Here is a 56,412-nt window from a genome sequence, read left to right as displayed (position 1 = left end):
TGATCAACGGCACTTTCTCTTCGACCGAGACCATCATGTCGGCCATCAGGCGCGGATTGGTCGGATGAACGATGTGGTTGACGCCAAACGCAGCGGCGTCAGGCTTCAGCCGCGACTTGATCTCTTGCACCCAGTCCCGATAGCCCTCGGTCGTGCGCTGGTTCAGCGAGGGGAAGGTGCCGATCACGCCCGCATTGCAGGCCTCGACCACCAGATCCGGGCCGGACACCAGGAACATGGGCGAGGCGATGACCGGCAGCTTCAGGCCGGACTGCAGGGAAGCGGGAATGGCCACGGGTCGTTTCCTGGGATGGTTTCTGCGGGTTGTTTTAAGGGACGCTAACCGGGTGTCGCGGGGGAAGGCAATGCACTCAGCGTCCTTCTCCCCTTGTGGGAGAAGGTGGCAGGCGGAGCCTGACGGATGAGGGGTGTGAGCGCTCCGACGAAAGGTCAGGCATTCGGTTTGGTCTATGGGTTTCGAGCCGCGCGCCGACACCCCTCATCCGAGCGCCTCCGGCGCCCACCTTCTCCCACAAGGGGAGAAGGGCAGGGTTCGGCGCGCCAAAAAACTGAGTCCAATTCGTCTGAATCGTCTGAAATCCCCCTCAAGGCCGATCCGTCCGCGACCCGCATCCTACCACGGCGGGCAGGGGCGCCAGGCCGATTGTCGAAACGCCGTCGCGGCGGCAGGATTTTCTTTGGCGGGCCAAACGCCTAAATGGCGGGCATGACGCACTATACCGACAGGCTGTCCCAGCTCGGCGCCCAGACCGCCGCCCCGACCCATCCCGAAGAGGCGGTGCTGGAACGCGTGCCCAATCCGCACGCCGACACCAACTATGTGGCGCGCTTCACCGCGCCCGAGTTCACCAGCCTGTGCCCTGTGACGGGCCAGCCCGACTTTGCCCATATCGTCATCGACTATGTGCCCGGCGACTGGCTGGTCGAGTCCAAGAGCCTGAAGCTGTACCTGACCAGCTTCCGCAACCACGGCGCCTTCCACGAGGACTGCACCGTGGCCATCGGCAAGCGCCTGGCCGATCTGCTGCAACCGAAATGGCTGCGCATCGGCGGCTACTGGTACCCGCGCGGCGGCATCCCCATCGACGTCTTCTGGCAAACCGGCGCCCCCATCGAAGGCGTCTGGCTGCCGGATCAGGGCGTGGCGACCTATCGCGGGCGGGGGTGAGGGGCGGTCTCTTCCTCCCTCCTGCCGTCATCCCCGGCCTTGTGCCGGGGATCCAGAGACTCAACGGGCAATAGGCGAAGGGCCGCGTCTTGACCTTCAGCCGTCGTGTCTATGGATTCTCGGGACAAGCCCGAGAATGACGGGTGAAATCAATGCGATAGCTTCTGTCTGAAGAAGCGGACCACCTCACGGTTCAGGGTTTCGTGGAAGGCCGCGCGGTCGAAGCCGGGCGTGGGTTTGCAGATCATCGGGGCCGCGGCGGCCAGTTGGGGCGAGCAGGGCGGCAGGAAGTCGAAGTGGGCGGCGCCCTCGATGCGTCGGTATTCGGGCGCGACGGGCAGGGCGTCGCGGACCGGCTCGACATAGAAGGGGGCAGGCAGGATCTGGTCGGCGCCCGCCTGCCACAGCTGGACCGGCTGGGTGACCTTGCTCAGGCTCTCTTTCGTGAAGGTGAAGCCCAGGGCGGGGGCGGCGACGGCCAGGGCCTTGATGCGGGCGTCGTGGGGCAGACGCGGGGCGGCGCCGCCGTCCTTTATCGTGCCGGCGTGCTGGCCGATCAGGCGGCAGTCGTAGAAACCGGGGTTGGCGCGGCAGTGGTCGGCCAGCCGGCCGAGGTCGGGGTCGCCGCCTGCCGCCGCCAGAACCGTAAATCCTCCGGCGGAAAAGCCGAAGGCGCCAATGCGGGTCGCGTCGATCCCGGCGCGGGCGCTCCAGTCCCGGGTCATGTAGTCGATCACCACCGACACCTGACGCGTGCGGCCGACGAGGTCGGTGGCGCGGCTCTGGTCGCGCCAATTGTCGCCGGTATGGGTCAGGGCGACGACGACGAAGCCGGCCTTGGCCAGGGCCATCGCTGTGTCGTGGTGGCTTCGGAAGTCGCCCCCGTTGCCGTGAGAGATGACGATCATGGGACGCGGTTTTGCTGCTTCATCGGTCGGAACCCAGAAGCCCGCCTCGATGGCAGGCTGATCGCCGTCGGGGATGCTCAGGCGCGCGGCGATCACGCCGTCGCGGATCATGGGGTCGGCGGCTTGCGGCGGGGCGACCGGGGCTGGCGCGGCGGTCGCGGCGCAGGCGCCCAGCAGGACGGAGGCGGCGGCGATCAGGGCGGCGGTGTTCATTTCGTGTGGGCCTCATGGCGAAAGGTGATGAGGCTGTGTGAGGCGTCGGAACGCCGCTGCACCAGCGGATATGGGCGAACGGGCGAACGGGTTCGTGGCCCGGCGAATGGCTGTCATCGGCGGCGACGCTTGCTAGTCTGAGCGAATGGATTCGTGGGGACTGAAGGACAGGCGATGGCGGGCGGCGGCCGTGGGCTTCGCCGTCTCGACCGCCGTGGGGCTGGCGCTGGGGATCATCGGGCCGTTCGGCAGCTATCTGAGCGGGACCTTGCCGGTAAGGACGGCCTATTGGGTGGTCTGTCTGTGGGCGGGTTGGCTGGCCTTCGGCGTCAGCCTGCCGATCCTGGCGCGCTGGGCCGAGGCGCGGAGGATTTCGGCGTGGATTTGGACGCCGCCGGCGGTGGCTGTGCTGACCCTGCTGCCGGTCTCGCTAAGTCGGACCCTGGCGGTGCGGTTGTGGCCGGTGGTGGGGCAGGTCGGCTGGCTGGAATGGTACGGGCAGGGGCTGGTGATCAGCGCCCTGGCCACCGTGGGCATGATGTGGGCGACGCGGTCGCGCGAGGCGACGGCGACCAAGTCGGACGCCGAATCCGCTGATCCGCGCGACCGCCTGCCGGCCAAGCTGGGGCGGACGGTGCTGTGCCTGCAGATGGAGGATCACTATGTGCGGGTGCATACGCCGCAGGGGTCGGCCCTGGTGCTGATGTCCCTGTCGCAGGCCATGGCGGGCTTGAAGGACGTGGACGGGACGCAGACCCATCGCTCGTGGTGGGTGGCGCGCGCGGGCGTGGTGGGCGTGGTCGAGGATGGACGCAACACGCGGCTGCGTCTGACCGGAGGGCTGGAGGCGCCGGTGTCGCGCGCCCGGGTCGGCGCCCTGCGCGAGGAAGGCTGGCTGACGTGATGACCCCATCCTCCCGTCTCCCGCTCGAAGCCTGGGGCCGTCGTCTGATGACCCGCGCGGAGGCGTGGGCGGATCGGGGGCGGTGGCGGGGGTATGGCTATGAGTTCCTGTGGTTCGGGCTGAAGCAGGGGTGGGCCTGTCTGTTCGGCGGGGCCATGCTGGCGCTGCTGGTCGGGACGCATCTGCTGTGGCCGATCATCTGGCCAGAGGGTGGGGCGCCGATGTCGCGCTACGACTTTCTGGTGGTCGGGGCGCTGGGTATTCAGGGGCTGATGCTGGCCTTCCGGCTGGAGAGCTGGGAGGAGGCGCGGGTCATCTTCCTGTTCCACATCGCCGGGACGATCATGGAGCTGTTCAAGACCTATCACGGGTCGTGGATCTACCCCGAGGACTCGCTGTTGCGGATCGGGGCGGTGCCGCTGTTCTCGGGCTTCATGTATGCGGCGGTGGGCAGCTATATCGCGCGGGTGCAGCGCATCTTCCATATCCGGGTGCGGGGCTATCCGCCGCTGTGGACGACCTGGGTTCTGGCGGCGGCCATCTATGTGAACTTCTTCGCCCATCACTGGCTGCCGGACGTGCGGATCGCGCTGTTTGTCGCGACGGCGCTGCTGTTCGGGCGGGGTTGGTTCTGGTTCACGACGGACCGGCGACGGCGGGGGATGCCGCTGCTGCTGGGCTATGGGCTGGTGGCGCTGTTCATCTGGTTCGCCGAGAATCTGGGGACGTTCGCGCGGGCCTGGGTCTATCCGGGGCAGGCGGACGGCTGGGAGATGGTCAGCCTGAACAAGCTGGGGGCGTGGTTCCTGCTGATGATCATCTCGGTGGTGCTGGTGTCGCTGGTGCACCGACCGGAGGAGGAACCCCGCGCGTCGGCCTAGGGCCGCCGCTCGACCTTGTGCGCCATGTTGGGGCGGGGGCGTTCCAGCGGGGGCTCGGCGACGGTTCCGAGGTGGATGAAGCCGGCGATGGTTTCGCCGTCCTTGACGCCGAACAGGGCGACGGCGGCGGGGTCGTAAGCGTACCAGTCGGTGATCCAACTGGCCGAATAGCCAAGCGCGTCGGCGGCGTGTTCGATATTCATGCAGACGGCGCCGGCGGACAGCTGCTGCTCCCAGACCGGGACCTTGTGGCCTTGGATCGGGGTCGAGACGACCATGATGGTCAGGGGCGGATTGGCCAGCTTGGCCAGGACGGCCAGGTCCTTGTCGACGCGGCCCTGGGTTTCGGCCAGGGCGGCGAGGGCCTCGGACAGGTCGGCGCGGCTCTGGGGGCCGAGAACCACGAAGCGCCAGGGGAAGAGCTTGCCGTGGTCGGGGGTGCGGGCGCCCAGATGCAGGATCTGCTCGATCTCGGCATCGGACGGGCCGGGGGCGATCAGCAACTGGGCCGAGGCCGAGCGGCGCACGGCCAGACGGGCCAGAACTTCGTCGGAGCGGACGGGCAGGGGCAGGGCGGCGTTGAGATCGGTCATGCCGTCTAGCTAGGATTTCGCAGCGCCCGGCGCCATAGCGGAGGGATGCACAATATCGCCGACATCAAGCCTCGCTGGGCCGAAGACCTGCCCGAGACGCCTAAATGGCAAAGCCACGGCGACAGCGTCCTGATCGACACGCCGTGGATGACGGTGACGCGCCATCCGGCGACGGCCCCGACCGGGGCGCCCGCCGACTATGTGGCTATGCGGCCCAAGAATGTCGGGACCGGGGTCCTGCCGCTGCATGAGGACGGGACGGTGACCCTGGTAGGGCAGCACCGCTTCACCCTGATGCGCTATTCCTGGGAAATGCCCGAGGGCGGGGCGCCGATGGACGAGGACCCGTTCGACGCCGTGCGCCGCGAACTGGCGGAAGAGGCGGGGCTGGCGGCGGAACACTGGCGCGCGGCGCTGGACATGGACCTGTCGAACTCGATCACCGACGAGCGGGCCATGACCTGGGTGGCCTGGGGGCTGAGCGCGGTTCCGGTCGACCCGGACCCGACCGAGGTGATCGTATCGGTGCGCGCGCCCTTCCGCGACCTGCTGGCGGAGATCGAGCGCGGTGCAGTGCGCGACAGCCTGACGGTGGCGACGGCCTACAAGGCCTACCATATGGCGCGCGAAGGCGAACTGCCCGCCGCGCTGGCGCAGGCCATGCTGGGGGCGTAGGATCGCCGCCTGAGAACGGAGGGCCGATGGCCAAGCTGGAAATCGTGCCGCAACAGCCGGACCTGTGGACGCAACTGCGCGCCGCGGCCGAGGACGCCGCGCGCGAGGAGCCGCGTCTGGCGTCGCAGCTGAATGCGGTGGTGCTGGCGCATGATGATTTCGCAGGCGCGTTGAGTTTCCAGATCGCGCGCAAGCTGGGCGACGCCGAACTGGGGGCCATGTCGCTGCGCGAGGTGGCCCTGTCGGCCTTCGCCGCCGATCCCGGCATCCTGGCGGCGGCGGAAGCCGACCTGAAGGCGGTGCAGGACCGTGACCCGGCGATCCGGTCGCTGTTGCAGCCCTTCATGTATTTCAAAGGCTTCCAGGCGCTGCAGGCCTGGCGCGTGGCGCACTGGCTGTGGGGGCAGGGGCGCGACACCCTGGCCTTCCACTTCCAGAGCCGGATTTCAGAACTGTTCCAACTGGACATCCACCCAGCGGCGCGGATCGGCTCGGGGGTCTTCCTCGACCACGGCACCGGCATCGTCATCGGCGAGACGGCGGTGGTCGGCGACGAGGTGTCCATGCTGCACGCCGTGACCCTGGGCGGGACCGGGGCCGAGCGCGGCGACCGTCACCCCAAGATCGGGCGCGGCGTCCTGCTGGGCGCGGGGGCCAAGGTGCTGGGCAATATCGTGGTCGGAGACTACGCCAAGGTGGCCTCGGGTTCGGTGGTGCTGAAGCCGGTGCCGGCAGGCTGCACGGTGGCCGGGGTGCCGGCGCGCGTGGTCAACTGCCCGACCGACGCCACGCCCGCCCGGACCATGGACCACACCCTGGCCGACATCGCCTATGATTTCGTGATCTGATCGCGCCGCCTGTGGACGCCCGATACGCGGGCTTCCCATGAGGAGGCGGCTTCTCTAGGGTCCGCCGTCAACGACACCAACGAGGCTACCCCCGTGAAAGAATCTGATCTGAAGCGCGTCGAGACGCACCTGAAGCGCACCTTCAACCACGGCGGCATCAAGGTGAAGGCCCGCAAGGTCGCCGACTCCGCCGAAGTCTATGTCGATGACGAGTTCATCGGCGTGGTGTTCGAGGACGAGGACGAGGCCGGCTCGTTCATGTTCGAGATGGCGATCCTGGCCGAAGACCTGCCGCAGGACTAAGGCTGCGCTTCCAGGGATATCTCTGGAAAGCACGCACGAAAAAGGCCGGAGGGGCGAACCCTCCGGCCTTTTGTCGTTTCAGGCGATCACCAGCCGAAGAGGCGGGCGAAGAAGCCCTTCTTCTTTTCGGGCTGAGGCGCAGCGGCGGCAGCCGGTTGCGGGGCCGGAGTCGCCGGCGTGGGGGCGGGCTTGGGCGCTTCGGCCGGCTTGGGGGCCGGGGCGGGCGCGGCGGCGGCCGGAGCGGGCGTCGGAGCCGGAGCCGCGGCGACGGCGGGCTTGGGCGCCTCGACCGGCTGGGGAGCGGCGGCGGCCTTCGGCGCAGCAGCCTTGGGGGCCGCAGTCTTCTTCGGCGCGGCGGGCTTGGCGGCGGCCTTCGGAGCAGCGGGCTTCGCTGCCGCCTTGGGCGCGGCGGCCTTGGCGGCCGGAGCCTTCGTCGCCGGGGCCTTGGCGGCGGCGGGTTTCGCAGCGGCCTTCGGCGCAGCCTTGGCGGCGGGCTTGGCGGCCGCCTTGGGCGCAGCGGCCTTCACGGCGGGCTTGGCGGCAGCGGCCTTGGGCGCGGCGGTTTTCGGCGCGGCCTTCGGTTTTGCAGCGGCCTTGGGCGCCGCAGCGCTCGACTTTGCCGCCGGTTTCGGCTTGGAAGCGGCAGGCGCCGCTTTCGGCGTAGAAGATTTCGACTCAGACGGTGCTTTAGCCATGGATACCCCGACCCCTAGATGGACACGGGCATTCCGTACGCCCGCACACGTTGCGATTCGTCATAATAACGGTGTTTGAGAAATGTCCGAGTCCGCAGTTCAGGTGATCGCACGCGGCGATCGCGCCCCGGCCGAAGCCGCCGCCGCCGCCATCGACGCCAACCCCCTGCTGGAAAACGCGACCTACTCGATCCTGGAAGAGGACGAGGACAAGGGCGTCTGGCGCATCGACGCCTTTCCCACGACGGATGAGGAAGCCGAGGGCATCGCCGAGATCCTGCGCGCGACCCCGGGTCTGGAGGTCATCGTCGAGAAGCTGGCCGACGCCGACTGGCTGGCGATGAGCCTGTCGGGCCTGCCGCCGGTCGAGGCGGGGCGCTTCTTCGTCTATGGCGCCCACGACCAGGGCAAGATCCCCGAGGGTCGGGTCAATCTGAAGATCGACGCGGGCGCGGCCTTCGGCACCGGCCACCACGGCACGACCGTCGGCTGCCTGGAAGCCTTCGACAACCTGCTGGCGACCGAGACCTTCGAGAAAGTGCTGGACGTCGGTTGCGGCACGGGCGTGCTGGCCATCGCGGCGGCCAAGACGGGTTCGCCCATCGCCGTCGGCACCGACATCGACGAGCCCTCGGCCCGCATCGCCAACGAGAATGCCCAGATCAACGACGCGACGTGCGAGTTCTATTTCGCCGACGGCCTGAGCGATGCGCGCATCGCCCAGCACGCGCCCTATGATCTGGTCTTCGCCAACATCCTGGCCGCGCCCCTGGTGTTCCTGGCGCCCGAGATCGCCGCCGCGTTGAAGTCGGGCGGGGTCGCCATCCTGTCGGGCCTGCTGCGCACGCAGGAAGAGCGGATTCTGGAAGCCTATCTGCCGCTGGGCTTCGTGGTCGAGCAGACGATCCATCATGACGCGTGGAGCGCGCTGCAGCTGCGCAAGAAGTAGGTGTGAATTCCCTTCTCCCCTTGTGGGAGAAGGTGGCTCGCGGAGCGAGACGGATGAGGGGAGGCCGGCTTCGCGCACAGCCTTTCCGTCTTGCTCGCTGATAGAACCCGCTCATCCGAGCGCCTCCGGCGCCCACCTTCTCCCACAAGGGGAGAAGGGATAAGGAACAATATGCGCCAGACATTCGACGAAACCACCGATCCGTCCTTCGGGGCCAAGCACCTGCCTCTGCTGCGCGCCGAGATGGCCAAGCAGGGCCTCGACGGCCTGCTGGTCCCGCACGAGGACGAGCATCAGAACGAGTACCTGCCCGACGCCAGCGAGCGTCTGGCGTGGGTCAGCGGCTTCACCGGCTCGGCCGGGGCGGGCGTGGTGTTGATGGACAAGGCGGCGGTCTTCGTCGACGGTCGCTATACGGTTCAGGCCAAGGCCCAGACGGATGCGGCCCTGTTCGAGCGGGTCGAACTGAACAGGCTGGCCGCCTGGCTGGAGGGCCTGAGCGCCGGTTCGGTCATCGGCTATGACCCACGCCTGCACAGCCCCGACGCCCTGGCGACCCTACGCGCGGCGGTCGAAAAGGCGGGCGCGACCCTGAAAGCCGTGGAGCCCAATCCCATCGATCTGGCCTGGGGCGACGCCCGTCCGGCCCAGCCGCAGGCGCCGGTGGTCCCGCACGAGAATCGCTATACCGGCGAGAACGCCGCGTCCAAGCGCGCCCGCATCGGTCAGGCCATCAAGGCCAAGGGCGCGGACGTCGCCGTGCTGACCTCGCCGTCTTCGCTGGCCTGGCTGTTCAACATTCGCGGCGGCGACGTGATCCGCACGCCCCTGCCGCTGGGGCAGGCGGTGGTGAAGGCCGACGGCACGGCCAAGGTCTTCCTCGATCCCGCCAAGATCACCAATGAACTGCCCGGCTGGCTGGGCGACGCCGTGACGCTGGAGGCGCCCGAGGCGCTTCCCGCCGCGCTGGACGCCCTGTCGGGGCAGAAGGTGCTGATCGATCCGGCGGTGTCCTCGGCCTGGTATTTCGACCGGCTGGAAACGGCGGGCGCCGCCATCGTGCGCGGCATGGACCCCTGCGCCCTGCCGCGCGCCCAGAAGAACGCCGTCGAGATCGAGGGCAGCCGTCAGGCGCACATTCGCGACGGCGCGGCCCTGACCCGCTTCCTGCACTGGGTCGATACGGTCGCGCAGAGGGAGCTGCCGGACGAGCGGGCGGTGGTCGAGGCGCTGGAGGGCTTCCGCGAGGCGACCGGCATGCTGAAGGACCTGTCCTTCGACACCATCGCCGGGGTCGGTCCGAACGGCGCCCTGCCGCACTACAAGCCGGTCGGGGCCAAGATCCGGCCGATGGAGACGGGTTCGCTGCTGCTGGTGGACGGCGGCGGTCAGTATCTGGACGGGACCACGGACGTGACCCGCACCATGGCCATCGGCGAGGGCACGGCCGATCAGCGCCGGATGTTCACCCTGGTCCTTAAGGGCCATATCGCCATGGCGGTGATCCGCTTCCCCGCCGGGACCAGCGGGCGCCAGCTGGACGCCATCGCGCGCCAACCGCTGTGGAACGCGGGCTTCGATTTCGACCATGGCACGGGCCACGGCGTGGGGTCGTATCTGGGCGTCCACGAGGGGCCGCAGCGCATCGCCGGATGGGGCACGGACCAGCCGCTGTTGACGGGCATGATCCTGTCGAACGAGCCGGGCTATTACCGTGAAGGCGAGTGGGGCATCCGCATTGAGACGCTTCAGGTCGTGACCGCCCCGGCCCAGGTTCCGGGCGGCGAGCGGCCCATGCACGGTTTCGAGCAACTGACTCTGGCGCCGCTGGATCGTCGTCTGATCGACGTGGAACTGCTGACGGCGGACGAGCGGGCCTATGTGGGCGCCTATCACGCCGAGGTTCTGGCCAAGGTCGGGCCTCTGCTGGCCGAAGGTGTGCAGAAGGATGAGGCGGCGCTGCAATGGCTGAAGGCGCAGACGGCGCCCCTCTGATCCGATGATCGGCGCCATCGCCCTGCTGCTCGTCTGCCAACTGGCGGGCGAGGCAGTCCACCGGCTGACGGGCCTGCCTCTGCCGGGGTCGGTGATCGGCATGGTGCTGCTGCTGGCCTGGCTGGCGCTGGTTCCGCGCGAGCGGCTGACGCTGACCCAGGTGACGGGCTGGCTGACGGCGCATCTGTCGATCATGTTCGTGCCCGCCGCCGTCGGCCTGATGGAGGAAGGGGCGATCCTGTCGCGCTACGGCCTCGGCATCCTTGTGGCGGTGGTGGTCTCGACCCTGCTGACGCTGGCGGTGACGGCCCTGGTGTTTCGCGCCGTGGCGGGACGAGAGCCGGAGAACGAAGAGGGCGCGTCGTGAGCGATCTGATCGCGACGCCCCTGTTGTGGCTGGCGGTGACCCTGGTGGTGTTCGAGGCGGCGGACGTGCTGTCGCGGCGCAGCGGGAGGCATCCGCTGTGCCATCCGGTCTTGCTGGCGACGCCTGTGCTGATCGGCGTCCTGCTGGCGACCAGGACGCCCTATCCGACCTATGCCGAGGCGACCCAGGTTTTGGGCTTCCTGCTGGGACCGGCGGTGGTGGGGCTGGCCGTGCCGATCTGGGCGCAGCGGGCGACGATCCGGCGGCTGGCCAAGCCGCTGACCTGCGCCCTGCTGGCAGGGGCTGTGACGGCCATTGTCAGCGCCGTGGGCATCGTCTGGCTGTTCGGCGCGCCGGCCGAGATCATGGCCTCCATCGCCCCGCGCGCCACGACGACGCCGGTCGGCATGGCGGTGGCTTCGCAATTGGGCGGCATCCCGGCCCTCGCGGCGGTGATCGTGCTGATGTCGGGCGTGATCGGAGCGATGACGGCGACGCCGCTGCTGAACCTGCTGAAGATCAGAGACTGGCGGGCGCGGGGTTTTGCGGTCGGTGTGTCGGCGCACGGTTTCGGCGCGGCGCGAGCCTTTCAGGTGGATCAGACGGCGGGCGCCTTCGCCAGCCTGGGGATGGCGCTGAACGCGGTGGCGACGGCGACCCTCCTGTCGATCGTCGCCAGCCTGGTCTGAGGCGTCTTCCTTGAAATAGGGCCATACGGCGCCCATCTGGCGACGGCTGGCGGATGCGTCGCCAGCCCCCTCTCATCAGAAGGAGTGCGCTCATGAAGACGCGCAAGCTGGGTCTTGGCGGCCCTGAAATCTCGGCCATCGGTCTGGGCTGCATGGGCATGAGCGCCTTTTACGGCGGCTCGAACGAGGGGCAGTCGATCGACGTGATCCACCGTGCGCTCGATCTGGGCGTGACCCTGTTCGATACGGCGGAAATCTATGGCCCTCACACCAATGAGCTGCTGCTGGGCAAGGCGCTGAAAGGACGGCGCGACGGGGCCTTCGTCGCCACCAAGTTCGGCATCAACTACAACGCCGACCGCACCGTGCTGAGCGTCGACGGATCGCCCGCCAATGTGCGCCGCGCCATCGAGGGCAGTCTGACCCGGCTCGGCGTCGATCACGTCGACCTCTATTATCTGCACCGCGTCGATCCCAATACGCCGATCGAGCAAACGGTCGGGGCGATGGCCGAGCTGGTGAAGGAGGGCAAGGTTCGCTTCCTCGGCCTGTCCGAAGCCGCGCCGGCCACGATCCGCAAGGCCCACGCCGTTCACCCGATCACCGCCCTACAGACTGAATATTCGCTGTGGAGCCGCGAGCCGGAGGACGAGATCTTCGCCACCGTACGCGAACTGGGCATCGGATTCGTGCCCTACAGCCCGCTGGGCCGGGGTTTCCTGTCGGGCGAGATCCGGTCGATCGACGACCTGCCGGCCGATGACTTCCGCCGCACGAACCCGCGCTTCATGGGCGAGAACTTCCAGAAGAACCTGGATCTGGTGGCGGCCGTCGGCGCCATCGCGGCGGACAAGGGCGTGACGGCGGCGCAGCTGGCCCTGGCTTGGGTGCTGGCGCAGGGCGAGGACCTGATCCCCATCCCCGGCACGCGCCGGATCGCCACGCTGGAGCAGAACATCGCCGCGACCGAGATCGTGCTGACGCCCGACGATCTGGCACGGATCGAGGCGGTCTTCCCCAAGGGCGCGGCGTCGGGTGAACGCTACGCCGTCGCGGGGCGGTCGGCGCTGAACCGCTGATTGAAAAACGCCTCCCACGCGATCGCGGGGGAGGCGTCTTTCGTTTGGGCTGTGCGCCTCGGCTACTGGATGCGGGTCCAGGTCTGAGTCTTGCACAGGGGGGCGACGATGCAGCCGCGCAGGCGCAGGCTGTTGTCGCCGGTCATGGTGATGGTGCCGCGATAGGTGCCGCCGTCGGCCGGATTATAGACCGAGCCGCCGCGCCATTCGGACGGGCCGCCAGTGAAGCCGCTGAGCATGGGCAGGCCGCGCAGGGTGCGATTGCGCTGGCTGGCGTCCTTGTTGTGCTCGTCGCGGGCGTTGGGTTCGCGTCGGATGTGGTCCGAGGTGACGAGCGTGCCGCACAGGGCCTGACCGCAGCGGGCGATGCGGACCTGACCGCCATTGGTCGGGGTCTGCCACAGGCCGGTCGGATCGCCCGCCAGAGCCGGAGAGGCGAGGGCTGCGGCGAAAACGGCGGCGGCCGCCAGAACGGTGAACTTCATCGGGCGTATTCCTTCAGACGGATCGTTGGGCCGATCCTTGTCGATGAAGGGTGACCCCGGTTTCGGTCCGAAACAAGGCCCGAATTTGTGACGTTCGATCAATGATTACATGACCTTAGGTCAATGTTTGGGCGTGGTGAGCGACTAAGCGGTGGATTTGGATGGCGTTTTCCTCCCCATCTCATGGGGAGGTGGGTCGGCGGCGTAGCCGACGAGACGGAGGGGCTGCTTGTTTCGGCCGCTCTAGCCCCTCCACCGCTGCGCGGTCCCCTCCCCACAGAGTGGGGAGGAAAAGTCAGCTGCGCGGACGGCGCGGGCGCGATCCGGCCGAGGAGCAGGGGCTGTAGCCGCCAGTGTGCAGCCGTCCGAGGCTGGTGCCCGTCGCGCTGGCGAGGGAGGCGGCGCAGGTCGCCTGATGCGTGCGCAGCGTCTCCAGCGCCACCGAGGCGCAGGCGAAGGCGTCCTCGGCGGCGTCGTGGTGTTTGAACTGGATACCCAGTTCGGCGCAGACGTTGTTCAGCTTGTGCGAGGCGAACTCCGGCCAGGTGATCTGCGCCAGCTTGACTGTGCAGAGGTAGTCGAACTCGGGATAGGTCAGGCCGTAGTGGTCGCAGGTCCCGCGAATGACGCTGACGTCGAAGGCGGCGTTGTGGGCCAGGACGGTGCGACCCTCGAGGCGCGGGGCGATGGCGGCCAGGACGGCGGGGAACTCTTCGGCGTCCTCGACCTGCTCCGGGCCGATGCCGTGGAAGGCGATATTGAAGCTGGCGAAGCGCATGCCGGGCGGGCGGATGTAGTGGTGCTCGACGGACTCGATGACGCCGTCGTTGATCCAGGCGAGGCCGATGGAGCAGGGGCTGGAGCGCTGCTCGTTGGCGGTTTCGAAGTCGATGGCGACGGCGTGCATCAGGCGATCATCATTCAGGCAATGAGGGCAAGCCACTCGTCCTCGGTCAGGACGGTGACGCCGTGTTTCTCGGCGTCCTTCAGCTTGGACCCGGCGCCGGGGCCGGCGACGACGTAGTCGGTCTTTTTCGACACCGACCCCGAGACCTTGGCCCCCAGGCTTTCGGCGCGGGCCTTGGCCTCGTCGCGGGTGAAGCGTTCCAGCGAGCCGGTGAAGACCACGGTCTTGCCCGCCACGGGGCTGTCGGTGGTGGGGGCGGCCACGTCCTCGACCGCATCCAGTTCGCCCAGCAGGGCGTCCATGACGGCCTGGTTGTGCGGCTCGTGGAAGAAGTGGGCCAGGGCCTCGGCGGCGACGGGGCCGACGCCGGAGACGCCCGCGATCTGGTTCAGGATTTCGGACGGGCCTTCGTTGCGCGCCACGGCGGCCCAGCGGGTCAGGTCGGACCAGCCGTTTGAGATTTCCGCCAGCGAACGGCGGGCGGGGGCGGCCATGCCGGGGAAGGCGAGGGCGATCTTCTGATCCATGGGCGCCTCGGGCCAGGGATCGTCGGCGGGCGGGTTCGCCTCGGCCATCAGGGTCAGAACGCGGGTCGAAATGGCGTGAGTGGCGGCGAGCGTCTTCCAGTCGTCGCTGGCCAGACCCTCGGACGCGGCCATGCAGGCGTCGCGGAAGGCGGTCCAGCTGCCGAAGGCGCGCGACAGGACCAGCGAGGTCTGCTCGCCGATGTCCGGCACGCCGAGGCCGAAGATCAGGCGGTCGAGGCTGATGGTGCGCCGGGCGTTGATCCCGGCGATCAGGTTGCGGACGCTGGTCTCGCCATAGCCGTCCTCGGCCCGCAACAGGGCCAGCTTTTCCTCGTCGCGGGCGAGGCGGAAGATGTCCGCCGGCTCCTTGATCCAGCCGCGCGCGTGGAAGGCGATCAGCTGCTTTTCACCAAGCCCTTCAATGTCGAAGGCGCGGCGGCTGACAAAGTGCTTTAACCGTTCGACGATCTGGGCGTCGCAGATCAGGCCGCCGGTGCAGCGGCGCTTGACCTCGTCGCCCTCGCGCACGGCTTCCGAGCCGCAGACCGGGCAGACGTGGGGGAAGGCGAAGGGGACGGCGTCCGCGGGGCGCAGGTTTTCGACCACGCCGACGATCTGCGGGATGACGTCGCCGGCGCGCTGCAGGATGACCGTGTCGCCGATGCGCACGTCCTTGCGGGCGATCTCGTCCTCGTTGTGCAGGGTGGCGTTGCGCACCACGACGCCGCCGACGGTGACGGGATGCAGGCGGGCGACGGGGGTCAGGGAGCCGGTGCGGCCGACCTGGATGTCGATGCCTTCCAGAACGGTCGTGGCCTGTTGTGCCGGGAACTTGTGGGCGATGGCCCAGCGGGGGCTTCTGGCGATGAAGCCGAGGCGCTGCTGCCAGTCCAGCCGGTCGACCTTATAGACCACGCCGTCGATGTCGTAGCCTAGGCGGGCGCGGTCGGTTTCCAGCCCGCGATAGACGTCGATCAGGCCTTCGGCGCCCTCGACGCGGGTCGAGCGCTCGTTGACCTGGAACCCCCAACTGCGGAAGGCCTCAAGCGCGCCGTGTTGCGTTTCCGCGAACGGGGCCGAGGTCTCGCCCCAGGCGTAGGCGAAGAAGGTCAGGGGGCGCAGGGCCGTGATCTTGGGGTCCTTCTGGCGCAGCGAACCGGCGGCGAAGTTGCGCGGGTTGGCGTAGGTGCGGCGGCCTTCCGCCTCGGCGGCGGCGTTGAAGGCGTCGAAGGCGTCGTTGGGGGCGTAGACCTCGCCCCGGATCTCGATGACGTCGGGCCAGCCGGAGCCGGTCAGGGTCTGGGGGATGCTCTTGAGCGTGCGCAGGTTGGCGGTCACGTCCTCGCCGGTCTTGCCGTCGCCGCGCGTGGCGCCCTGGACCAGAACGCCCTTTTCATAGCGCAGGCTGGCGGACAGGCCGTCGATCTTGGGCTCGGCGACGAAGGCGATGGGCTCGTCGCCCGGCAGTTTCAGGAAACGGGCGATGCGGGCCACGAAGTCGCGCACCTCGCCCTCGTCAAAGGCGTTGTCCAGCGACAGCATGGGCACCCCGTGGCGGACCTCGGCGAACTGGCTGGAGACGGGGGCGCCGACCCGCTGCGACGGCGAGACGGGGCTGGTCAGGGACGGGAAGGCGGCCTCGATGGCCAGGGCGCGGCGCTTCAGCTCGTCGTAGTCGGCGTCGGAAATCTCGGGCGCGGCGTCGGCGTAGTAGAGGGCGTCGTGGCGGGCCAGTTCGGCGGACAGGTGCGCCAACTCCTCGCGGGCCTGGTCTTCGGTCAGGGTTTCGACGGGAGTTTCGGACATGGGAATCGCGCGGTCAGCCTTCATCAGTCGCGCTGTTTAGCACCGGCGGCGGCGGGATCGCAGCGTCCATGACAGAAACGTAATCTGACGCGACAAGCTTGGCCCGCTAGCGTCGCGCCGACTGATTTCCCGGAGCCCTCCATGCGTCCTGTTCTCGCCAGCCTGACCGCCATCGCCGCCGCCCTGACGCTGGCCGGCTGTGAGACCATGACGCCCGAGGCGGCTGCGACGGCGCCCGTCGCGGCGACCGCCGCTGACTACACTCAACTGATGGACGATCTGCGCATCCTGTCGGCGGACGACATGCAGGGCCGCGACACCGGGTCGGAAGGCGGGGCCAAGGCGCGCGAATACATCGTAGCGCGGTTGGAGGCCCTGGGTGTTCAGCCGTCGCCGATGGGGCGGCTGCAGCCCTGGGAAATGCAGGGCCGCACGCGCGAGGGCGTGAAGACCTTCAACGGGACCAATATCATCGGCGTCATTCCCGGCACGCGCGTGTCGGACAAGTACATCGTGGTGACGGCCCACTACGACCACGTCGGGGTCAACAACGGCGAGATCTACAACGGCGCCGACGACAACGCCTCGGGCGTGGCGACCATGCTGGAGTTGGCCAAGCGGCTGAAGGCCAACCCGCCGGAGCACAGCGTCCTGATCGTCGCCCTGGACGGCGAGGAGCGCAGCCTGCTGGGGGCCAAGCACTTTGTCGAGGCGCCGCCGGTGCCGCTGTCGTCGATCTCGATGAACCTGAACTTCGACATGACGGCGCGCGCCGACAGCGACGGCAAGCTGTGGGTCACGGGCACCTATCAGCATCCCTATTTCCGCCCGCTGCTGGAACGCATCGCGCCGCGCGGGACCGTATCGCTCGCCTTCGGCAAGGACACGCCGGAGGACAAGGGCGCCGACAACTGGGTCGAGGCGTCCGACCACGCGGCCTTCCATCGCGCGGGCCTGCCCTTCCTCTATTTCGGTGTGAACTATCACCCCGATTATCACCGCCCGAGCGACGACTTCGAAAAGGTGGTTCCCGCCACCTTCCAGTCCTCGACCGAACTGGCGATCGAAGGCTTCCGCGCGCTGGATCAGTGGCTGGATCAGTGAAGTTTTGCGAGCGCGAAACGCTTGCAAACATAGGCCTTGAAAGCGCCTTCGGAGCGGCGTTCTGTCGCACCCTCATCAGTCGAGGAAATACAGATGTCGGCGGTTCAGGGTTTTGATCTTCAACGGGTGCAGAAGCTGCGCAAGCTGGCGCTGCTGGTCGGCATCCTCGGCGTGGTGGCCCTGGCCTTCTTCACGCAGTCGATGGGCGGCGAGACGGCGCTGCATGAGGGGCTGGAGGCCTTCGGCCTGGCGCTGATCGCCGTCTGCATCGTCGGGCGGGCCTGGTGTTCGCTCTATATCGGCGGGCGCAAGAAGGCCGAGATCGTGGATCGCGGGCCCTATTCGATCAGCCGCAACCCGCTCTATGTCTTCAGCTTCATGGGAGCCTTCGGCGTCGGCGCCCAGACGGGCAGCGTGACCCTGGCGTGCCTGTTCCTGCTGCTGACCTTCACCGTCTTCTACTTCACGGTGAAGCGCGAGGAGGCCTGGCTGACGGGCGCCTTTGGGCAGACCTATCTGGACTATTGCGCGCGGACGCCGCGCTTCGGGCCGGACTTTTCCAAGTGGCGCGACGCCGAGTCGCTGGACGTGCGGCCGCGCTTCTTCCTGACGACGCTGCGCGACGGCCTGGTCTTCCTGCTGGCGGCGCCGCTGTTCGAGTCGATCGAGAAGCTGCAGAACATCGGCTGGCTGGCCGCCCTGATCCATCTGCCGTGAGTCGAGGTTTCGTGAAGACAACGCGTTTCGCCGCTCTTGCGGCCCTGACTGGATTGCTGGCGCTTACGGCCTGCGATCGAGCGGCGCAGTCGCCGGAGACTCCGGCGGCGTCCAAGTCGGCGGCTTTCAAGCATGACCTGCCCGAGGACGTGTCCGGCTACTACCTGCCGACCGAAGAGGTGCGGATCGACAACTGGCGCCTGCACCACGTCTTCATGGGGCAGGTCCCGGACTTCATCGCCTGGCAGGGCGGCGAGCGGCGCGCAGGCTTTGCGCCGGTGATGATCGAGTTCGAGGACATGGTCGGGCCGCCGCTGGAAAGCGGCAACCGGCGTCGGCTGCGGCTGATTCCGGTCGCCTATGACGTGACCGAGAGCCGTGTGCGGGTGCAGGCCCTGTCGGGAGGCCTCGGGCCGGTGTCGTTCGATGGAAGGCTCGACCAGGGCGCGCTGGCGACGGCGCGGCGCAATCTGGGAGATCAGGGTGTCGTCCTGAAGGGGACGCTCAAGGTCGGAAACCGGACCTTCAACAACGTGTCGATGCGGTGGTGGGCGGGGGACTGATCCCCCGCCGCTGATACCGATCCTTAGGCGACGGTCGCCTTGACGATCTTGCCCGGAGCACGGGGCGGCTCGCCCTTGGGCAGGGCGTCGACGTGTTCCATGCCTTCGATCACCTCGCCCCAGACCGTGTACTGCTTGTCCAGGAAGCGGGCGTCGTCGAAGCAGATGAAGAACTGCGAGTTGGCGCTGTCGGGGTTGGCGGTGCGGGCCATCGAGCAGACGCCGCGGACGTGGGGCTCAGCCGAGAACTCCTGCTTCAGGTTCGGCTTCTTGGAGCCCGAGGTGCCGGTGCCGGTCGGGTCGCCGCCTTGGGCCATGAAGCCCGGGATCACGCGGTGGAAGACGACGCCGTCGTAGAAGCCTTCCGAGGCCAGGTCGGTGATCTGCTTGACGTGGTTAGGCGCCAGGTCGGGGCGCAGCTTGATCACGACGTTGCGCTCTTCGCCGTCGCCGGTATCGAGGGTGAAGGTCAGGGTTTGGTCGGCCATGAGGCTCTCCTTGGGGTGTGCGGACTAGAATTGTGCGCGGGTCATAGCGGCTGAACGCTGTCACGGCTATGTGGGAAGCATGACTGACGACGAAAAGCCCCTCGAGAAGCCGCCGGAACGCCGCCGGATGGTGCGCCCGCCTTCGGGCGGCACCGCCGCCGGGCGCGGCATGGGCCAGAAGATCAAGACCGCCGACAAGAAGACCCTCTCCAGCCAGGCCTGGATCAAGCGCCAGCTGTCGGACAAGTGGTCCGAGCGTGCACGCGCCGAGGGCTGGCGCAGCCGCGCGGCCTTCAAGCTGATCGAGATCGACGATCGCTTCCGCCTGATCAAGAAGGGCTCGCGGGTCATCGACCTGGGCGCGGCGCCGGGCGGTTGGGTGCAGGTGGCGCTGGATCGCGGCGCGGCGGCGGTGGCGGGCGTGGACCTGCTGATGATCGAGCCGATTCCCGGCGCGACGCTGATCCAGGCCGACTTCACCCATCCCGGCGTGGACCAGCAACTGATCGACGCCATCGGCGGACGGCCGGACCTGGTCCTGTCGGACATGGCGCACAACACCGTGGGCCACCGCCAGACGGACCACCTGAAGATCATCGCCCTGATCGAGATCGCCGCCGACTTCGCCATCCGCACGCTGAAGCCGGGCGGGAATTTCGTGTCCAAGAACTTCCAGGGCGGCGACGCCGGGGGCGTGCTGGCGCGTCTGCGCGAAGAGTTCGAGACGGTGAAGTACGTGAAGCCGGAATCGAGCCGCAAGGGCAGCGCCGAGGTCTTTCTGGTGGCGCTCAACAAGCGGTAGGCTTTGCCTTTCCGTTCCGTCGTGATCTTCTAGCCGCCGTCGCGTCGCCGCGACGGGACGGAGCCGGACATGATCGCCCATGTGATTGCCGCCGTGATCTTGACGGGCGCCGCGAACGGGCCGGCGGCTTCGGCTGTGCCTGTCGCTGATCTGCACGGGTTGAGCGTATCCGATGCGGCCAGACGGCTGGGGGCGACGCGCGATCCGGCGCCGGCCATCAGCATGACCGGACCGCATGGGCGGGTTGATGTCTATCCGGTGCAGGCATTGACGCCGATCGCGCCGCAAGGCGAGGTCTGCGACGTCCGACTGGTTCCGCCCGAACGGGCCGACGATCCTGTTCAACTCTATGGACCGAACGCCTGGGCCGGGGCCTATCCGCGCACGGCCGCCGTCTATGTGGTCGCGCGCGAGGGCAGGGTGGTCGAAGTGCTCAATCCGCCGATGGGCGCGCAGCCGCCGCGCGTCGAGGGCGAAAGCGCCGAACGCTACACCAGACGACTGATGCTGGAGGGTCGTGATCCCTGGCTGTCCGTCGCGCCCGGTCGTCTGCCGCTGTCGGACCTGGACGGCTTTCTGGAGCGGCGTCCTGATCTTGCGGCCCCCGCCGGGGCCCTGGTGAAGCGTGCCTGCCGGACAGCGCCGATCATCTTGGCGGAACCCGGGGTGGATAAGACGGGTATGCTGCAAGGTCTGGCCCTGCTGCCTTTCGCCTGGCGTCTGCCGGCCCTCAACGAGCAGCGACGCGAGGCTCAGGTCCGGGGTTCGGCCCTGTTCGCGCGAGTGAGCTTGGGGAAGGTCGTCCCGGGCGGCGGCGCCCGTCTCGCGGCCGAGAATCCCGGCGTGCGTCGCTATGTCGATGCCGAAGACCCGACTTATGAGGTTCTGTCGATCGACATGGGGGCGGACGCCAGCAACAACCTGGCGCGCATGAACGCCGCCGCCTTGGTCGGTCTGCGCGACGGGCGGGTGGTGTGGCTGGCCGACGGCGGGGCTGCCGCCGGCCTGGGCCTGTTGGCCGCGATGTGCGTGGACCGGTCGGCACGGGCAGGCGGGCATCGCCGGGGCTGCACGAATACGGGCTATTTCTATCCCTGAGCCGAGCCCGAGCAGTCCGGATGATCAGGCGGCCGCGGCTTCCGCGGCCCGGCGAGCCTTGTTGGCCTCGATGCGGGTCCAGATACGGTCGTGCAAGGTGAAGAAGACCGTCTGAACCAGAGGCTCGACCGTGCCGATGGCCAGGGCGATGCGCCAGTCGCGGGTCAGGGCGAAGGCGACCAGGACCGCCACGGTGAAGTGCATGACGCCATAGGTCACCGTCTTCAACGCCACCTGCTTCAGGCTGCGGGGCAGGGCGTGGCTGTGGCCGTGATGGCCGTGGTGGTTGTGCGCCCGATTCTGTTCATGGGCGTTCATGACTTCCAGACGGGCGGTGACGGCCTCGGCGGTTTCCTCGACGCCTGACAGCACTCGGCGCTGCTCGATGCGATGCCAGACGCGGTCGTGGATCGAATAGGCCAGGGTCTGAACGATCGGCTCGGCCACCCCGACCGCCAGGGCGATGCGCCAGTCGCGGGTCAGGGCGAAGGCCACCAGAATCGCGACGATCAGGTGCATGACGCCATAGCTCGCGATCTTGAGCGCGAGACGACGGGCCGTGCTGATCAATATGCGAACCATTCGCAGAATGTGGGTCTGGACGCGCCGAAGCGCAAGGCAATTCCTCTTATCCTGTCCATAGGTCCGTCTTGGGGTTGCGGTTCCCCGGCATGGGGCGTTATACGCGGCCCGCAAAACGGAGACTCCCCCATGGAGATACGCGAAGGCCTCACCTTCGACGATGTTTTGCTCGAACCCGGCGCGTCCGAGATCATGCCAGCGATGGCGGATGTCTCGACCCAGCTGACGCGCAACATCAAACTGAACATCCCGCTGCTGTCGTCCGCCATGGACACGGTGACCGAAAGCCGCCTGGCCATCGCCATGGCCCAGGCCGGCGGTCTGGGCGTGCTTCACCGCAACATGACCATCGAGGAGCAGGCCGAGCAGGTCCGCACCGTCAAGCGCTATGAAAGCGGCATGGTCATCAATCCGGTGACCGTCTCGCCCGACACGACCCTGGGCGAGGTTCGCCAGATCGTCGCCGCCAAGAAGATCACCGGCTTCCCGGTGGTCGATCCGGCGACTGGCAAGCTGGTCGGCATGCTGACCAACCGCGACATGCGTTTCGAGGGCGACCCGTCGATCAAGGCTTCGGCCCTGATGACGACCGGCGATCTGATCACCGTGCGCGAAGGCGCCGGTCGTGAAGAGGCGTGGAACCTGCTGCGCACCCGCAAGATCGAGCGCGTCATCGTCGTCGACGAGGACTATCGCGCCGTCGGCCTGATCACCATGAAGGACATCGAGAAGGCTCAGGCCTTCCCGAACGCCGCCAAGGACGAGCAGGGTCGCCTGCTGGTCGGCGCCGCCTCGACCGTCGGCGACGCCGGTTACGAGCGCGCCATGGCTCTGGCGGAAGCCGGCGCCGACGTGGTGGTGATCGACACCGCCCACGGCCACTCGGCCTCGGTGGCCCAGGTGGTCGAGCGCATCAAGCGCGAGAACAACCGCCTTCAGATCATCGCCGGCAACGTCGCCACCTATGACGCCACCCGCGCCCTGATCGACGCGGGCGCTGACGCCGTGAAGGTCGGCATCGGGCCTGGCTCGATCTGCACCACCCGCATCGTCGCCGGCGTCGGCGTGCCGCAGCTGACGGCCATCATGGATTCGGCTCGCGCCGCCAAGGGCACGGGCGCCACGGTCATCGCCGATGGCGGCATCAAGTATTCGGGCGACATGGCCAAGGCCATCGCGGCCGGCGCCAGCGTCGCCATGATGGGCTCGATGTTCGCCGGGACGGATGAGTCGCCGGGCGAGGTCTTCCTGTACCAGGGCCGCAGCTACAAGTCGTATCGCGGCATGGGCTCGGTCGGCGCCATGGGCGCGGGCTCGGCGGACCGCTACTTCCAGAAGGAAGTCTCGTCCGAGAAGCTGGTGCCGGAAGGCATCGAGGGCCAGACCGCCTACAAGGGGCCGATCGCACCGGTCATCCACCAGATGGTCGGCGGCCTGCGCGCCTCCATGGGCTACGTCGGCGGCGCGACCATCAAGGACTTCCAGGAACGCGCCCGTTTCGTGCGCATCACCAATGCGGGCCTGCGCGAAAGCCATGTCCACGACGTGATGATCACGCGCGAGGCGCCGAACTATCGTCAGGGCTGATCCTGATCCGCTCCCGATCTTCGGATCGGGAGCGGTTTCGTTTTGACTGGATGCGGAGGGCTGGAACGTGACGACTGAACTGACCTATCTGGCGGCGACGCTGGTCCTGGCCCTGGTGCAGATTTTTCTGCCCGCCGGGGCCCGGACGATGGAGTTCGGCTCCAAGTGGAACGCCGGCGCTCGCGATCAGACGCCTGTTTCGCAAAACCCTGTCGTCGGTCGCCTCGAAAGAGCCCAGTCGAACCTCTATGAGACCCTGCCGCTGTTCATCGGCGCTGTCCTGATCGCCCACGTCACGGGCGCGGAGAGTGCTCTGACCCTGTGGGGCGTCGCCCTCTATTTCTGGGCGCGCGTCGCCTATGTTCCGCTTTACGCCCTTGGCGTGCCCTACATCCGGTCGCTGGTCTGGCTGGTCTCGCTCGCGGGACTGATCATGATCCTGGCGGCCCTTTTCATCTGATCCGAGACCCGATTGACCCCTGCAGCCCGCCTCGCCGCCGCCGCCTCCGTCCTCGACAGCATCGCCCACAGCCGCCAGCCGGCCGAGGTGGTGCTGAAGGCCTGGGGCGCCGCCAACCGCTATGCGGGGTCCAAGGATCGTCGCGCCATCGCCGACCGCGTTTACAAGGTCATCCGCGCCCGTGGGCGTCTGGTCTGGGCCATGGGCGGGCGTGAAGACGGTCGCGCCCTGGTCATCGGCTCGCTGTCGCTGATCGACGGCCTGCCGCTCGACGAGATCGAACTGCTGCACTCGGGCGAGGGCTTCGGCCCGCGCCCGCTGTCGAAGCAGGAGCGCGGCCGCATCACCGCCGCGCCGGGCGAATTGCCCGGCTGGGTCGCCGCCGGCCTGCCCGAGTTCGTGGTCGAGGACTTCAAGACCACCTTCGGCGACCGTTGGACCGAGGAGGCCCACGAGCTGATGGCGCCGCGCGCGCCCATCGACCTGCGCGTCAACCTGGCGAAAACCACGGTCGAAGGCGTCGAGGACGAACTGGTCGAGGCCGGTCTGTCGCCCGAGCGCACGCCGTGGTCGGCCGCGGGCCTGCGTCTGTCGGCCGAGCCGCCGCCGAATGTTCAGGCGCTGGAGGCCTTCAAGCAGGGCCATATCGAAATTCAGGACGAAGGCAGTCAGGTCGCCTGCTGGCTGACGGGCGTTCAGCCCGGCATGACCGTCGTCGACTATTGCGCCGGCGGCGGCGGCAAGACCCTGGGTCTGGCCATGCTGGGTCAGCCGGTCGCCGCTCAGGCCGCCGTGGCCGAGGCGCCTGCCGCCCCGGTCGCCGTCTGGTCGCCGGTCGGCGGGGACGGGCAGGGGGCCGTGGTCCAGCCCAAGCCCAAGACCAGGCCGGTCGCCGAGATGGGCATCCGGCTGTTCGCCTATGACGTGGTGCAGAAGCGTCTGGACAATATCCGACCGCGTCTGGCGCGCGCCGGCGTCGCCGCCGAGTTGCGTCTGCTGGGGCAGAACGGCGGCGGGGTCGAGGATCTGGTGCGTCAGGCCGATGTGGTGCTGGTCGATGCGCCATGCAGCGGCTCGGGCACCTGGCGCCGTCGTCCCGAGGACGCCTGGCGTCTGAAGCCGGAAGAGGTCGAGCGCCTGCACGCCCTGCAGGTCCAGATCCTGGGCCGGGCCGCCGAGCTGGTGAAGCCGGGCGGGCGTCTGGTCTTCGTCACCTGCTCCATGCTGCGCGGCGAGAACGAGGCCACGGCCGACGCCTTCGAGGAAAACCACCCCGTCTTCAGCCCGGTCCCTGTGGCCGAAGCCCTGAAGGCCGCTAACCTGACCGATGCCGCGCGCGAGCGTCTGGGCCAACTGGCTGACGGTCATCGCCTGCGCCTGTCGCCGGCCTCGACAGGCACCGACGGCTTCTTCGCCGCCGTCTATGAGCGGACGGCATGAGCGACGGGCGCTCAGAAGACATCTACGGCCTGACGGTTCTGCCGGTCATGGCGGCGCCGGCGGAGTACGGCGCCGCCCTGCAGGCGCGGATCACTCCGCTGATGACCGGCATCGGCCCGGTCGAGGCGGCCATCGCCCTGACCGCCGCCCTGACCCGGCTGGAGGCGGACGACGCTCTGCCGGACCTGATCGTGTCCCTGGGCTCGTGCGGGTCGCGCGATCTGGACCATGCGGCGGTCTATCAGGCTTCGTCCGTTTCCTATCGCGACATGGACGCCAGCCCGCTGGGGTTCGAGAAGGGCAGGACGCCTCTGCTCGACCTGCCCGCCGTCCTGCCTCTGCCTTGCCCCATCCCCGGCGTGCCGACCGCGACCCTGTCGACCGGCGCCAATGTCGTCTCGGGCGCCGCCTATGACGCCATCAACGCCGAGATGGTGGACATGGAGACCTTCGCCCTGCTGCGCGTCGTCCAGACCTTCGGCGTGCCCCTGGTGGCGCTTCGCGGCGTCAGCGATGGCAAGAGCGAGCTGTCGAAACTGGAAGACTGGACCGAGTATCTGCATCTGGTCGATGCCAACCTGGCCGAGGCCTGGGACCGTCTGGTCGAGGTGCTGACGACGCAGGGCCTGGCCGCCTTGGCCGATGTGCCCGCATCGCGACTTGATCCCGACGTCTTCACCCGTCAAGAACCCGCCCCATCAACGCCCGCTTCGGATTCTAAGCCCTCATGACCGCGCCCCACACGCATGAAGCCGTCCTGATCGTCGATTTCGGCAGTCAGGTGACCCAGTTGATCGCGCGCCGCCTGCGCGAAGCCGGCGTCTATTGCGAGATCCACCCGTTCAACAAGGCGGGCGAGGCGCTGAAGGCGGTGGCGCCCAAGGCCATCATCCTGTCCGGCGGCCCCAACTCCACGACCGACGCCGACAGCCCCAAGGCCGACCACGCCCTGTTCGAGGCCGGCGTGCCGGTGCTGGGCATCTGCTACGGCGAGCAGACCATCTGCGCCGAGCTGGGCGGCAAGGTCGAGAGCGGCCACCATCGCGAGTTCGGCCGCGCCGAGATCGTCATCACGCGCGAGAGCCCGCTGTTCGCCGGTATCGGCGCCGTCGATCACCGCGAGACGGTGTGGATGAGCCACGGCGACCGCGTCACCGCCATCCCCGAAGGCTTCCACGTCATCGCCACCTCGGAAGGCGCGCCCTACGCCGCCATCGCTGACGAGGAGCGCAAGATCTACGGCGTGCAGTTCCACCCGGAGGTGATGCACACCCCGCGCGGCGCCGTGATCCTGAAGAACTTCACCCACGGCATCGCCGGCCTGACCGGCGACTGGACCATGGCCGCCTATCGCGACGAGCAGATCGCCAAGATCCGCGAGCAGGTCGGCTCGGCCAAGGTGGTCTGCGGTCTGTCGGGCGGGGTGGACAGCTCGGTCGCCGCCGTCCTGATCCATGAAGCCATCGGCGATCAGCTGACCTGCGTCTTCGTGGACACCGGTCTGCTGCGCAAGGACGAGGCCAAGCAGGTCACGGAACTGTTCCGCGAGCACTATAACATCCCGCTGGTGCATGTTGATGCCTCGAAGGAATTCCTCGGCGAGTTGGCCGGAATTTCGGACCCGGAGACCAAGCGCAAGACCATCGGTCGGGTCTTTATCGAGATCTTCGACCGCGAGGCTGCAAAGATCGAAGGTGCCGAGTTCCTGGCCCAGGGCACCCTCTATCCCGACGTGATCGAGAGCGTCTCGGCCTCGGGCGGTCCTTCGGCGGTGATCAAGAGCCACCACAACGTCGGCGGTCTGCCGGACTTCATGAAGCTGAAGCTGGTCGAGCCGCTGCGCGAGCTGTTCAAGGACGAGGTCCGCGCCCTGGGCCGCGAACTGGGCCTGACCGACGCCTTCGTCGGACGCCACCCCTTCCCGGGGCCGGGCCTGGCCATCCGCATCCCCGGCGAGATCACGCCCGAAGCGGTCGCCACCCTGCAGGACGCGGACGCCATCTATCTGGAAGAAATCCGCAAGGCGGGTCTGTACGACGACATCTGGCAGGCCTTCGCCGTCCTGCTGCCGGTCAAGACAGTCGGCGTCATGGGCGACGCCCGGACCTATGAAAAGGTCCTGGCCCTGCGCGCCGTCACCTCGACCGACGGCATGACCGCCGACTTCTACCAGTTCCCCTGGGACATCCTGGGCAAGACCGCCACGCGCATCATCAACGAGGTCCGCGGCGTCAACCGCGTCGTCTACGACGTGACCTCCAAGCCCCCCGGCACCATCGAGTGGGAGTGAGGGGCCAAGCATACGGCCGCAGCCTCTGGCGAGGTGGTTTCGTTGAATTCAACGAGCGCGATCCCGCAAGTCTGCGCTAGTAGATCTAGGGACGCGGTCGGCTCTATGCGGCTCGTTATGAAGGTCAGCTTCTGACTCTCGGCTGACATTGGTGAGGTCCGCTCTCAGGAGCGATGCCAGACTCGCCCTGCTTTGATCGGACTTGCCCTAAAGGTGGAGGCGTCGGCTAGTCATGAAAGTGGTGGCGTCCTGACTTGAAACGGACACCAAACTTCATCGTCGCTGACACGAGTGATCCCTATAGACACGCTCCGTCAGGGGGCGTCGCGTGTGATCAGTCATGAACAGGAGGTGGGGCGGACGCTGGCGGCGCAGAATCGAGTCCTGCTGGCTTATGTTCGGCGACGCTCGGCAGCGGCAGGGGACGCCGAGGACGTGGTGCAGGAGGCGATCATGCGCGTCCTGGCGCGGGCGCGCGAGACCCTGATCACCGACCCCTTGTCCTACGCCATGCGCGCGGCGCGCAACATTCTGATCGATCGTGGCAGGCGCATCGTCAACGTACAGATCGATGATCTGGAAGAGGCGGATCACCCCGTCGACAGCGGGGCCACGCCGCTGGAAGCGCTGGACATGAGCGAGCGGTTGAAGTTGTGCCAGAGGGCTTTGGAGGCTATGCCGCCGTTGCGGCGCGAGGTCTTCGTGCGCCGCCGGGCCGGCGAGGAGTCCTACGAGACGATTGCGCGCGACCTGAGGCTGTCGATCGAGGCGGTGCAGAAGCATTACAGCCGCGCCGCACAGACGTTGCGCCGGGCGGCGGAGGGCCGCCATGTCTAGTACGACCAAATCGAAGGATGATCGCGAGGCCGCGCTATGGGCGGACGCACGACGCGACAAGGCCTGGTCGCCGCAACAGCAGGCCGCGTTGGAGCAATGGCTGCGGGGGCGGCCTGATCGAGCGGACCTGCTGCGCCGACATGACGCCTTGATCGAAGACGCCGCCGTCATCTGGGCGACGCAGCGCGCGGCGAGGGCGCGGCCGGGTCAGTCCCGCCTCCGGCTTTGGCCGCAGGGAGCGTTTGTGGGCGCGGGACTGGCGGCCGGGGTCGGGGTGATGGTTCTGATCGGCGGCGTGTTGGGGCCGCGCGGCGACCTGATCACGGGCAAGCCCGGCGCATCGCAACCTATCGCCCTGGCGGACGGATCTGCGATCCGACTGAACGGCCGGAGTCAGGTGCGGGTGGACCTGGGCGCGCAGGAGCGCCTGCTGCGCCTGGAGGGCGAGGGCTTTTTCGAAGTCGCTCCCGACAAGAGCCGACCCTTCTCGGTGGAAGTGGACGGGGTGCGCGTCACCGCTGTCGGCACCCGCTTCAATGTCGATCAGCGCCAGACGCCTGACGGCAAGGCGGTCGAGGTCGTGGTCTTCGAGGGGGTCGTCAAGGTCAGGTCCGCGCGGGGCATGACGATGATGGTTCAGGCAGGCCAAAGGGCGACGGTGTCCGGCGGCGTGGTCGAGCGCACCAGCCTGATCCGGCCGGAAGCGGAAACGGACGTGCCGTCCTGGGCCAAGGGCTGGCTGGAGTTCAACGAGGCCAGCATGGCGAGCGTGGTCGAGGATCTTGAACGCGCGACGGGGGTCAAGGTCAGGCTGGTCGGCGCTCCGGTTGAACGGGCCTTGATCAGCGGGCGCTTCTCGGCGGATCAGCCGGAGAACGCCCTGGCCGCCATGGTGCGGCTCCATGGTTTCAAGCTGACCCGTCAGGGTGCGGATCAATTCGAAATTTCAGAAGGTTAGGCGACCTTTAGGGCAAGTTTTCGTGACAGGTGTCAGGACGTCGTCGGCCGCCGTCTAACCCCGTAACGATCATGTTCGATCGCAGGGGATTTATCGAATGCGTATCCACAAGACCGGCCTCCTCACGGCGGCCGCAGTCGCCGTTCTGGCGTCCGTCGCCGCGCCCGCTCATGCGTGGCAGGCGAGCAGCAGCGCCGAAGCGCGCGTCGCCGTTTCCATTCCGTCTCAGGATCTGGGGCAAGCCTTGCAGACGCTGTCGCGCGACACGGGACTGCAGATCGTCTTCGACCCGGCGTTGACACGCGGGCGGACGTCCAACGCCGTATCCGGCGCCATGGCGCCGCGCGAGGCACTGCGCCGCATGATCGCGGGATCGGGGGTCGAGGCGCGCGAGGTGCGCGGCGTTCTGACCCTGGTGCGTCAGTCGGCCGAGGCCGCCGTCGCCGCGCCGGACGCCTTTGAGGTCGAGGACGTGCAGGTGGTGGGCTATGCGGCGGGTCTGCGCCGTTCGCTGGACGCCAAGCGCAAGGCGGACTTCATCTCGGACGTCATCAGCGCCGATGACATGGGCGACCTGCCGGCCAACAACGTGGCCGAGTCCCTGTCGCGCCTGCCCGGCGTCAACGCCGTGCGTAACCACACGACGGGCGAGGGCGATCGCATCACCATTCGCGGTCTGTCGACCGAGTTGAACAACTACACCATGAACGGCGTCCGGATGGGCGGCGCCGGCTCTCCGGGCGACAACTTCTATCGCGGCGTGCGTCTCAGCTTTCTGCCGCCCGAAGGCATCGACTCGATCACCGTCATCAAGAGCCTGACGCCGGACCGCGACGGCGACGCACTGGGCGGGACCATCGACATCCGCACCCCGACCGCTTTTGACCACGACCCGGTCTATGGCGTCGTGTCGGCCTCGGCCGGCATGCTGGACAAGTTCGACGATGAGAAGTCGGGCGAAGTCTCCGGCTCGTTCGGACGTCAGTTCAATGACAACTGGGGCCTGTTCGTCACCGGCAGTTGGTCGCGTCGCAAATCTCAGTTCGAGCAGAACGGCGTGGACGGCGATAACCAGCCGTCGGTCTGGTACGCCGACAGCGAGACCATGGGCTGGGACACCGATACCTTCGTCATGCGGGGCATGAACCTGGGCTTCGGCGAGACCGAGGTTGAACGCCACGGTCTGAACGCCAGCCTCGACTACCGCGGCGTGGACCATGACTTTCATCTGCGCGGCCAGTTCAACGAGTACACCAAGGACGAGTTCGGCAACCGCCTGAACTTCCGCAACGACACGGGCAAGAACTCGACCCGTCTCAGCCAGGTCGACAAGAGCATGACCGGTCTGCTGCGTCCCGACGACGCCGTGATCGGCACGGACGCCAAGCTGGGGCGAATTTACAGCTACACCACGGCCCAGATCGTGGACCGGGACAAAGACGGCCGCATCACCGACGCCGACCGTTCAACGCGCTCCTATTACACCCTGGACGGCGCCTCGGGGACCTGGGACCCGCAGGGCTTCCGCCTGCGTCGCTTCTGGGAGGGCTCGCGGGAGACGGGCACGGTGATGTCGCTGAACCTGGGCGGCGTCAGCCGCGTGGGCGACTTCACGGTCGATTACGACGTCTCCTACGCCAAGTCGGAGGATAACACCGACGACGGCTATGAGATGGAGTTCCGCAGCGACAAGTACGGCTGGCTGGGCAACAAGGGCGTCAATGTCACCAACTTCGGCGACAGCCGCTTCCCCAAGTGGGTGCTGAACGACGCCGGCATGGCGGCGATCCACGACAACAGTCAGTACGGCTTCGCTGGCCTGTCGGGCGAGATTGGCGGCGCCCAGGAAGAACTGTGGCAGGGTCAGTTCAACGTCGAATGGCGTCCGGTCTCTACCTGGCTGGAGGCCGTCAAGGCGGGCGGAAAGTACTATAGCTCGAAGCGTTCGACCTATAGCGGCGAGTTCATGGACCTCGACGCCAGCGGGACCCTAGCCGACTTCTCGCGCTTCTACGGCAAGGAGGTCACCAGCCTGTTCGACGGCGAATACTCGGGCCTCTATCGCCTGGGCACGGTGATCGACAACGACGCCATGCTGGCCGAACTGCAACGCGCGATGGAGGGCAAGAGTGACTTCTTCGACGGCTTCACCACCGATCCCGGCAACGCCGAGCTGAGCGGCGAGGACAGCTTCACCTTCCAGGAGGATATCTTCGCCGGCTACCTGATGGCCACGGCCCGTTTCGGTCAGGCGCAGATTCTGGGCGGCGTCCGCGTCGAGGGCACCAACAACGAGATCGACGCCTACATCCTCGACGAGGTTCAGGGCGCGCACTTCGCTACGGACAAGAGCGACTTCGTCAACGTCCTGCCGTCCATCCATCTGAACTACGATCTGGACGACCGCACCAAGGTCCGCGCCGCCATCTGGACTAGCTTCGCCCGTCCCGACATCGCCCGCATGTCCTCGGCGCGCGAGTACGGCTACGACAGCGACCCGGACGGCGACGGCAAGGTGAACCCGAAGAGCGAGTGGGTGCTGGTCGCCATCGAGCAGGGCAACCCGGACCTGAAGCCGATGAAGGCGGTCAACTATGACCTGTCCATCGAGCGCTACAACGGCGACACGGGCGCCTATTCGCTGGGCCTGTTCTACAAGGATATCGAAAACTTCCTGTACCGCTCCTCGTCGTCGAACATCCGCGACGGGACGGCTGGCGTGAACGTCAGCCCCGACGGTGTGACCATCTCGAAGCCCAACAACGGCAAGTGGGCGCGCGTTTACGGCGTCGAGATGAGCGCGCAGCAGGTCTTCCACTGGTTGCCGGGTCCGCTGTCGGCGCTGGGCGCCAGCGTGAACCTGACGCTTCAAAAGTCCGAGGCCGAGACCGGCATTTCCTGGCACCCGGAGGGTTACACCCTGCCGCTGATGGAGACGCCCGAGGCGGTCGCCAACGTGCAGATCTTCTGGGCGCGCGACGGCTGGGAGGCCTACGCCGCCTACAGCTACCAGTCGGAATTCCTCGAGGGCATCCAGGACTTCGGCAACAACCCCTATGAACAGGACTACGAGTTCGTGGACCTGAACGTGCGGCGCAAGCTGTGGGACGGGGCGACGGCGTCACTGCAGGTCCAGAACCTCTTCGATAACCACACCTACTGGTACACCGCCGGGGCCAGCACCAGCTCCAGCCGGGCCTACATCAAGAACGGGCGGTCGATCTCGGTCGGCCTGACCTACGTCTTCTGATCGGGGAGGGGAGCATGAAAACGACCCACGCCCTGATGCTCGGGGCCGCGCTTGCGGCCCTGGGCGGACAAACCATGGCCCAGACGGCCGAACGGCCGCTGCGGCCCGAACCCGCGCCGGTCCAGGCTTCGGACCGGCCTGTGGTTCCGCCGACCGAGCAGCCGGAACGGATCATCCTGAACCTGACCGCCGACCCGGCGCATGAGATGGCGGTGACCTGGCGCACGGCGCCGGGCGCCGTCGGCTATGTCGAATACGCCGAGGCCCAGGATGGCCCCGACTTCATCCAGCAGGCGGTCCGCGTGAGCGCCATTACGGACGACGCCACCATCGCCGTGCGCGAGGCGGCCGAGTTCCGAGCGGCCTATCATTCGACGGTGTTGAAGGGGCTGAAGCCGGAGACGGTCTACGCCTATCGCGTCGGCGACGGCGCGCGGTGGTCCGAATGGCTGCAGTTCCGCACGGCGGCGACGACGGCTGAGCCCTTCACCTTCCTCTACATGGGGGACATGCAGAACAATATCCTCAGCGAGGCGTCTCGCACCATGAGGATGGCCTTCCGCAAGGCCGGGGACGCCGCCTTCGTCATCCACGCCGGCGACCTGATCAATCGGCACGACAGCGACAACGAGTGGGGCGAGTGGTTCGCCGCCGGCGGCTTCCTCTATGCCCAGACGCCGCAGATGCCGACGCCGGGCAATCACGAATATGGCCGCGGCCCGGTGCTGAACCCGCAGTGGCGGCGTCAGTACACCCTGCCGGAGACCGGCCCGGCGGGCGTCGAGAAGCTGAAGGAGACGGCCTGGACCGTCGACTATCAGGGGCTGCGCCTGATCTCGGTCGACGCCCCCCTGTTCCACGGCGACGAGGCCATGCGCGCCGAGATGGTGCGTTGGCTGGACGGCCTGCTGGCGAATAACCCGAACCGCTGGACCGCGCTGTTCCTGCACTTCCCCCTGTTCTCGATCGACCCGGATCGCGACAACGCCCGTGTGCGCGACGCGCTGAAGCCCTTGATCGACAAGTACGGCGTCGATCTGGTGCTGCAGGCCCATGATCACGGCTATGCGCGCGGGGCCATTGGGACGGGGCCCATGCTCAATGCGGGACCGGGCCAGCCGTCGGATCACGGTTCGACCTATGTGGTCTCGGTCGCGGGGCCCAAGATGTATCCGGTCGCCGACCTGGGCTGGGCCACACGCTCGGCCTCGCGGACCCAGACCTTCCAGACCCTGGACGTGTCGCAGGACGCCGTTGTCTATCGCGCCTTCACCGCGACGGGCCGCGAACTGGACGCCTTCCGTCTGACCAAGGGCGCGGACGGCGTCACGCGGGTGGAAACCCTGGCCGTGGCGAAATAGGTGACGACCGGGGCTGAGTGGCAGCGCCTGGGAGGGGAAGGCTCCAACTTGACTGGTTCAGCTTCTCGAGACTGGGGCGTCGATTGTCGTCGCGTCAGCTTCAAACGCGCCAGATCGAGAGGATCCACCGTCGCGCAACAATAGCAGCGCCGAGCAGACCGGCGCCCAAAACGACTGAGGGTGGGTGTATGTTCACCAATCCGGCCGCCAGAAGAAACAGGCCGAAACCGACCCATCCGATCGTTAAAAGGGCCAGGAAAGCTCGCAATAGACGGCGGCTGGCGGCGCATTTTCCTGAGAGGGTCATGTGCCCGCCTATCCGTTTGCTCGAAGCGAGCGGAAATCCAATCGAACGGTGAAGTCCCGTGTCCGCCAGGATGTGTCGGAAGGCGGACGAGGGAAGGGCGTCGCCTCCTGGAGTTGCGACAGCGCCGCCCGCTCCAACCGCTTCTCACCGTCGCCCGAAACAACCGATGAGGCGAGGAGGCGTCCGCGCCGATCCAGGGTGAAGCGAACGATGATGCGGCCCGCGATCCCGCCCGGGTGGCGTTTGTGCTGCTCCAGCCAGGCGATTACCTGAGCCTCATAGGGATCTGCCGCCTGATCTGCCGATGCGCCCTTGAGGGGCGCGCCCGCGCCAGGGCTGGGGCTCGCCGTACTCGCTCTCACGGCTGGAGCCGGTGCAGGCGCGGCTTCCGCCGATGTCGCCGAAGACGTTGAAGCCGGTCCCATCGTCGAAGTCGCGGGCCTTGATAGAGGGAGGGTCGGAGTTGACGCAGGCCGTGAAGGCGCCTGCGTCGTCGAATGAGGGCTAGCGACGTCTTTTGGCGCCGTCGCCAGGGGCTTGGCAGATGGAGCTTCGACGGGCTTCGGGCGTGCATCCTGATGCGGGGAGGCCAGACCGGCGAAGCCCTGACCTTCGAGCGTGACATGGATGACCGGAGCGCCGCCATGAACGGCTTTCTCCGTCGTGAAAGCGGCTCCCATGCAGGCGATGATCGCGATGTGGACGGCGCATGCGAGGCCTCCCGGCAGGGCGCGGCCGACAATAGGCGGGGGCGGTGACATGACGGCGGAATACACCGCCTCCCATCAACCTACAAATGAGAATCAGTTGCATTATTAGTTTGTGAGCGGTAGGGCGGCCCCGTTGTTCAGTCAGAGGGCGTTCATTCGATGCACAGGTATCTGCAGGGCGCGGCGGCCGCCGCCTTGGCCATGGTGGCTTTCCCGGCCTCCGCTCAGGTTGTCGGTGCTGCAGATGGCCGGACCCCTTCCTCAGACGCCGCCAATGCGCCCACCATCGTGCTGCAGGACCAGCGTCCGGCATCCCGCAGCTATCATTTCGGCGAAGCGGTCGATTCCGGTTCCAGCACCTTCAGGCGGGAGGCCGTCGAGGATCAGGCGCCGGGATCCGGCGACGCCAATGAGGTGCTGAAAGCCCTCCCCACGGTGCAGTTCTCATCGACCCAGGGTCGCGCGTCGCGAGCTGAGTTACAGGATCTGCGGCCGGAGAACATCTCGATCTCCGGGGGATCCATCTATGAGAACCTGTTCGTGCTGGACGGGGTAGGCGTGAACTCGCGCCTGGACGTCAGCAACGACAATGCAAACCACTACATCGAGGGCAATGCGGCGGCCTCGGCGCAGACGGTCTGGGTGGACGCCAATCTGATCGGCGAGATCATCGTTCGGGATTCCAACGTATCGGCCGAGTATGGTCAGTTCACCGGCGGCGTGGTTGAGATGGCCACCCGGCGTCCCAGTTCTGTTTTCGGGGTGGAGACCCATTATGGGGAAACCAGTCCGGCCTTGGCCCAGTTCCGCATGTCGGACAAGGTGCGGGACGCTCTGAACGGCGCCTATCCGGACGAGCCGGACTATATGAAGCGACGCTATGGGGTCGCCGTCGATCTTCCGCTGAATGATCGCATCAGGACCCTCTGGGCCTACACCCGCTCAGAAGCCGAGGTGACGAACTACAGGGGCGCCAACTGGGTTCAGTATGGCGACTACGGCCAGAAAAGCCTCAGCCAGACCCTGATGGTGAAGGCGGAGGCGGATCTCAAGGACGATCTTCTGCTCACCGGGCAGGTCACCTGGAGCCCTTATGAAAGCGAGTTCTCGCATCCGAACGGCATCGACAACTGGGTCTTCCTCAACGGCGGCGGGCTGACCGGGCGCGTGGGACTGGAAGGGCGCAGGGGCGAGGCGGAATGGACGCTGGATCTGACCCATGCCTGGTCGAACAACGACCGGGACAGCGAGCGTCCCGGCACGGTCAACGTATCCACGACCGCGGGCATCGACTGGTGCTCCGGCTCAAGCTGTTCGCTCGGCGGACCCGGGATCCTGTGGCAGGAGCAGAACGACACCACCCTGAAGGGGCGCTGGACGCAGCCGCTGGGCGTGGGTCGCCTGCGGGCCGGCTTCGAGATCGCCAACATATCGGCCGAGAAAGGCCAGCCCTACAGCGCCGCCTTCCGGCATGTCAGCAGCACCGCCGCCCAGCTTCGGGTCGAGGTCGGGCCGCAGACGGTCTGCCTGGATCCGGCCGAAGCGGCGGCGGGAACCTGTGTGACCGGCGCCTACGCCCTGGCGCAACGAAACGACACGACCGCCTTCGACACCCAGGTGGATCTGCAGTCCTACAGCCTGTGGGGCGAGTACGACTTCGATTGGGCGGGCTTCATGGTGCGCGCTGGCCTTCGGTACGACTACGAGAGCTTCCTGGAGAACACAATTTCGCGCCGCGCCTTTCGGTCAGCCGCGACCTTCCGTTTGCAGGGATGAACCTGACCGGAGGGCTCAACCGCTACTTCGGCCGAAGCTTCCTGGGATACGCCCTGAGAGAGAACTATCCCGGAAACCGGATCTATCGCCGGTCGCCGACGGTGGTGAACGGCCAGAACGTCTGGGCGAATGAATGGACGCTGTATTCGCACAGCGAGACGGCGCGCTATTCCAGCGCCGACCTGGACACACCCTATACGGATGAGTTCACCGTGGCCCTGCGCGGACCGATCGCCTGGATCGGAGGCGAATACCGGATCAAGGGCATCGTGCGCGAAAGCCGCGATCAGTTCGCCAGCTCGGAATCGACCTCGGAAGTTTATGACGTCGAGACCGGCGGCGTCTCGACAAGGCGCGTCTATACCGTGACCAACGACGGCGAGCGCTCCTATCGCGGTCTGTCGCTGGAGTATGTGCGGGAGTTCGGTCGGGACCATGCGCTGAGTTTCAGCACGAACTGGTCCCATACCGACGCCACCAACATCAGCTACTTCGACATCTCCGATGAGACCGAATTCGAAGGTGAGTACGTCTATTATCAGGGCGAGGTCGTGCCCAAGCTGCGCGCGCTGGCGGATAATCAGCTTCTGGATTTCGCCTCGCCGCTCATCGTCAATGGCGTCTGGTCGGCGCGCTGGCTGGACGGACGGTTGCGCACCAACGTCAACGCCCGCTGGCGCGACGGTTTCAGCCGCGTCGACGACACCCTGGTGAACATCACCGTCAACGGGGTGCGCTACGACGTCTATGACAAGGTCGAGTACAAGGCCTCGGTGGACGTCAACCTGGCGGCGACCTTCGAACTGGCCAAAACCCGCTATGGCGCCGCGGCCCTGGACCTGCGCGTCAACAACCTCTTCAACAGCGTCCTGAACCAGGAATATTCCACCGCTTCCCAGCCGTACCAGCTGGGCCGCAATCTCTGGGTCGGCCTGAAGTACCGCTATTGACCTTCTGGCGCGACATCGGCGCGCTCGCCCTGATCGTCGGCGTGCTACACGCCGGCGCCGGGGCGGCCGTCTCTCGGGTTCAGTCGCCGGAGACGGCGGCGGAGCTTCGCGCGGCCTATGCCGGCCCGCCCGAATCCTGGCCCAGGCCCATACTCCACCAAGGGGCGGTGTTCACCGAGTTCGGCCCTCTGCCGCCGGTGGAGCATCCCGCCGCCAATCCGACGAATGAAGCCAAGGTCGCGCTGGGCGCGCGGCTGTTCGACGATCCCCGCCTGTCGAAGTCCGGCCAGATCGCCTGCGCTTCCTGCCATGCCCGGGAGCTGGGGTTCGGTGACGCCTTGCGGACGTCGTTCGGCCACGACCGTCTCAGGGGACGCAGGAACTCCCAGCCACTGACAGTCGCCGGCTGGATGCGTCCTCTCTTCTGGGACGGCCGCAGTCCCGATCTCGAAGCCCAGGCGCTTCATCCGTTGATCGATCCCAGGGAGATGGCGGTCGACGACATGGAGGCGGTGGTGACGCGGGTCGCCGCCGACCCGGGCTATGTCGACGCCTTCCAGGCGGCGTTCGGCGATCAGGTTATCGACCTGGAGCGCATCTCCATGGCCCTGGCGGCCTTCCAGCGCAGCTTGAGTCCGCCCAGAGGACGCTTCGAGCGCTTTGTGAAGGGCGACGTCCGCGCGCTCAACGACGAACAACTGCGCGGCCTGCACCTGTTCCGCACCAAGGCCGGATGCGCCAACTGCCACAACGGCCCTCTGTTGACCGACGGCCGCTTTCATAACCTCGGACTGCATTTTTATGGGCGGGAACTGCAGGACCTCGGGCGCTACGAGGTGACCCGCGCGCCGGAGGATGTCGGTCGTTTCCGCACGCCGAGCCTGCGGGGCGTCAGTCGCACAGCGCCCTACATGCACAACGGGATCATGCCGCGACTGGACGGCGTAGTGACCTTCTATAACGCCGGCGCGGCCCGTCCGCGGCCCCGGCCGGATCAGGCGGACGATCCTCTTTTCCCCGTCACCGACCCTCTGCTTCGTCCGCTCGAGCTGACCCGCGAGGAGAGGGCCGCTTTGACGGCGTTTCTCGAAACGCTTTGAAGGTCTGGGCGGCGTCATACTGGGCGAAGGCGGGAAGACGCCTCCTAGGCTGACGGCGCGGGCTCGGCTGTTTCTTCCGGGGGCGCAAACGGGTCTATGAGGAAATGATTTGCAAATCGCTCGCAATTGCAGTTAAGCGCGGGCCCTCCTCAGGGGCCTCCCCCATGCCCTTCGCCTCGCCCGCCCTGTCGCTGCGCCGATCGTCCGGCCTTGTCGCCGTCTCGGCCCTGCTGGCGGGAACCGCCTTCGCTTCGACCGCCGCCGCCCAGACGGCGCGGCAGGAGCCGGAGGTCAGCACGGTGGAGGAGGTGGTGGTATAGCACGCGCTAGATCAGCAACGTCGCAGTTTTGTCGCAACCTAGTGACCCTGGCGCCAAGTTTGGCCTCTAGGAGAGGAGCGCTTCCGAGGAAGGGCCCGAGCGTGGCGCACCACTTTGACGAAGGGCGGGCGCGCTGGCTGTTGCGAGAGGTGCTGCCGCACGAACCGGCCTTGCGCGCCTGGCTGATGCGTCGGCGCGTGGACGGACTGGAACCGGAGGACGTGATCCAGGAGTGCTACAGCCTTCTGGCGGCGCGTGAACGGGTGGACGACATCCGTCATCCCAAGGCCTACCTGTTTCAGACGGCGCGTTCGCTGGTTTCGGGGCACGTCAGACGGGCGCGGATCGTCCCGTTCCAGTCGCTTGACGACCTCGACGGCGGGGACCTGACCGAGGATGCGCCGACGCCGGAGCGCATCGTCTCCGACCGGGACGCCTTGCGGCGTCTGGCCCAAGCCATCGCCGCCCTGCCGCCTCAGGCGCAGCGCGTCTTGATCCTGCGGCGCGTCCACGACCTGTCTCAGCAGGAGATCGCCCGGCGCATGGGGCTGTCCGAGAATACGGTCGAAAAACACATCGCCCGGGGCTTGCGATTGCTGATCGCCTGGCGAACGGGTGGCGGAAAGGCGCCGTCCCAACCCTCTTCCTTCATGCAATCAACCACAGGCGCTCCCGATGGGCGAAAGACCGACCAGCCGACAGATCGACGACCAGGCCGCAGACTGGGCCGCCCGCCGCGACCGGGCCGTCCTGTCCGAGGCTGATCGCGTCGCTCTGGACGCCTGGTTGGCGAACGACGCGCGCGCGGCGGGGGCTCTGTTGCGCGCCGAGGCCGTGGCGCTGGACACGCGATCGGCGAGGGCCTTGGGGACGGACTTTGATCCCGGCCGATTTGGGTCTGCGGGCGCCGCAGGACCGACAGCGCCTTCGCGGCGTCGGCTGTTGGCCTGGGGCGGGGCCGCGGCGGCTTCTCTCGCCGCCGGGGTTCTGGCGGTTCCCTTGCTGACGGCCGCAGAGGCGCACGCCACGGCGGTGGGGGAGGTGCGGCTGGTGCCGTTGGCCGACGGCTCGAGCATGACGCTGAACACCGACAGCCGCGCCGTCGTGCGGTTCGACAAGGGCCGTCGCGAGGTCGAGGTGACGCGGGGCGAGGCCTATTTCGCTGTGGCGCGCGACCCGTCGCGTCCCTTCGTTGTAAAACTGGGCGCGCGTTCGGTGCGGGCCGGCGGCGGCGCCTTCACCGTGCATCGCCTGGATGCGCGTCGTTCCGAGGTGACGATCCAGAGCGGCGACGTGCGGCTGGATGCGGCGGGGGCGGATCGCCCGGTGGGCGCCAACGCCCGTGTGGTGTTCAGCGCCGACGGCGGGGCCGAACTGGTCGCGGTGGCGGCGCGCGACATCGATCGGTCGCTGGCCTGGCGCGAGGGCAAGCTGGCCTTCGAAGGCGAAACCCTGGCCCAGGCGACGGCGGCCTTCGCGCGTTACGGCGGACCGCGCATCCTGGTGACGGATCCCGCACTGGCGCAGGAGCCGATCACCGGCCTGTTCGCCGCCAATGATCCGGTGGGCTTCAGTCGCGCCGCCGCCCTGGCCCTGGACGCCCGGGTGCAAGCGTCTGGCGAGGGGCTGGTGATCGTTCGGTAAAGCCACGGCGAAAGTTTCGTGACGCATGGCGGAGGCGTCGCCCTGCCGCCTCTTCGTCCCTGAAAGCGCCGCCGGCGCATCGGGGAATATCCATGCCTTCCAATCGTAGCCTTCTGTCATGCGGCGCGGCCGCAGTGGTCCTGTGCGTCGCGTCCCAGGCCACGGCCCAGACGCGCAGCTTCAATCTTCCGGCTCAACCCGCGGTCTCGGCCATTCCAGAGTTCGCCCGTCAGGCCCAGATTCAGGTGGTGGCGCCCGCTAGGGATCTTGAAGGCGTGCGAACCCCGGCCGTCAGCGGGGATCTGGACGTCCGCGAGGCTCTGGCGCGTCTGATCGCCGGCACGCCTCTGCGGGTGGCGGCGCATCAGGGCGGGGTGGTGACCTTGCGTTCATCGGCTCCGGCGGGGGCTCCCGGCGTCCTGGCCGGACGGGTGCTGGATCCGGCGACGGGCCAGTACATGCCCAACGCCGTGATCCGGGTGACCGACGCCTCGGGCGAACGCCGCACGGTGGTGGCCGGGGAACGCGGCGAGTTCCGTTTGACGGGCGTGGCGGCGGGCGAGGCCGAGGCCAGCGTCAGCTTCACCGGTTACGCTGACCAGACCGCCGTCGTCGCGATCCGATCCGGCGAGACGGCGCGTCTGGACTTCGATCTCTTTCGCCCGGGCACGGAAGGCGAGGCGATCGCGGTGGCCGATGTGGTGGTGACGGCCTCGTCGCGGGACGGCGACGCGCGCGCCATCATGAGCCAGCGCCGCGCGATGGACATCAAGAACAGTCTGTCCTCGGAATCCTTCGGCTCCATCGACGAGGGCAATGTCGGAGAGTTCATCCGCTACATGCCGGGCGTGGACGCCGAGGGCGAAGGCGACGACACGGTGCGTTATGTCCGCCTGCGCGGCCTGCCGCCCGAATACGCCTCGATCACCGTCAACGGGGTCAGCATGGCGGCGGCCGACGCCAACGCCGGCTCCTCGACCTCGCGCTCCTTCAGCTTCGAGCAGGTGTCGCTGAGCAGCATCGACGCCATTGAAATCTCCAAGACGGTCAGCGCCGACGTGGACGCCAACGCCCCGGCGGGGACCATCAACCTGCGCACCAAGCGCGCCTTCGACCGTCGCGGCCGCCGCATCAGCGCCTCGGTCTCGGGCTTCAGCCATTCGGATATGTGGAACGACCGGGTGGCGGGGCCGGGCGAGGGCGAGCACGACGCCCGCGTCGTGCCCAGCGGTCAGATCGAATACTCGGACGTCTTCTTCGACCGTCGTCTGGGCGTGGTGGCGTCGATCAGCCAGTCGAACACCTATACGGAGATGGAGCAGTCCTACTATCCGCGCTCCTACGTCCCCAATGCGGTCAGCCCCGACCCGATGGCGATGAACAGCATCTACGTCCATATGCGCGGGCAGGAGGTGTCGCGCTTCGCCGGGTCGCTGACCCTGGACTGGAAGGCGACGGATCGGCTGATCCTGTCGCTGGCCTCGATCTACAACAACTCCTACCTGTGGTCCGGTCAGCGCAACTACAGCTTCACGACCGGCGCCCGCACCTATGGCGTGATCGGCGACGCGGCTCTGGATTTCACCACCCGTCAGCCGGCGAGCGCCGAAGGGGTGTCGGCGGGATCGAACATCATCGCCAAGCGGGGCGAAGGCACGACCTTCGTGCCCAGCTTCGAGTATCAGGGCGACCGCTTCATCCTGGACGGAAACCTGTCCTATTCGGACTCGACCAGCACCTATGATCCGTTGAAGGAAGGGGCGATCTACAGCTTCGTCACCGCGCCTTCGGCCAGCGGCAACTTCAGCGCCTTCCGCCCCGGTCTCGACAGCACCCAGTTCCGGATCGAGCAGATCAGCGGTCCCGACTGGGCCGATCCGAGAAGCTTCTCGCGCGCCAACAGCCTGACCTTCAACACCGAGGATGGGCGTTTCGCCAGCACTGAGCTCGTCAACGGCGGGCTGAACCTGACGGTGGACGTCAACACTCCGGTCGCGCCCATTACCTTCAAGACCGGGATCAAGGCCAAGCGTTCGGTCTATGATTTCGGCAATGAACGCGTGGCCCATCAGTACCGTTATGTCGGCCCCCTGGGCGTGGCGGACTTCATGGCCGAGCACGCCAGCGCCAATGTGCTGAACTTCAACGACATGGGCATCGAATATGCGTCGCTGTCCGGCTCGAACGCGCTGTTCATGCCCAGCAATTACAAGATCGGCGCCCTGTTCCAGAGCCGCCCGGACCTGTTCCAGCACGTGCTGACGGCGGCCAACTACTACACCGCCTATATCGCCAACCGCCGTCACTTCGAGGAGGACTCGAACGCGGCCTACGTCATGGCCACGTCGGAGTTGAATGATCGACTGACGCTGCGGGCGGGCCTCCGCTGGGAAGAGACCCTGACCCGTTCGCGCGAGGTTGACGCCCTGACCGCCGACGAGGTGCGGGCCGCGGGCCACGCCGTCTCGACCTCGACCGGGCGAGCCACGACCATCGACGGTCTGAAGTATCAGTTCGAGAGCCGCCCCCAGGTGAACCGCAAGGGCGAGTACGATCACTTCTTCCCCAGCGCCTCGGCCAAGTTCGCCATCAACGACAGCATGGACCTGCAACTAGGCTACAGCCGCACCATCCGGCGGCCGGAGGTCAATGTCCTGGCGGGCGTCTGGTCGGTCAACGACGAGGAGCGGATCGTCACGGCACCGAACCCGGGTCTGGAGCCGGAAATCTCCGACAACTTCTCGGTGCGTCTGGCCAAGTATTTCGAGCCGGTCGGCCTGGTGGCGGTCAACTACTATCGCAACGAGGTGAAGGGGCTGTTCCAGACCGAGGAGATGACGGCCGAGGAGTTCGGCTACACCGGCACGGAATACGCCGGCTACACCTTCCGCACCACGCGGAGGGTCAGCGGCGAGGCCATCAGCATCGAGGGCTACGAGGTCGAGTTCAACCACAGCCTGACCTATCTGCCGGGGCCGCTCGACGGCCTAACGGTGCGCGGCTCCTTCACGCACAACAGTCCCCAGATTCCGATCGCCGGTTCGGCCCAAAACTTCGGCGCCCTGTCGTTGGCCTATCAGAAGGGGCCGCTGCGGCTGAACCTCAACACGGCCTGGACGGGCGACAAGCTGAACAGCGCTGCGACCGGCTCCTACATAAGGGCGCGGACGGCGATGAACCTGTCGGGGTCGTGGAACCTGCGCCGCGGCGTCAGCGCCTTCTTCTCGGTGCGCAACCTGCTGAACGAGCCCATGCACATCATGCTGCCGGGCGTCGACACCCCCAACGGCCGCATCCCGGATCACGCCGGCGACTATCGCGAATACGGCATGAGCGGCAGCTTCGGCGTCCGGGCGGTGTTCTGATGGGGGGCTTGCTGACCGACCGCCGTCGCCTGCTGGCGACCGGCGGGGGATGGCTGCTGGCGTCTGGCTTGCCGGTCAGGCTGTCGGCGGCGCCGCGGCTGGGCGACTATCCCTTCAGCCTGGGCGTGGCGGCGGGCGATCCGGCGCCGGACGGCTTCGTCATCTGGACCCGGCTGGCGCCGCGCCCGCTGGACGAACACGGGGGCATGCCGATGCGTCCGGTCGCCGTGCGCTGGGAGGTGGCCGAGGACGAGCGCTTCACCCGCGTCGCGCGCGTGGGGGAGGCGGTCGCGGGTCCTGAACTGGCGCACAGCGTCCACGTCGAGGTCGAAGGCCTGAAGCCGCGTCGGCCCTACTGGTACCGCTTCCGGCTGGAGGGCGGCGACGCCAGCCCGGTCGGCATGGCGCGCACGACCCCGGCGGCTGGCGACAATCCGGATCGGGTGCGTCTGGCCGTGGCCGGCTGTCAGCACTATCAGGGCGGCTGGTTCGACGCCTGGCGTCATCTGAGCCAGGAGCCTGACCTGGACGCCGTCTTCCACTACGGCGACTACATTTATGAAGGCGGGCCGGTCGCGAACCCGCCGGTCATTCTCGACGCTCGGGGACGGCCGGCGGACCGTCGCCATTTCGGCGGCGAACTCTACAGCCTGGACGACTATCGACGCCGTTACGCCCAGTACAAGGCGGACCCGGATCTGCAGGCCGCCCACGCCGCCGCCGCCTTCATCGTCAGCTTCGACGACCACGAGGTCGATAACAATTGGGCTGGCGACTTCGACCAGGACGGGACGCCCCCTGAGGCCTTCGCCCTGCGCCGCCGCTCGGCCATGCAGGCCTGGTACGAGCATATGCCGGTGCGCCGGGCCCAGATGCCCGGCGCGCACGGCCTGACCATGCACAGGCGGCTGGACTATGGGCGGCTGATGCGGATGCACGTGCTGGACACCCGGTCCTATCGCAGCGATCAGCCGTGCGAGCAGCCCGATGATCGCCATTGCCGCCCGGCGGGAACACCTGACGTCACCATGCTGGGCGCGGCGCAGGAGGCCTGGCTGGCGGACGGTCTGCGCGGCGGGGCCGCATGGAACCTGATCGCTCAGCAGGTCTTCGTCATGCCGGTGCGCCGCCTGATGCCTGACGGCCAGGTGCGGATGGGGGCGGGCGACACCTGGGGCGGCTATCCCGAAGCGCGGGCGCGGCTGGTAAAGACCATCACCGGTCTGAACCTAACCAACGTCGTGGTGGCCTCGGGCGACGCCCACATCCACGCCGTCGGAACCGTGCCCCTGCGCGACGACGAGCCGGACGGTCCGGCCGCCGCCGTGGAGTTCCTGGCCACCTCCATCGCCTCGGGCGGGGACGGCTCGGTCGCGACGGAGGGCACGAAGGCCATGCTGGCCGGCAGCCCGCACATGAAGCTGGTCAACGCCCAGCGCGGGTATCAGACGTTTGACGTGACCCCCGGGGAATGGCGCACGGATCTCAAGGTGCTGGACCGTATCCAGCGTCCGGGCGGCGCGCTGAGCAAGCTCGCTACCTTCACCGTGGAGCCTGACCGGCCGATGCTTGAGTGAGGGGATTGGTTGACGATGGCCCGCAGCGGCCAGTTGCGTGAGCCTTCGATCTGCTTCCGCTCTGTCCTCTATGTGGCGTGATCCCAATGGCCGCTCCCGGCGCTCGGGGGCCTTTCGCGTTGCAAATGGAATTGACAGGGTGAAGTTGACTCGTCGTGGGCGCCCGTTGACGTTCGGCGAGGAGAGGTTTCATCTCGAGTTGAGATGACGCCTTGGAGACTGATCATGGGCGAGCGGGAGCGTAGGGATCACGGCAGTCTGATCCGGCAGGCGCTGGACGAAGGGGCGGGTGCGCGTTCGGCTCTGGCCGCTTCGTGGCGGCGGTCTATGTCGCTCTATGGTCTGGACCCTGTCGAGCATGGCCGGGTCGAGACCGTCACCGAGCAGCAGTTGCATGAAGCGCGGCAGGCGATGGAGCCGTTGACGCGTGCGGCCGAGGGGGTGCTGGACCGGCTGTTTCTGGCGGTCGGCGGCGTGGGGTGCTGCGTCCTGCTGACCAACGCCGAGGGGGTGCCGGTCGAGCGGCGAGGGGCGGTCGCGGATGACGAGACCTTCCAACGCTGGGGGCTGTGGCCCGGCGCCGTCTGGTCCGAGCAGGTCGAGGGGACCAACGGCATCGGCACGGCCCTGGCCGAGCATCGCGCGGTCACCATCCATCGCGAACAGCATTTCCACGCCCGCAACACTGGCCTCAGCTGCATCACCCATCCCATTCATGACCATATGGGGCGGCTGGCCGGAGCGCTGGACGTGTCCTCCTGCCGCGCTGACGCAACCGAGGCCATCCTGGGGCTGATCTCGGCGGCGGTGTCGGATGCAGCCCGGGCGATCGAGGCCCAGACCTTCCGCCAGGCCTTCGCTGATGCGCGCATCGTCCTGGCGGGCGGGGCCGGCGAGCGCAATGCGGCGGCATTGCTGGCCGTCGATCGGCACGATCTGGTCATCGGCGCCACGCGGGCGGCGCGTCTGTCCTTGTCCATCACCGATGAGCGGATCGCGGCGCAACTGCCCGCCTCCGACCTGCTGACGCCGGGCGGGGCCGAGGCGGACCTGCTGGAGGCCGAGCGCGGGGCGGTGCGCCGCGCCCTGGCCCGCAGCGGGGGCAATGTCTCGGCGGCGGCGCGGGCGCTGGGCGTCAGTCGCGCCACCCTGCATCGCAAGCTGCATCGCCTGGGCCTGATCGACCTGCACTGACCTGTCGCAATCCTGCGACAGGTTTGCGGCGCACCATTGCGCCGCCGTCTGGCGCTGCGCCTCCTGCCGACCAAACTGGTCTCAAACGACGCCGGACAATCGGCGCCCGAGGAAACCAGCAGGAGGCCTTTCGTGACCAAGCCCGAATTCATCCGCGCCGTGACGCCCAAGTACAAGGCGCGCTACGACAACTTCATCGGCGGCCAATGGGTCCCGCCCGTCAACGGCCGCTATTTCGAGAACACCTCCCCGGTGAACGGCCGCGTCCTGTGCGAGGTGGCTCGCTCGGACGCGGCCGACGTCAAGCTGGCGCTGGACGCCGCTCATGCCGCCAAGGACGCCTGGGGCAAGACCAGCGTCGCACAACGCGCCCTGATCCTGAACCGCATCGCCGACCGCATGGAGCAGAACCTGCAGGCCATCGCCGAGGCCGAGACCTGGGACAACGGCAAGCCGGTGCGCGAGACGCTCGCGGCCGACATCCCGCTGGCCATCGACCACTTCCGCTATTTCGCCGGCTGCATCCGGGCGCAGGAAGGCAGCATTTCCGAACTGGACAATGACACGGTCGCCTATCACTTCCATGAACCGCTGGGCGTGGTCGGCCAGATCATCCCGTGGAACTTCCCCATCCTGATGGCGGCGTGGAAGATCGCCCCGGCCCTGGCGGCGGGCAATTGCATCGTGCTGAAGCCGGCGGAGCAGACCCCGGCCTCGATCCTGCTGCTGACTGAACTGATCCAGGACATCCTGCCTGCTGGCGTGCTCAACATCGTCTCGGGCACGGGGATCGAGGTCGGCGAGCCTCTGGCCACCAATCCGCGCATCGCCAAGATCGCCTTCACCGGCTCGACCGCCGTCGGTCAGAAGATCATGGAATACGCCACTCAGAACATCATTCCGGTGACGCTGGAACTGGGCGGCAAGTCGCCGAACATCTTCTTCAAGGACGTGATGGACGCTGACGACGCCTTCCTCGACAAGGCGCTGGAAGGCTTCGCCATGTTCGCGCTCAATCAGGGCGAGGTCTGCACCTGCCCCAGCCGCGCCCTGATCCACGAAGACATCTACGAGGCCTTCATCGAGAAGGCGATCGCCCGCGTCGAGGCGATCAAGCAGGGCGATCCGCTGGACCCGACCACCCAGGTCGGCGCCCAGGCCTCGGACCAGCAGTTGAAGAAGATCCTGTCCTATCTGCAGATCGGCAAGGACGAGGGCGCGGAGGTCCTGACCGGCGGCGATCAGGCAGTGCTGAAGGACGACCTGGCGGGCGGTTATTACGTCAAGCCCACGGTGTTCAAGGGCACCAACGACATGCGCGTCTTCCAGGAAGAGATCTTCGGCCCGGTCCTGGCCGTGACCACCTTCAAGACCCTGGAGGAGGCCATCGCCATCGCCAACGACACCGAGTATGGCCTGGGCGCCGGGGTGTGGTCGCGCGACATGAACACGGCTTACCGCGCGGGTCGGGCCATCCAGGCCGGTCGCGTCTGGACCAACTGCTACCACCAATATCCGGCCCACGCGGCCTTCGGCGGTTACAAGAAGTCGGGCATCGGACGCGAGAACCACCGCATGATGCTGGACCACTATCAGCAGACCAAGAACCTGTTGGTCAGCTACAGCCCCGACAAGCTGGGCTTCTTCTGATCCATTTGAGGGCGCGGGCGTTAAGCCCGCGCCCTTCGTTTTTGACCAGACCGGCGAGGAGACGTGATCATGGCTGCAGTCATGAAGGCCGCCGTCGTGCGTGAGTTCGGCAAGCCCCTGGTGATAGAGGACGCGCCGATCCCGACGCCGGGTCCGGGCATGATCCAGGTTTTCTCAGGGGGATTCAGAAGGGCTCGTGGAGAAACGGCTTGCTGAGCATCGCTCAGGCGAGGCTTATCATTCTCTTTTTTATTTCAGATGCTTGCGAGAGTTTTGGCGCCGTCGAGTGGGAATAGTCCGCTGACGGTCATGGGAAATCGAAGAGACCCTCCGAAGGCTTTCGGAGGGTCTTTCTGTCAGGGCGCCGCGGCTGTGGCGATCAGTAGGCGTAGGTCAGGTCCACGCCCCACATGCGGGGTTCGGTCAGGCCGACGAAGGGCGTGCCCAGGGTGGTGGCGGTGATGTTGTTGACCCCCGTGACATACTGATTGTCGAACAGGTTGTTGACGTAGACGCCCAACTGATAGCGCTGGTTCGCGGTTCGCCAGTAGAGGCGCGCGTCAGTGCGGTTCTGGGCTTCGGACGGGTCGAACCAGGGGGTTTTCAGGCACGAGCCCTGTCCCGTCGAGGTGGTGTTGCAGCGACCCTCGCCGCGATAGGCGTGGACGACCTGCATGTCGAGCGAACCTGCGTCGCCCAGGTCTTGGCGATAGGAGGCGCCGACCGACGCCGACCACAATGGCTCGCCCGTGGGTTGCCCGGCCAGATCCCCGGCGTCAGTGATTTTCCGGTTGTAGGTGGCGTCGATGTATTGGGCGTTGGCGAACAGGTTCAGGCCCTCGATGGGCTGCACGTCCAGTTGCATGTCGAGGCCCCAGGCCGTGTCGTCGCTGGTTTCGACCAGGTATTGCGGCACGCTGGAGCCTGCCGGGACGACCAGGCGGATCGATTGCTTGCCGTCATAGTCATACGTAAAGGCCGAGAGATTGAGGCGGGCGTGGGCACCGAGGTTGCTCTTCAGCCCGATTTCGAAATTCTGGACGTCCTCGTTGTCGAAGCGCGAAGCGACCTCGACGCTGTTGAAGCCTCCGGCCTTGTAGCCCTTGGCGTAGGAGAAGAAGACCATCGCGCTGTCGGTCAGGTGATAGTCGGCGACGAAGCGCGGGCTCAGATCCTCCCAGGAATCCGACAGCTTGCAGGTCACGCCTTCCTGGACCGTGACGCCGTTGTCGCACGGCACGCCGGCCAGGGCGGACAGGTCGAAAATGTAGTCGGCGTAGAGGTAGCCTAGGGCCGGGCCCATGTTGTCGTTCAATACGAAGTTGATCGTCGGATCGTTGAGCACGGCGTCGAGTTCCGGCGCCATGCGTCGACCGTTCAGCCACTGGAACGACTTCTTGTCGCGGGTGTAGCGCAGGCCGAACGTCAGGTTCAGGCGATCGGAAGCGGCCCAGATGACGTCGGCGAAGACGGCCGTCGCGTCGAAGTCGCCCTCGTTGATCATGTCCTCCCGCCAGCTGTGGCCCAGGGTGCTGGCCGGAATGCCCGCCATCCCCAGGATCATGTCGGCCAGCGAGAACAGCGGGGCGCCGGCCGCATTGGCCAGGATGGTGTTGATCGTGTCAGTGGCGGCGTAGGTGTCGCTGCGCTGCTTGGCGTTTTCGGAATAGTAGCTGGCGCCCGCGATCCAGTTGAAGGCGCCGGTTTCGCCGGCGAGGCGGAATTCCTGATACCAGGACCGGTTCTTTTCCCGGTTGTTGGTGTCGAAATAGAGGTCGGGGCGATTGGTGCCGTCCTCGTCCTCGCGGTTCTCGGTCTTGAACTGCCGGATCGAGGTCAGGGAGGTGAAATCAATGTCGCCGAAGGCGTGGGTGATGGTCAGCACGGCCTCGTCGAGACGCCGCGTCTCGTGGTTGTCGATGACGTCGTTGAAGACGCGCTTCTCGAACGGATTGGTGTAGTCGGCGGGCTCGGACGGGAAGGCGGGCAGGCCCGGCGCCGCCGGGATGGGCGCGACGCCGATGGCTGGGCGCGCATCCTGATCAATCTCGTCATGGCTCCAACTCAGGATGGCCTGGGTCCGGGGCGTGACGTCCCAGCGCAGGGCGGCGCGGGCCGCCCAGTTGTCTTCGCGGTCATAGTCCTCGCCGGTGGCGCTATCGATCAGCCAGCCGTCGCGGCGGTTCACCAGGGCGTTGACCCGCAGGGCCATGACGTCGTTGATCGGCAGGTTGACCAGGCCTTCGAGGCGGCGTTTGTCGTATTCGCCGAGGCGAAGGCCCAGCCGGGCCTCGAATGCGTCGCTGGGCTTGTTGGTGGTGATGGAGACGGCGCCCGCGGCGCTGTTGCGGCCGAACAGGGTGCCTTGCGGCCCCTTCAGCACCTCGACCCGCGCCACGTCGCTGAAGGCCAGCAGGGCCGCGCCCGAGCGGGCCGCATAGACCCCGTCGACATAGACCCCGACCGCCGGGTCGGTGCCGACGCCGAAGTCCGAGGTCGCGACGCCGCGAATGCTGTAGCGCGCCTGGGTCGGGCTGGTGTTCGAGACCGACAGACCGGGCACGAAGACGGCCATGTCGCCGATGTCGTCCGCCGCCAGGGCTTCCAGCGCCTCGGCGGTGACCACGTTCACCGTGATCGGCACTTCTTGCAGGCTTTGCTCGCGCCTCTGTGCGGTGACGATGACGTCGTCCAGCGACGTCGCGTCCTGCGGCGCCGCGTCCTGCGCCCAGGTCAGCCCCGGCGCGGCCAGCGCGGCCAACGCCACGCCGACGGCCAGCGTCGCCTTGCGGCGGAATTCCATCTTGGTCATAGCGGCCCTCCCAAACCCCTGTTCCCTAGACTTAACGAAACAGAATATTATTCCGTTTGACAAGAGGGAGAGCGCCTGGACGGCTTACAGGGGCGTGCAGGCGTGTTAGACGGCCTGAGGATTGGGGCGGAGAGGATGACGTCAGTGGGCCCGCGCGCGCTGCAAGAAACGACCACACCGGCGAGCTCGCCCGCCAGCTCGCTGGGACGGCGCACGGCGCCGATGCAGAAGCGTGCGCGCGACCGGATCGACAGCGTGCTGGCGGCGACCGAGCGTCTTCTGGCCACGACCTCGGTCGACACGATCACCACCAGCAGCATTGCGGCCGAAGCCAATGTGCCGGTTAGCTCGATCTATCGCTATTTCCCGAACGTCTTCGCCATCTACAAGGAGCTGTTCGAGACCCTGGTGGCGCAGCTTCACACCCGCATCGCCGAGATTCTCGAGAATCCCCAGTACACGTCGTGGCGCGAACGCCATCTGGCGGTCATGCTGGCCTTGCGAAAGACGCTGAACGAAGATCCGGCCTATCGGCCGCTATTCCACCTGATGCTGACGACGCGCGAGCTGCGGATCGTCAAGGAACACGCCAATGCGCAGATCGCGGCCTATCTGGCGGCGCGCTGGGAGCGGGGGCTCGACGGCTTCCACGGCGGCGCGCCTCTGGCGGTCGCCCGCATGGCCACTGAAATCTTCACTTCGTTCGAAACCCTGACCAGCGGTGAAGCCCATTCGGAATGGACCGACCGTCTGTTCGCCGAGGCCACGGTGGCCCTGGAACGGTATCTCTCGGCCTATCTGGAAGACTAGTTGCGGGGCCCGCACGGCTTCAGGCCATGCGTCGCAGCAGCGCCAGCCTGGCCTTGGTGAAGGGTGGATAGCGGACGCTGGCGTCCAGGGCGAAGCTGCGCTTCAGCACGGCGCGGCGGTGGCTGAAGGTCTCGAAACTGAATCGTCCGTGATAGGCGCCCATGCCGCTGGCGCCCACGCCGCCGAACGGCAGGTTGGGGTTGGCCATGAAGACCACCGTGTCATTGATGGTCGCCGAGCCTGATCGCGTCGAGGCGATGATCCGGTCGGCGGTCGCCTTGTTCCTGGTGAAGGCATAAAGGGCCAGGGCGGGCGAACGGGCGTTGATGGTCGCCAGCGGCGCATCCAGCGTCTCGTAGGGCAGGACCGGCAGGATGGGGCCGAAAATCTCCTCGGCCATCACCGGGGCATCGGGCGAGACCTCGGTCAGGATGGTGGGCGCGACATAGCAGGCCTCGACATCGGCCTGGCCGCCTGTGACGGCGCGGCCGTCGGCCAGCAGGGCCTGCAGGCGCGCGGCGTGGCGCGGGTTGATGATGCGCCCGAAGTCAGGGCTCGATTTGGGATCGGGGCCGAACATGGTCGTCACCGCCCGCTTCAGCTCGTCCAGCAGTTGAGCCTCGACCGAGGCGGCGACGTAGACGTGATCCGGCGCCACGCAGATCTGACCGGCGTTGAGGAAGCGGCCCCAGACGATGCGTCGGGCGGCCACCGCCAGATCGGCCGTCTCGTCGACGATGCAGGGATTCTGGCCGCCCAGTTCCAGCACGACCGGGGTCAGATGTTTGGCGGCGGCCGTCATCACGACGCGACCCACCCGTTCGCCGCCCGTGTAGAAGATCAGGTCGAAGCGTTGGTCGAGCAGGGTGGTTGAGACCTCCGCATCGCCCTCGACCACGGCGAAGGCGCGCGGGTCCAGGTACCGTTCCACCAGCTGCTTCAGCAGGGCCGATGACCTTGCGGCCATTTCGGAGGGCTTGATGACGGCGCAGTTGCCCGCCGCGATCGCTCCGACCAGCGGCCCCAGAACAAGCTGGAAGGGATAGTTCCACGCTCCGATGATCAGGGTCACGCCGTAGGGCGTGGTTTCGATGAAGCTCCGGCCCGGCTGGATCGCGAGCGGCGTCGCGGTGCGTTGCGGTCGAGCCCAACGGCGGAGGTGTTTATGCGCGTGCGCCGCTTCCTTGCGGACGAAGTCGATCTCGGCCGTGCAGGCCTCGCCGAAAGGCTTGCCCAGATCGGCCGCCAGGGCCTCGGCGATTCTGGCCTCGTTCTCGATCATCATCCGTTCGAGTGCGGCGAGTTGGCTTTGACGCCAGGCCAGATCGCGCGTCAGGCCGCTTTCGAAGCCTGCGCGCAGGGTCTGGACGACCGAGGCGACCTCGGAAGCGGGGGCGAGGGGCCGCAGGGGCTCTACCGACATGATCCCTCCATTGAATCGATCCAGAAGCGGACGAGGGCCACACCCTCGGCATGGGCGGTCGAGCGGCCGATCTCGGGCATCATCACCGCGGGATTCGTCGACGCCATGCGATAGGGGATGATCGACGCCTTGGCGTCGCCCGGCACGATGTCGAAACGAAGATTGCCCGTGCCGGGGCCGGCCGCCACAGGCAGCTTGCAGACGCCGGTCGGCCCTGAAAGCGGCGTGGCGGCGTTCAGATAAAGACCCGAGGTGTCGGCCGGACCCTTGGGATTGTGGCAATGGCCGCAGTTGACGTCGAGATAGGCCCGCGCCCGCGCCTCGAGCGGTGCGCCGGCGTCCGTCCACGACACGTCCTTCGGGGCGTCTTTCGGATCGGCGAGGCCGCGCAGATAACCGGCCTTGGTCAGGCGGGTCAGCTGGTTCTCGGTTCCGTCCGCATAGGCGAAATCGCGGTTGAGCAGCCGGGGCTTGGGGCCGATGGGTTGGATGACGCGCGTGGCCACATTGGTCGCGTGGCAGGCCGAGCACTGGGTCACGTTGGGCACGATGTAGGAGAAGGCCTGGTCCTCGCCGTCCGCCCGCGCCAACTTGAGCGGGACCACCGCGCCGACCCGGTGCAAGACGGCCTCAGTCTGGGCCTCGTTCCACAGATAGGTGAGGGCGGCCCAACCTTCCGGTCGACGGATCAGCAGCCGGGTCTCGACCATGCGAACCTTCTTCAGGTTCAGCCCCGCACCGTTGTGGATCAGGGCCTGGTCGGCCTGTTGCAGCACCCGGCCGCCGCGTCCGGTCTGATAGAAGAAGGTCTTGGTGATGACCGTCCCGACAGGGAAGGACAACTCGTCGTCGCCGGGCTTGTAGTCCGCCGCAGCGCCGGGCGGCATCCAGATCGTCCGCAGCTTCTGCGCATGGTCGGTGAACAGCGGCGTCGTGACGTCATAGGGGGTGACGCGCTGACCCAGAACCAGGGCGTCGCCCGACACCTGGACCATGCCCCAGTCCCGCAAGGACCTGGGGTTCTCCGTGGCGAAATAGGCCGGATCGACCAGGGGCTGCGGGGGCGGCGACGGCCGGGTGCAGGCCGCTGCCCCGGCGACCAGCGCCAGGCAAAGGGTGAGCAGTCGAAACCGTGTCATGAGGCCGCGTCAGGCTCCCGGCAGGACGACGGGCGACAGGCGCGGCAGGGTGCATTTGTGCGGCGCCATGTCGGTGTTCGGATTGGCGTACTTGTTCGGGCCGTCGACGTTGAGGACGCCCGCCTCGCCGTTGTCGATGCAGATGCGCAGGGCGGCGGGCATCTGGCCGTTCACCAGACGCTTGGGATTGACGTAGCCGTCCCAGACGATGTCGGGGAAGCGGCCCGTCGGGCCGAACTTGGCCACGCGCAAGGCCTGAAGATCCATGCCGTCGGGCGAGTTTCCGCCGCCGCTGAAACGGTTGTCCTTGATCAGGATGGCTTCGGGATAGGGGTCGAAGTCGCCGTTCATGGCGCTGTCGGAATAGCCGGCGGAAAACAGGCTGGAGATAATGATGTTGGCGGTCTTGTTGTCGGCGATGTCGTTGTCGAAGATCTCGACCTGATCATTGGAGTTGACGATCACGCCCGTGCCTGCCGGAACGCTGGCGACCGGGGTGCCGGCGTGGCCGAAGTTGCGCGTGTTGTTGGCGACCGAGCGGTTCTTGTAGACGCGCGTCCGGTATCCCGCCTGCTGCAGTTGAGGCATGTTGAAGACCAGGATGCCGCCGGTGTTGTTGGTGGCCAGGTTTTCATAGACGTCGGCGTCGATGCAGTTCTCGATCTCGATCCCGGCGACGTTGAACTCCGCCCGGTTGCGGCGGACCACGACGTTCTTCGACTGGCCGACATAGATGCCGGCGTCGGACGCGCCGATCGCCACGCTGTCCTCGATCAGGACGTTTTTCGTCTGCACCGGATAGATGCCGTAGGCGCCGTTCTCGGTCTTGGGCCCTTGCGTCCATTCCGTGCGGATGCGGCGTATGACGATGTTCTCGCCCTCGTTGATCTTCAGGGCGTCGCCCTTGGTGTCCTCAAGCGCCAGGTCCTCGATGGTGAAGTTGCTGGCCGTGACCAGCAGGCCCTGCGCCCCGGCGGCCTGATTGCGGAAGTTCAGGATGGTCTTGTCCATGCCCTGACCGCGAATGGTCACGCCGTCGACGGCCAGGCTCAGGCTGGTGTCGATGGTGAAGACGCCCGCCGGGATTTCGATGACCGTGCCGGGCTTGGCGTCGATCAGCTTCTCCATCAGCTCGTTCTGGTAGGTGGTGTTGGCCTTGGAAAGGTCCGTGCCCTTCTCGGCGGGCTTGGCCCCGCAGGCCCCCAACACCAGCATCAATGCGACCGACAGCCATGTGCGCGCCATCATGAGTTCCCCTCCAGAACGCTCGTGAGTGTTTCCCCATCATGAGGTTTTCATAACGGCGTCATTCCCGCAAGACGAAAACGAAACTGTTTCCGTTTTTAGGGCGGTCGCGCGTCCGGGGGCTATGCGCGCTGCAGGTCCAGCTTCATGCCGGCCACGATCAGGCAGGCGCTGTCCGCGATTGACGCGATCCGCTGGTTGAGCCGGCCGGCTTCGTCGCGGAAGCGGCGTCCGAGCGCGTTGTCGGGGACCAGGGACCAGCCGACCTCATTGCTGACCACCCAAAGGGCGGCGGGGCAGGCGGAAAACGCCAGCGCCAACTCATTGACGGCGGCGGAGACGTCGCGGTCGGCCAGCATCTGATTGCTGAGCCACAGGGTCAGGCAGTCGACGACCGCAATGTCCTCGGCCGACAGGTCGCGCAGCGCCGCAGGCAGTTCGAGGGGCGCCTCCAGCGTGCGCCACCCGTCGCCGCGCTCGGTCCGATGCCGGTCGATTCGATCGCGCATCTCTTCGTCGAAGGCCTCGGCGGTGGCGATCATCAGGGGCGGGCGGCCGGTCGCGGCCGCCGCCTGTTCAGCCTGTCTCTGGGCATAGGCGCTCTTGCCCGAGCGGGCGCCGCCGAGGACCAGGGTGATGGCCATGTTGCGTCTCTCCGGTTGACCTCTGGGGCGCGCGGTCCTACTGCCACGGTCGCGTCAGGTTCCCCGAAAGGGGATTGAAAGGGAACGGAGTGTGAAACTCCGGCTGTTCCCGCAACTGTAAGCGGCTAGCCCGCGCGTCATACGCCACTGGCGGTCCGGAAGGCCACGGCCTGAAACGACTTCTGGGAAGGCGACG

Annotated in this window: 52 protein-coding genes and 1 riboswitch (1 of these 53 only partly in view); of the genes, 37 read left to right on the top strand and 15 right to left on the bottom strand. The window is 67.2% G+C overall.

Going from position 1 to position 56,412, the window contains the following annotated elements; genetic code table 11:
* Positions 1-295, bottom strand: the 5' portion of a protein-coding gene (locus B3K53_RS06175) for an NAD(P)H-dependent flavin oxidoreductase (protein WP_292083258.1). The gene continues 632 nt to the left of window position 1, outside the view; only the first 295 of its 927 coding nucleotides appear in the window; its start codon is at positions 293-295; its stop codon lies beyond the left edge, outside the window.
* Between the two features lie 432 nt (positions 296-727).
* On the opposite strand from B3K53_RS06175, the gene queF reads away from it, so the two are divergent.
* On the top strand, positions 728-1,189 hold the full coding sequence (gene queF, locus B3K53_RS06170) for a preQ(1) synthase (protein WP_292083257.1): 462 nt from the start codon (positions 728-730) through the stop codon (positions 1,187-1,189).
* A gap of 149 nt (positions 1,190-1,338) precedes the next feature.
* Here the strand turns inward: queF and B3K53_RS06165 are convergent, their stop codons facing one another.
* The gene (locus B3K53_RS06165; protein WP_292083256.1) at positions 1,339-2,310 is read right to left on the bottom strand and encodes an alpha/beta hydrolase family protein; all 972 of its coding nucleotides are present in this window, start codon (positions 2,308-2,310) and stop codon (positions 1,339-1,341) included.
* A gap of 145 nt (positions 2,311-2,455) precedes the next feature.
* Between B3K53_RS06165 and B3K53_RS06160 the strand changes: the two genes are divergently transcribed.
* Positions 2,456-3,214 (top strand): LytTR family DNA-binding domain-containing protein, encoded by a 759-nt coding sequence (locus B3K53_RS06160; RefSeq protein ID WP_292083255.1) that lies wholly within the window; start codon positions 2,456-2,458, stop codon positions 3,212-3,214.
* Positions 3,214-4,095, top strand: a complete 882-nt coding sequence (locus B3K53_RS06155) for a DUF817 domain-containing protein (protein ID WP_292083254.1) — start codon at positions 3,214-3,216, stop codon at positions 4,093-4,095. Before B3K53_RS06160 ends, B3K53_RS06155 begins: the two co-directional genes overlap by 1 nt.
* Here B3K53_RS06155 and B3K53_RS06150 read toward each other — a convergent pair.
* Positions 4,092-4,688 carry a nitroreductase family protein gene (locus tag B3K53_RS06150; RefSeq protein ID WP_292083253.1) on the bottom strand — a complete coding sequence of 199 codons (597 nt, stop codon included), beginning with the start codon at positions 4,686-4,688 and terminating at the stop codon, positions 4,092-4,094. The two genes, B3K53_RS06155 and B3K53_RS06150, sit on opposite strands and share 4 nt — an antisense overlap.
* A 45-nt stretch (positions 4,689-4,733) precedes the next feature.
* Between B3K53_RS06150 and B3K53_RS06145 the strand changes: the two genes are divergently transcribed.
* The 3 genes from B3K53_RS06145 to B3K53_RS06135 all read left to right on the top strand — a co-directional run bounded on the left by B3K53_RS06145 (position 4,734) and on the right by B3K53_RS06135 (position 6,514).
* Positions 4,734-5,363: an NUDIX domain-containing protein gene (locus B3K53_RS06145; RefSeq protein ID WP_292083252.1), complete on the top strand. Its 630-nt coding sequence runs from the start codon at positions 4,734-4,736 to the stop codon at positions 5,361-5,363.
* 26 nt (positions 5,364-5,389) lie between these two features.
* Positions 5,390-6,211: a serine O-acetyltransferase gene (gene cysE / locus B3K53_RS06140; RefSeq protein ID WP_292083250.1), complete on the top strand. Its 822-nt coding sequence runs from the start codon at positions 5,390-5,392 to the stop codon at positions 6,209-6,211.
* A 93-nt stretch (positions 6,212-6,304) separates the two neighbouring features.
* Entirely contained in the window at positions 6,305-6,514 is a 210-nt protein-coding gene (locus tag B3K53_RS06135; protein WP_105564438.1) for a DUF3126 family protein, read from the top strand.
* 86 nt (positions 6,515-6,600) lie between these two features.
* Here B3K53_RS06135 and B3K53_RS06130 read toward each other — a convergent pair whose 3' ends face one another.
* The gene (locus B3K53_RS06130) at positions 6,601-7,209 is read right to left on the bottom strand and encodes a hypothetical protein (RefSeq protein WP_292083248.1); all 609 of its coding nucleotides are present in this window, start codon (positions 7,207-7,209) and stop codon (positions 6,601-6,603) included.
* 82 nt (positions 7,210-7,291) lie between these two features.
* Between B3K53_RS06130 and B3K53_RS06125 the strand changes: the two genes are divergently transcribed.
* The 5 genes from B3K53_RS06125 (at position 7,292) to B3K53_RS06105 (ending at position 12,288) form a co-directional block, all read left to right on the top strand.
* Positions 7,292-8,158 carry a 50S ribosomal protein L11 methyltransferase gene (locus tag B3K53_RS06125; RefSeq protein WP_292083247.1) on the top strand — a complete coding sequence of 289 codons (867 nt, stop codon included), beginning with the start codon at positions 7,292-7,294 and terminating at the stop codon, positions 8,156-8,158.
* Between the two features lie 171 nt (positions 8,159-8,329).
* Positions 8,330-10,153 carry an aminopeptidase P family protein gene (locus B3K53_RS06120; protein ID WP_292083245.1) on the top strand — a complete coding sequence of 608 codons (1,824 nt, stop codon included), beginning with the start codon at positions 8,330-8,332 and terminating at the stop codon, positions 10,151-10,153.
* A 4-nt stretch (positions 10,154-10,157) separates the two neighbouring features.
* Complete coding sequence (locus B3K53_RS06115; RefSeq protein ID WP_292083243.1) at positions 10,158-10,520, top strand: CidA/LrgA family protein; 363 nt, start codon at positions 10,158-10,160, stop codon at positions 10,518-10,520.
* Positions 10,517-11,209 (top strand): LrgB family protein, encoded by a 693-nt coding sequence (locus B3K53_RS06110; RefSeq protein WP_292083242.1) that lies wholly within the window; start codon positions 10,517-10,519, stop codon positions 11,207-11,209. Before B3K53_RS06115 ends, B3K53_RS06110 begins: the two co-directional genes overlap by 4 nt.
* Before the next feature lie 92 nt (positions 11,210-11,301).
* A complete protein-coding gene (locus B3K53_RS06105; protein WP_292083241.1) occupies positions 11,302-12,288 on the top strand; it encodes an aldo/keto reductase in 987 nt (328 codons plus the stop codon).
* Between the two features lie 62 nt (positions 12,289-12,350).
* Here B3K53_RS06105 and B3K53_RS06100 read toward each other — a convergent pair whose 3' ends face one another.
* The 3 genes from B3K53_RS06100 to ligA form a co-directional block, all read right to left on the bottom strand.
* The gene (locus B3K53_RS06100; protein ID WP_292083240.1) at positions 12,351-12,773 is read right to left on the bottom strand and encodes a DUF2147 domain-containing protein; all 423 of its coding nucleotides are present in this window, start codon (positions 12,771-12,773) and stop codon (positions 12,351-12,353) included.
* A 295-nt stretch (positions 12,774-13,068) separates the two neighbouring features.
* On the bottom strand, positions 13,069-13,680 hold the full coding sequence (locus tag B3K53_RS06095; RefSeq protein WP_292083239.1) for a 3'-5' exonuclease: 612 nt from the start codon (positions 13,678-13,680) through the stop codon (positions 13,069-13,071).
* Between the two features lie 14 nt (positions 13,681-13,694).
* Positions 13,695-16,013: an NAD-dependent DNA ligase LigA gene (gene ligA / locus B3K53_RS06090; RefSeq protein ID WP_292083238.1), complete on the bottom strand. Its 2,319-nt coding sequence runs from the start codon at positions 16,011-16,013 to the stop codon at positions 13,695-13,697.
* 141 nt (positions 16,014-16,154) lie between these two features.
* Here ligA and B3K53_RS06085 point away from each other — a divergent pair, with 141 nt between their 5' ends.
* The 3 genes from B3K53_RS06085 to B3K53_RS06075 all read left to right on the top strand — a co-directional run bounded on the left by B3K53_RS06085 (position 16,155) and on the right by B3K53_RS06075 (position 18,397).
* The gene (locus B3K53_RS06085; RefSeq protein ID WP_292083237.1) at positions 16,155-17,117 is read left to right on the top strand and encodes a M28 family peptidase; all 963 of its coding nucleotides are present in this window, start codon (positions 16,155-16,157) and stop codon (positions 17,115-17,117) included.
* Positions 17,118-17,210: 93 nt separating this feature from the next.
* The gene (locus tag B3K53_RS06080; protein ID WP_292083236.1) at positions 17,211-17,834 is read left to right on the top strand and encodes a methyltransferase family protein; all 624 of its coding nucleotides are present in this window, start codon (positions 17,211-17,213) and stop codon (positions 17,832-17,834) included.
* Positions 17,835-17,845: 11 nt separating this feature from the next.
* On the top strand, positions 17,846-18,397 hold the full coding sequence (locus B3K53_RS06075) for a hypothetical protein (RefSeq protein ID WP_292083235.1): 552 nt from the start codon (positions 17,846-17,848) through the stop codon (positions 18,395-18,397).
* Positions 18,398-18,420: 23 nt separating this feature from the next.
* On the opposite strand, the gene B3K53_RS06070 is transcribed toward B3K53_RS06075, so the two are convergent.
* A complete protein-coding gene (locus B3K53_RS06070) occupies positions 18,421-18,885 on the bottom strand; it encodes a peptidylprolyl isomerase (protein ID WP_292083234.1) in 465 nt (154 codons plus the stop codon).
* A 79-nt stretch (positions 18,886-18,964) separates the two neighbouring features.
* Here B3K53_RS06070 and B3K53_RS06065 point away from each other — a divergent pair, with 79 nt between their 5' ends.
* Both B3K53_RS06065 and B3K53_RS06060 read left to right on the top strand, forming a co-directional pair.
* Entirely contained in the window at positions 18,965-19,687 is a 723-nt protein-coding gene (locus B3K53_RS06065; protein WP_292083233.1) for an RlmE family RNA methyltransferase, read from the top strand.
* A gap of 69 nt (positions 19,688-19,756) precedes the next feature.
* The gene (locus tag B3K53_RS06060) at positions 19,757-20,785 is read left to right on the top strand and encodes a hypothetical protein (protein ID WP_292083232.1); all 1,029 of its coding nucleotides are present in this window, start codon (positions 19,757-19,759) and stop codon (positions 20,783-20,785) included.
* Positions 20,786-20,809: 24 nt separating this feature from the next.
* On the opposite strand, the gene B3K53_RS06055 is transcribed toward B3K53_RS06060, so the two are convergent.
* Positions 20,810-21,355: a DUF2061 domain-containing protein gene (locus B3K53_RS06055; protein ID WP_292083231.1), complete on the bottom strand. Its 546-nt coding sequence runs from the start codon at positions 21,353-21,355 to the stop codon at positions 20,810-20,812.
* Between the two features lie 141 nt (positions 21,356-21,496).
* On the opposite strand from B3K53_RS06055, the gene guaB reads away from it, so the two are divergent.
* The 9 genes from guaB to B3K53_RS06010 all read left to right on the top strand — a co-directional run bounded on the left by guaB (position 21,497) and on the right by B3K53_RS06010 (position 33,550).
* Positions 21,497-22,954 (top strand): IMP dehydrogenase, encoded by a 1,458-nt coding sequence (gene guaB, locus B3K53_RS06050; protein ID WP_292083230.1) that lies wholly within the window; start codon positions 21,497-21,499, stop codon positions 22,952-22,954.
* Positions 22,955-23,021: 67 nt separating this feature from the next.
* Positions 23,022-23,414 (top strand): MAPEG family protein, encoded by a 393-nt coding sequence (locus B3K53_RS06045; RefSeq protein WP_292083229.1) that lies wholly within the window; start codon positions 23,022-23,024, stop codon positions 23,412-23,414.
* 12 nt (positions 23,415-23,426) lie between these two features.
* The gene (locus B3K53_RS06040; RefSeq protein ID WP_292083228.1) at positions 23,427-24,854 is read left to right on the top strand and encodes an RsmB/NOP family class I SAM-dependent RNA methyltransferase; all 1,428 of its coding nucleotides are present in this window, start codon (positions 23,427-23,429) and stop codon (positions 24,852-24,854) included.
* A complete protein-coding gene (locus B3K53_RS06035) occupies positions 24,851-25,585 on the top strand; it encodes a 5'-methylthioadenosine/S-adenosylhomocysteine nucleosidase (RefSeq protein WP_292083226.1) in 735 nt (244 codons plus the stop codon). The genes B3K53_RS06040 and B3K53_RS06035 overlap by 4 nt, the downstream gene beginning before the upstream one ends.
* A complete protein-coding gene (gene guaA, locus B3K53_RS06030) occupies positions 25,582-27,144 on the top strand; it encodes a glutamine-hydrolyzing GMP synthase (protein ID WP_292083224.1) in 1,563 nt (520 codons plus the stop codon). Before B3K53_RS06035 ends, guaA begins: the two co-directional genes overlap by 4 nt.
* A gap of 330 nt (positions 27,145-27,474) precedes the next feature.
* Positions 27,475-27,981, top strand: coding sequence for an RNA polymerase sigma factor (locus B3K53_RS06025; RefSeq protein ID WP_292083223.1), 507 nt, complete (start codon positions 27,475-27,477; stop codon positions 27,979-27,981).
* Positions 27,974-28,939 carry a FecR family protein gene (locus tag B3K53_RS06020; protein WP_292083222.1) on the top strand — a complete coding sequence of 322 codons (966 nt, stop codon included), beginning with the start codon at positions 27,974-27,976 and terminating at the stop codon, positions 28,937-28,939. The genes B3K53_RS06025 and B3K53_RS06020 overlap by 8 nt, the downstream gene beginning before the upstream one ends.
* Before the next feature lie 97 nt (positions 28,940-29,036).
* A complete protein-coding gene (locus B3K53_RS06015; protein ID WP_292083221.1) occupies positions 29,037-32,189 on the top strand; it encodes a TonB-dependent receptor in 3,153 nt (1,050 codons plus the stop codon).
* A 14-nt stretch (positions 32,190-32,203) separates the two neighbouring features.
* Positions 32,204-33,550 carry a purple acid phosphatase family protein gene (locus B3K53_RS06010; protein ID WP_292083220.1) on the top strand — a complete coding sequence of 449 codons (1,347 nt, stop codon included), beginning with the start codon at positions 32,204-32,206 and terminating at the stop codon, positions 33,548-33,550.
* Positions 33,551-33,865: 315 nt separating this feature from the next.
* Here B3K53_RS06010 and B3K53_RS16195 read toward each other — a convergent pair whose 3' ends face one another.
* On the bottom strand, positions 33,866-34,282 hold the full coding sequence (locus tag B3K53_RS16195; protein WP_409515792.1) for an energy transducer TonB: 417 nt from the start codon (positions 34,280-34,282) through the stop codon (positions 33,866-33,868).
* Positions 34,283-34,726: 444 nt separating this feature from the next.
* Here B3K53_RS16195 and B3K53_RS06005 point away from each other — a divergent pair, with 444 nt between their 5' ends.
* The 11 genes from B3K53_RS06005 (at position 34,727) to B3K53_RS05955 (ending at position 48,359) form a co-directional block, all read left to right on the top strand.
* On the top strand, positions 34,727-36,343 hold the full coding sequence (locus B3K53_RS06005; protein ID WP_292083219.1) for a TonB-dependent receptor plug domain-containing protein: 1,617 nt from the start codon (positions 34,727-34,729) through the stop codon (positions 36,341-36,343).
* Complete coding sequence (locus B3K53_RS06000; protein ID WP_292083218.1) at positions 36,340-37,293, top strand: hypothetical protein; 954 nt, start codon at positions 36,340-36,342, stop codon at positions 37,291-37,293. Before B3K53_RS06005 ends, B3K53_RS06000 begins: the two co-directional genes overlap by 4 nt.
* Positions 37,290-38,393, top strand: coding sequence for a cytochrome-c peroxidase (locus B3K53_RS05995; protein WP_292083216.1), 1,104 nt, complete (start codon positions 37,290-37,292; stop codon positions 38,391-38,393). The genes B3K53_RS06000 and B3K53_RS05995 overlap by 4 nt, the downstream gene beginning before the upstream one ends.
* A 164-nt stretch (positions 38,394-38,557) precedes the next feature.
* Positions 38,558-38,713 carry a hypothetical protein gene (locus B3K53_RS05990; RefSeq protein ID WP_292083215.1) on the top strand — a complete coding sequence of 52 codons (156 nt, stop codon included), beginning with the start codon at positions 38,558-38,560 and terminating at the stop codon, positions 38,711-38,713.
* Between the two features lie 101 nt (positions 38,714-38,814).
* The gene (locus B3K53_RS05985; protein WP_292083214.1) at positions 38,815-39,477 is read left to right on the top strand and encodes an RNA polymerase sigma factor; all 663 of its coding nucleotides are present in this window, start codon (positions 38,815-38,817) and stop codon (positions 39,475-39,477) included.
* Positions 39,389-40,357: a FecR family protein gene (locus B3K53_RS05980; RefSeq protein WP_292083213.1), complete on the top strand. Its 969-nt coding sequence runs from the start codon at positions 39,389-39,391 to the stop codon at positions 40,355-40,357. Before B3K53_RS05985 ends, B3K53_RS05980 begins: the two co-directional genes overlap by 89 nt.
* 92 nt (positions 40,358-40,449) lie before the next feature.
* On the top strand, positions 40,450-43,722 hold the full coding sequence (locus B3K53_RS05975; RefSeq protein WP_292083211.1) for a TonB-dependent receptor: 3,273 nt from the start codon (positions 40,450-40,452) through the stop codon (positions 43,720-43,722).
* A complete protein-coding gene (locus B3K53_RS05970) occupies positions 43,722-45,299 on the top strand; it encodes an alkaline phosphatase D family protein (RefSeq protein WP_292083209.1) in 1,578 nt (525 codons plus the stop codon). Before B3K53_RS05975 ends, B3K53_RS05970 begins: the two co-directional genes overlap by 1 nt.
* Before the next feature lie 204 nt (positions 45,300-45,503).
* Entirely contained in the window at positions 45,504-46,493 is a 990-nt protein-coding gene (locus tag B3K53_RS05965; protein WP_292083208.1) for a GAF domain-containing protein, read from the top strand.
* Between the two features lie 132 nt (positions 46,494-46,625).
* Positions 46,626-48,143, top strand: coding sequence for an aldehyde dehydrogenase family protein (locus B3K53_RS05960; RefSeq protein ID WP_292083207.1), 1,518 nt, complete (start codon positions 46,626-46,628; stop codon positions 48,141-48,143).
* Between the two features lie 69 nt (positions 48,144-48,212).
* Positions 48,213-48,359: a hypothetical protein gene (locus B3K53_RS05955; RefSeq protein WP_292083206.1), complete on the top strand. Its 147-nt coding sequence runs from the start codon at positions 48,213-48,215 to the stop codon at positions 48,357-48,359.
* Between the two features lie 163 nt (positions 48,360-48,522).
* Here the strand turns inward: B3K53_RS05955 and B3K53_RS05950 are convergent, their stop codons facing one another.
* Positions 48,523-50,955: a TonB-dependent receptor gene (locus B3K53_RS05950; RefSeq protein ID WP_292083205.1), complete on the bottom strand. Its 2,433-nt coding sequence runs from the start codon at positions 50,953-50,955 to the stop codon at positions 48,523-48,525.
* A gap of 144 nt (positions 50,956-51,099) precedes the next feature.
* Here B3K53_RS05950 and B3K53_RS05945 point away from each other — a divergent pair, with 144 nt between their 5' ends.
* On the top strand, positions 51,100-51,765 hold the full coding sequence (locus B3K53_RS05945; RefSeq protein WP_292083204.1) for a TetR/AcrR family transcriptional regulator: 666 nt from the start codon (positions 51,100-51,102) through the stop codon (positions 51,763-51,765).
* A 19-nt stretch (positions 51,766-51,784) separates the two neighbouring features.
* Here the strand turns inward: B3K53_RS05945 and B3K53_RS05940 are convergent, their stop codons facing one another.
* The 4 genes from B3K53_RS05940 to cobU form a co-directional block, all read right to left on the bottom strand.
* Positions 51,785-53,188: an aldehyde dehydrogenase family protein gene (locus B3K53_RS05940; protein ID WP_292083203.1), complete on the bottom strand. Its 1,404-nt coding sequence runs from the start codon at positions 53,186-53,188 to the stop codon at positions 51,785-51,787.
* Positions 53,179-54,327 carry an SO2930 family diheme c-type cytochrome gene (locus tag B3K53_RS05935; protein ID WP_292083202.1) on the bottom strand — a complete coding sequence of 383 codons (1,149 nt, stop codon included), beginning with the start codon at positions 54,325-54,327 and terminating at the stop codon, positions 53,179-53,181. The genes B3K53_RS05940 and B3K53_RS05935 overlap by 10 nt, the downstream gene beginning before the upstream one ends.
* A 9-nt stretch (positions 54,328-54,336) precedes the next feature.
* Complete coding sequence (locus B3K53_RS05930; RefSeq protein WP_292083201.1) at positions 54,337-55,575, bottom strand: parallel beta-helix domain-containing protein; 1,239 nt, start codon at positions 55,573-55,575, stop codon at positions 54,337-54,339.
* 119 nt (positions 55,576-55,694) lie between these two features.
* Positions 55,695-56,216 (bottom strand): bifunctional adenosylcobinamide kinase/adenosylcobinamide-phosphate guanylyltransferase, encoded by a 522-nt coding sequence (cobU, locus tag B3K53_RS05925; protein ID WP_292083199.1) that lies wholly within the window; start codon positions 56,214-56,216, stop codon positions 55,695-55,697.
* A 39-nt stretch (positions 56,217-56,255) separates the two neighbouring features.
* Positions 56,256-56,412: riboswitch (cobalamin riboswitch) on the top strand.

It is taken from the genome of Brevundimonas sp. UBA7506 (genome assembly GCF_002479495.1).
Lineage (GTDB): Bacteria > Pseudomonadota > Alphaproteobacteria > Caulobacterales > Caulobacteraceae > Brevundimonas.
This window is presented reverse-complemented; position numbering and strand designations above follow the sequence as displayed.

Excerpts from the sequence above, each read along its gene's own strand:
- B3K53_RS06100 (WP_292083240.1), bottom strand. The coding sequence starts at position 12,773 with ATGAAGTTCACCGTTCTGGCGGCCGCCGCCGTTTTCGCCGCAGCCCTC.
- B3K53_RS06065 (WP_292083233.1), top strand. The coding sequence starts at position 18,965 with ATGACTGACGACGAAAAGCCCCTCGAGAAGCCGCCGGAACGCCGCCGG.
- B3K53_RS05975 (WP_292083211.1), top strand. The coding sequence starts at position 40,450 with ATGCCTTCCAATCGTAGCCTTCTGTCATGCGGCGCGGCCGCAGTGGTC.
- B3K53_RS06150 (WP_292083253.1), bottom strand. The coding sequence starts at position 4,688 with ATGACCGATCTCAACGCCGCCCTGCCCCTGCCCGTCCGCTCCGACGAA.
- cysE (WP_292083250.1), top strand. The coding sequence starts at position 5,390 with ATGGCCAAGCTGGAAATCGTGCCGCAACAGCCGGACCTGTGGACGCAA.
- B3K53_RS06165 (WP_292083256.1), bottom strand. The coding sequence starts at position 2,310 with ATGAACACCGCCGCCCTGATCGCCGCCGCCTCCGTCCTGCTGGGCGCC.
- B3K53_RS06145 (WP_292083252.1), top strand. The coding sequence starts at position 4,734 with ATGCACAATATCGCCGACATCAAGCCTCGCTGGGCCGAAGACCTGCCC.
- B3K53_RS05990 (WP_292083215.1), top strand. The coding sequence starts at position 38,558 with ATGCCCTTCGCCTCGCCCGCCCTGTCGCTGCGCCGATCGTCCGGCCTT.
- B3K53_RS06015 (WP_292083221.1), top strand. The coding sequence starts at position 29,037 with ATGCGTATCCACAAGACCGGCCTCCTCACGGCGGCCGCAGTCGCCGTT.
- B3K53_RS06130 (WP_292083248.1), bottom strand. The coding sequence starts at position 7,209 with ATGGCTAAAGCACCGTCTGAGTCGAAATCTTCTACGCCGAAAGCGGCG.
- queF (WP_292083257.1), top strand. The coding sequence starts at position 728 with ATGACGCACTATACCGACAGGCTGTCCCAGCTCGGCGCCCAGACCGCC.
- B3K53_RS06120 (WP_292083245.1), top strand. The coding sequence starts at position 8,330 with ATGCGCCAGACATTCGACGAAACCACCGATCCGTCCTTCGGGGCCAAG.
- B3K53_RS06060 (WP_292083232.1), top strand. The coding sequence starts at position 19,757 with ATGATCGCCCATGTGATTGCCGCCGTGATCTTGACGGGCGCCGCGAAC.
- B3K53_RS06005 (WP_292083219.1), top strand. The coding sequence starts at position 34,727 with ATGCACAGGTATCTGCAGGGCGCGGCGGCCGCCGCCTTGGCCATGGTG.
- guaB (WP_292083230.1), top strand. The coding sequence starts at position 21,497 with ATGGAGATACGCGAAGGCCTCACCTTCGACGATGTTTTGCTCGAACCC.
- B3K53_RS16195 (WP_409515792.1), bottom strand. The coding sequence starts at position 34,282 with ATGGGACCGGCTTCAACGTCTTCGGCGACATCGGCGGAAGCCGCGCCT.
- B3K53_RS05930 (WP_292083201.1), bottom strand. The coding sequence starts at position 55,575 with ATGATGGCGCGCACATGGCTGTCGGTCGCATTGATGCTGGTGTTGGGG.
- B3K53_RS06085 (WP_292083237.1), top strand. The coding sequence starts at position 16,155 with ATGCGTCCTGTTCTCGCCAGCCTGACCGCCATCGCCGCCGCCCTGACG.
- B3K53_RS05980 (WP_292083213.1), top strand. The coding sequence starts at position 39,389 with ATGGGCGAAAGACCGACCAGCCGACAGATCGACGACCAGGCCGCAGAC.
- B3K53_RS06095 (WP_292083239.1), bottom strand. The coding sequence starts at position 13,680 with ATGCACGCCGTCGCCATCGACTTCGAAACCGCCAACGAGCAGCGCTCC.
- cobU (WP_292083199.1), bottom strand. The coding sequence starts at position 56,216 with ATGGCCATCACCCTGGTCCTCGGCGGCGCCCGCTCGGGCAAGAGCGCC.
- B3K53_RS05965 (WP_292083208.1), top strand. The coding sequence starts at position 45,504 with ATGACGCCTTGGAGACTGATCATGGGCGAGCGGGAGCGTAGGGATCAC.
- B3K53_RS06125 (WP_292083247.1), top strand. The coding sequence starts at position 7,292 with ATGTCCGAGTCCGCAGTTCAGGTGATCGCACGCGGCGATCGCGCCCCG.
- B3K53_RS06115 (WP_292083243.1), top strand. The coding sequence starts at position 10,158 with ATGATCGGCGCCATCGCCCTGCTGCTCGTCTGCCAACTGGCGGGCGAG.
- B3K53_RS06020 (WP_292083222.1), top strand. The coding sequence starts at position 27,974 with ATGTCTAGTACGACCAAATCGAAGGATGATCGCGAGGCCGCGCTATGG.
- B3K53_RS06105 (WP_292083241.1), top strand. The coding sequence starts at position 11,302 with ATGAAGACGCGCAAGCTGGGTCTTGGCGGCCCTGAAATCTCGGCCATC.
- B3K53_RS05935 (WP_292083202.1), bottom strand. The coding sequence starts at position 54,327 with ATGACACGGTTTCGACTGCTCACCCTTTGCCTGGCGCTGGTCGCCGGG.
- B3K53_RS05970 (WP_292083209.1), top strand. The coding sequence starts at position 43,722 with ATGGGGGGCTTGCTGACCGACCGCCGTCGCCTGCTGGCGACCGGCGGG.
- B3K53_RS06160 (WP_292083255.1), top strand. The coding sequence starts at position 2,456 with ATGGATTCGTGGGGACTGAAGGACAGGCGATGGCGGGCGGCGGCCGTG.
- B3K53_RS05940 (WP_292083203.1), bottom strand. The coding sequence starts at position 53,188 with ATGTCGGTAGAGCCCCTGCGGCCCCTCGCCCCCGCTTCCGAGGTCGCC.
- B3K53_RS06080 (WP_292083236.1), top strand. The coding sequence starts at position 17,211 with ATGTCGGCGGTTCAGGGTTTTGATCTTCAACGGGTGCAGAAGCTGCGC.
- guaA (WP_292083224.1), top strand. The coding sequence starts at position 25,582 with ATGACCGCGCCCCACACGCATGAAGCCGTCCTGATCGTCGATTTCGGC.
- B3K53_RS06000 (WP_292083218.1), top strand. The coding sequence starts at position 36,340 with ATGAACCTGACCGGAGGGCTCAACCGCTACTTCGGCCGAAGCTTCCTG.
- B3K53_RS05955 (WP_292083206.1), top strand. The coding sequence starts at position 48,213 with ATGGCTGCAGTCATGAAGGCCGCCGTCGTGCGTGAGTTCGGCAAGCCC.
- B3K53_RS06010 (WP_292083220.1), top strand. The coding sequence starts at position 32,204 with ATGAAAACGACCCACGCCCTGATGCTCGGGGCCGCGCTTGCGGCCCTG.
- ligA (WP_292083238.1), bottom strand. The coding sequence starts at position 16,013 with ATGTCCGAAACTCCCGTCGAAACCCTGACCGAAGACCAGGCCCGCGAG.
- B3K53_RS06035 (WP_292083226.1), top strand. The coding sequence starts at position 24,851 with ATGAGCGACGGGCGCTCAGAAGACATCTACGGCCTGACGGTTCTGCCG.
- B3K53_RS06070 (WP_292083234.1), bottom strand. The coding sequence starts at position 18,885 with ATGGCCGACCAAACCCTGACCTTCACCCTCGATACCGGCGACGGCGAA.
- B3K53_RS06155 (WP_292083254.1), top strand. The coding sequence starts at position 3,214 with ATGACCCCATCCTCCCGTCTCCCGCTCGAAGCCTGGGGCCGTCGTCTG.
- B3K53_RS05950 (WP_292083205.1), bottom strand. The coding sequence starts at position 50,955 with ATGACCAAGATGGAATTCCGCCGCAAGGCGACGCTGGCCGTCGGCGTG.